This window comes from Neoroseomonas eburnea (assembly GCF_018129005.1).
GTDB lineage: Bacteria > Pseudomonadota > Alphaproteobacteria > Acetobacterales > Acetobacteraceae > Neoroseomonas > Neoroseomonas eburnea.
On record NZ_JAAEDL010000022.1, the window covers coordinates 1 to 55,392 of the forward strand.

Annotated in this window: 51 protein-coding genes (1 of these 51 only partly in view); 29 read left to right on the forward strand and 22 right to left on the reverse strand. The window is 72.9% G+C overall.

Going from position 1 to position 55,392, the window contains the following annotated elements; translation table 11 throughout:
- The 7 genes from GXW74_RS19485 to GXW74_RS19515 form a co-directional block, all read left to right on the forward strand.
- Positions 1-1,354 (forward strand): O-antigen ligase family protein (locus GXW74_RS19485; RefSeq protein WP_338148279.1); only part of this gene is annotated, 1,354 nt, incomplete at its 5' end.
- A complete protein-coding gene (locus tag GXW74_RS19490) occupies positions 1,323-1,916 on the forward strand; it encodes a sugar transferase (RefSeq protein WP_211848218.1) in 594 nt (197 codons plus the stop codon). The genes GXW74_RS19485 and GXW74_RS19490, both read left to right, overlap by 32 nt.
- 51 nt (positions 1,917-1,967) lie before the next feature.
- Positions 1,968-3,149 (forward strand): DegT/DnrJ/EryC1/StrS family aminotransferase, encoded by a 1,182-nt coding sequence (locus GXW74_RS19495; RefSeq protein WP_338148280.1) that lies wholly within the window; start codon positions 1,968-1,970, stop codon positions 3,147-3,149.
- Between the two features lie 2 nt (positions 3,150-3,151).
- The gene (locus GXW74_RS19500) at positions 3,152-4,495 is read left to right on the forward strand and encodes a glycosyltransferase family 4 protein (RefSeq protein WP_211848317.1); all 1,344 of its coding nucleotides are present in this window, start codon (positions 3,152-3,154) and stop codon (positions 4,493-4,495) included.
- Complete coding sequence (gene wecB, locus GXW74_RS19505) at positions 4,492-5,565, forward strand: non-hydrolyzing UDP-N-acetylglucosamine 2-epimerase (protein ID WP_338148281.1); 1,074 nt, start codon at positions 4,492-4,494, stop codon at positions 5,563-5,565. The genes GXW74_RS19500 and wecB overlap by 4 nt, the downstream gene beginning before the upstream one ends.
- A gap of 221 nt (positions 5,566-5,786) precedes the next feature.
- Positions 5,787-6,836: a glycosyltransferase family 4 protein gene (locus tag GXW74_RS19510; RefSeq protein WP_211848219.1), complete on the forward strand. Its 1,050-nt coding sequence runs from the start codon at positions 5,787-5,789 to the stop codon at positions 6,834-6,836.
- 38 nt (positions 6,837-6,874) lie between these two features.
- A complete protein-coding gene (locus GXW74_RS19515) occupies positions 6,875-8,794 on the forward strand; it encodes a polysaccharide biosynthesis protein (protein ID WP_211848220.1) in 1,920 nt (639 codons plus the stop codon).
- A 307-nt stretch (positions 8,795-9,101) separates the two neighbouring features.
- Here GXW74_RS19515 and GXW74_RS19520 read toward each other — a convergent pair whose 3' ends face one another.
- From GXW74_RS19520 to GXW74_RS19565, 10 genes are all read right to left on the reverse strand, one after another.
- Positions 9,102-10,694 carry a proton-conducting transporter transmembrane domain-containing protein gene (locus GXW74_RS19520; protein ID WP_211848221.1) on the reverse strand — a complete coding sequence of 531 codons (1,593 nt, stop codon included), beginning with the start codon at positions 10,692-10,694 and terminating at the stop codon, positions 9,102-9,104.
- The gene (locus GXW74_RS19525) at positions 10,691-12,208 is read right to left on the reverse strand and encodes a complex I subunit 5 family protein (RefSeq protein ID WP_338148282.1); all 1,518 of its coding nucleotides are present in this window, start codon (positions 12,206-12,208) and stop codon (positions 10,691-10,693) included. The genes GXW74_RS19520 and GXW74_RS19525 overlap by 4 nt, the downstream gene beginning before the upstream one ends.
- Complete coding sequence (locus tag GXW74_RS19530; RefSeq protein ID WP_211848222.1) at positions 12,205-12,504, reverse strand: NADH-quinone oxidoreductase subunit K; 300 nt, start codon at positions 12,502-12,504, stop codon at positions 12,205-12,207. The genes GXW74_RS19525 and GXW74_RS19530 overlap by 4 nt, the downstream gene beginning before the upstream one ends.
- Complete coding sequence (locus GXW74_RS19535; RefSeq protein WP_211848223.1) at positions 12,501-13,442, reverse strand: hydrogenase subunit MbhD domain-containing protein; 942 nt, start codon at positions 13,440-13,442, stop codon at positions 12,501-12,503. The genes GXW74_RS19530 and GXW74_RS19535 overlap by 4 nt, the downstream gene beginning before the upstream one ends.
- The gene (locus tag GXW74_RS19540) at positions 13,439-13,732 is read right to left on the reverse strand and encodes a cation:proton antiporter (RefSeq protein WP_211848224.1); all 294 of its coding nucleotides are present in this window, start codon (positions 13,730-13,732) and stop codon (positions 13,439-13,441) included. The genes GXW74_RS19535 and GXW74_RS19540 overlap by 4 nt, the downstream gene beginning before the upstream one ends.
- Positions 13,729-13,995, reverse strand: coding sequence for a monovalent cation/H+ antiporter complex subunit F (locus tag GXW74_RS19545; protein ID WP_211848225.1), 267 nt, complete (start codon positions 13,993-13,995; stop codon positions 13,729-13,731). The genes GXW74_RS19540 and GXW74_RS19545 overlap by 4 nt, the downstream gene beginning before the upstream one ends.
- Positions 13,988-14,491, reverse strand: a complete 504-nt coding sequence (locus tag GXW74_RS19550; RefSeq protein WP_211848226.1) for a Na+/H+ antiporter subunit E — start codon at positions 14,489-14,491, stop codon at positions 13,988-13,990. Before GXW74_RS19550 ends, GXW74_RS19545 begins: the two co-directional genes overlap by 8 nt.
- Position 14,492: 1 nt before the next feature.
- Complete coding sequence (locus GXW74_RS19555) at positions 14,493-17,576, reverse strand: efflux RND transporter permease subunit (RefSeq protein WP_211848227.1); 3,084 nt, start codon at positions 17,574-17,576, stop codon at positions 14,493-14,495.
- Positions 17,573-18,670, reverse strand: a complete 1,098-nt coding sequence (locus GXW74_RS19560; protein WP_246523709.1) for an efflux RND transporter periplasmic adaptor subunit — start codon at positions 18,668-18,670, stop codon at positions 17,573-17,575. Before GXW74_RS19560 ends, GXW74_RS19555 begins: the two co-directional genes overlap by 4 nt.
- Positions 18,671-18,859: 189 nt before the next feature.
- Entirely contained in the window at positions 18,860-20,314 is a 1,455-nt protein-coding gene (locus GXW74_RS19565; RefSeq protein ID WP_211848229.1) for an alpha/beta hydrolase, read from the reverse strand.
- A gap of 125 nt (positions 20,315-20,439) precedes the next feature.
- On the opposite strand from GXW74_RS19565, the gene GXW74_RS19570 reads away from it, so the two are divergent.
- Positions 20,440-21,471, forward strand: a complete 1,032-nt coding sequence (locus GXW74_RS19570) for an AI-2E family transporter (protein ID WP_211848230.1) — start codon at positions 20,440-20,442, stop codon at positions 21,469-21,471.
- Between the two features lie 373 nt (positions 21,472-21,844).
- On the opposite strand, the gene GXW74_RS19575 is transcribed toward GXW74_RS19570, so the two are convergent.
- Positions 21,845-23,299, reverse strand: a complete 1,455-nt coding sequence (locus GXW74_RS19575; protein ID WP_211848231.1) for a GntP family permease — start codon at positions 23,297-23,299, stop codon at positions 21,845-21,847.
- 3 nt (positions 23,300-23,302) lie between these two features.
- Positions 23,303-24,349, reverse strand: coding sequence for a patatin-like phospholipase family protein (locus GXW74_RS19580; protein ID WP_211848232.1), 1,047 nt, complete (start codon positions 24,347-24,349; stop codon positions 23,303-23,305).
- Positions 24,350-24,606: 257 nt separating this feature from the next.
- On the opposite strand from GXW74_RS19580, the gene GXW74_RS19585 reads away from it, so the two are divergent.
- The 3 genes from GXW74_RS19585 (at position 24,607) to GXW74_RS19595 (ending at position 27,936) form a co-directional block, all read left to right on the forward strand.
- Positions 24,607-25,845 carry a patatin-like phospholipase family protein gene (locus tag GXW74_RS19585; RefSeq protein ID WP_211848233.1) on the forward strand — a complete coding sequence of 413 codons (1,239 nt, stop codon included), beginning with the start codon at positions 24,607-24,609 and terminating at the stop codon, positions 25,843-25,845.
- A gap of 115 nt (positions 25,846-25,960) precedes the next feature.
- A complete protein-coding gene (locus GXW74_RS19590; protein WP_211848234.1) occupies positions 25,961-27,109 on the forward strand; it encodes a DegT/DnrJ/EryC1/StrS family aminotransferase in 1,149 nt (382 codons plus the stop codon).
- A gap of 104 nt (positions 27,110-27,213) precedes the next feature.
- The gene (locus GXW74_RS19595; RefSeq protein WP_211848235.1) at positions 27,214-27,936 is read left to right on the forward strand and encodes a DUF1194 domain-containing protein; all 723 of its coding nucleotides are present in this window, start codon (positions 27,214-27,216) and stop codon (positions 27,934-27,936) included.
- Here GXW74_RS19595 and GXW74_RS19600 read toward each other — a convergent pair.
- From GXW74_RS19600 to GXW74_RS19630, 7 genes are all read right to left on the reverse strand, one after another.
- The gene (locus GXW74_RS19600) at positions 27,923-28,339 is read right to left on the reverse strand and encodes a hypothetical protein (protein WP_211848236.1); all 417 of its coding nucleotides are present in this window, start codon (positions 28,337-28,339) and stop codon (positions 27,923-27,925) included. The two genes, GXW74_RS19595 and GXW74_RS19600, sit on opposite strands and share 14 nt — an antisense overlap.
- Positions 28,336-28,758, reverse strand: coding sequence for a DUF3775 domain-containing protein (locus GXW74_RS19605; protein ID WP_211848237.1), 423 nt, complete (start codon positions 28,756-28,758; stop codon positions 28,336-28,338). Before GXW74_RS19605 ends, GXW74_RS19600 begins: the two co-directional genes overlap by 4 nt.
- Before the next feature lie 395 nt (positions 28,759-29,153).
- Positions 29,154-29,981: an aldo/keto reductase gene (locus GXW74_RS19610; protein ID WP_211848238.1), complete on the reverse strand. Its 828-nt coding sequence runs from the start codon at positions 29,979-29,981 to the stop codon at positions 29,154-29,156.
- Positions 29,982-29,989: 8 nt separating this feature from the next.
- A complete protein-coding gene (locus tag GXW74_RS19615; RefSeq protein ID WP_211848239.1) occupies positions 29,990-31,021 on the reverse strand; it encodes a WD40 repeat domain-containing protein in 1,032 nt (343 codons plus the stop codon).
- A gap of 279 nt (positions 31,022-31,300) precedes the next feature.
- The gene (locus GXW74_RS19620; protein WP_338148283.1) at positions 31,301-32,335 is read right to left on the reverse strand and encodes a CobW family GTP-binding protein; all 1,035 of its coding nucleotides are present in this window, start codon (positions 32,333-32,335) and stop codon (positions 31,301-31,303) included.
- Positions 32,332-33,108 (reverse strand): response regulator, encoded by a 777-nt coding sequence (locus tag GXW74_RS19625; RefSeq protein WP_211848241.1) that lies wholly within the window; start codon positions 33,106-33,108, stop codon positions 32,332-32,334. Before GXW74_RS19625 ends, GXW74_RS19620 begins: the two co-directional genes overlap by 4 nt.
- Before the next feature lie 8 nt (positions 33,109-33,116).
- Positions 33,117-34,451 carry an aspartate aminotransferase family protein gene (locus tag GXW74_RS19630; protein ID WP_211848242.1) on the reverse strand — a complete coding sequence of 445 codons (1,335 nt, stop codon included), beginning with the start codon at positions 34,449-34,451 and terminating at the stop codon, positions 33,117-33,119.
- 207 nt (positions 34,452-34,658) lie between these two features.
- Here GXW74_RS19630 and GXW74_RS19635 point away from each other — a divergent pair, with 207 nt between their 5' ends.
- The 8 genes from GXW74_RS19635 (at position 34,659) to xdhB (ending at position 44,239) form a co-directional block, all read left to right on the forward strand.
- The gene (locus tag GXW74_RS19635; RefSeq protein ID WP_211848243.1) at positions 34,659-35,312 is read left to right on the forward strand and encodes a glutathione S-transferase family protein; all 654 of its coding nucleotides are present in this window, start codon (positions 34,659-34,661) and stop codon (positions 35,310-35,312) included.
- Positions 35,309-36,193, forward strand: coding sequence for a VOC family protein (locus GXW74_RS19640; protein ID WP_211848244.1), 885 nt, complete (start codon positions 35,309-35,311; stop codon positions 36,191-36,193). The genes GXW74_RS19635 and GXW74_RS19640 overlap by 4 nt, the downstream gene beginning before the upstream one ends.
- Before the next feature lie 199 nt (positions 36,194-36,392).
- Positions 36,393-37,145: an FkbM family methyltransferase gene (locus GXW74_RS19645; RefSeq protein WP_211848245.1), complete on the forward strand. Its 753-nt coding sequence runs from the start codon at positions 36,393-36,395 to the stop codon at positions 37,143-37,145.
- A 70-nt stretch (positions 37,146-37,215) separates the two neighbouring features.
- Positions 37,216-37,821: a DUF938 domain-containing protein gene (locus tag GXW74_RS19650; RefSeq protein WP_211848246.1), complete on the forward strand. Its 606-nt coding sequence runs from the start codon at positions 37,216-37,218 to the stop codon at positions 37,819-37,821.
- Between the two features lie 131 nt (positions 37,822-37,952).
- Positions 37,953-38,918, forward strand: a complete 966-nt coding sequence (locus GXW74_RS19655; protein WP_211848247.1) for a hydroxymethylglutaryl-CoA lyase — start codon at positions 37,953-37,955, stop codon at positions 38,916-38,918.
- On the forward strand, positions 38,915-40,132 hold the full coding sequence (locus GXW74_RS19660; protein ID WP_211848248.1) for a CaiB/BaiF CoA transferase family protein: 1,218 nt from the start codon (positions 38,915-38,917) through the stop codon (positions 40,130-40,132). Before GXW74_RS19655 ends, GXW74_RS19660 begins: the two co-directional genes overlap by 4 nt.
- Positions 40,133-40,398: 266 nt before the next feature.
- Complete coding sequence (locus tag GXW74_RS19665; RefSeq protein ID WP_211848249.1) at positions 40,399-41,817, forward strand: FAD binding domain-containing protein; 1,419 nt, start codon at positions 40,399-40,401, stop codon at positions 41,815-41,817.
- A gap of 145 nt (positions 41,818-41,962) precedes the next feature.
- The gene (xdhB, locus tag GXW74_RS19670; RefSeq protein WP_211848250.1) at positions 41,963-44,239 is read left to right on the forward strand and encodes a xanthine dehydrogenase molybdopterin binding subunit; all 2,277 of its coding nucleotides are present in this window, start codon (positions 41,963-41,965) and stop codon (positions 44,237-44,239) included.
- 36 nt (positions 44,240-44,275) lie between these two features.
- Here the strand turns inward: xdhB and GXW74_RS19675 are convergent, their stop codons facing one another.
- Both GXW74_RS19675 and GXW74_RS19680 read right to left on the reverse strand, forming a co-directional pair.
- Positions 44,276-45,025 carry a trypsin-like serine peptidase gene (locus GXW74_RS19675; protein WP_246523711.1) on the reverse strand — a complete coding sequence of 250 codons (750 nt, stop codon included), beginning with the start codon at positions 45,023-45,025 and terminating at the stop codon, positions 44,276-44,278.
- On the reverse strand, positions 45,025-45,198 hold the full coding sequence (locus tag GXW74_RS19680) for a hypothetical protein (protein WP_211848252.1): 174 nt from the start codon (positions 45,196-45,198) through the stop codon (positions 45,025-45,027). Before GXW74_RS19680 ends, GXW74_RS19675 begins: the two co-directional genes overlap by 1 nt.
- 132 nt (positions 45,199-45,330) lie before the next feature.
- Here GXW74_RS19680 and GXW74_RS19685 point away from each other — a divergent pair, with 132 nt between their 5' ends.
- Entirely contained in the window at positions 45,331-45,765 is a 435-nt protein-coding gene (locus GXW74_RS19685) for a hypothetical protein (protein ID WP_211848253.1), read from the forward strand.
- Positions 45,766-46,012: 247 nt separating this feature from the next.
- Here GXW74_RS19685 and GXW74_RS19690 read toward each other — a convergent pair whose 3' ends face one another.
- Positions 46,013-46,918 carry a DUF3473 domain-containing protein gene (locus tag GXW74_RS19690; RefSeq protein WP_211848254.1) on the reverse strand — a complete coding sequence of 302 codons (906 nt, stop codon included), beginning with the start codon at positions 46,916-46,918 and terminating at the stop codon, positions 46,013-46,015.
- Between the two features lie 83 nt (positions 46,919-47,001).
- On the opposite strand from GXW74_RS19690, the gene GXW74_RS19695 reads away from it, so the two are divergent.
- From GXW74_RS19695 to GXW74_RS19735, 9 genes are all read left to right on the forward strand, one after another.
- Complete coding sequence (locus tag GXW74_RS19695; protein WP_211848255.1) at positions 47,002-47,292, forward strand: phosphopantetheine-binding protein; 291 nt, start codon at positions 47,002-47,004, stop codon at positions 47,290-47,292.
- A 5-nt stretch (positions 47,293-47,297) separates the two neighbouring features.
- Entirely contained in the window at positions 47,298-47,912 is a 615-nt protein-coding gene (locus GXW74_RS19700) for a COG4648 family protein (RefSeq protein WP_211848256.1), read from the forward strand.
- Complete coding sequence (locus tag GXW74_RS19705; RefSeq protein WP_211848257.1) at positions 47,902-49,218, forward strand: AMP-binding protein; 1,317 nt, start codon at positions 47,902-47,904, stop codon at positions 49,216-49,218. The genes GXW74_RS19700 and GXW74_RS19705 overlap by 11 nt, the downstream gene beginning before the upstream one ends.
- Before the next feature lie 188 nt (positions 49,219-49,406).
- Positions 49,407-49,763 carry a hypothetical protein gene (locus GXW74_RS19710; protein WP_211848258.1) on the forward strand — a complete coding sequence of 119 codons (357 nt, stop codon included), beginning with the start codon at positions 49,407-49,409 and terminating at the stop codon, positions 49,761-49,763.
- On the forward strand, positions 49,760-50,665 hold the full coding sequence (locus GXW74_RS19715) for an acyltransferase (RefSeq protein WP_211848259.1): 906 nt from the start codon (positions 49,760-49,762) through the stop codon (positions 50,663-50,665). Before GXW74_RS19710 ends, GXW74_RS19715 begins: the two co-directional genes overlap by 4 nt.
- A gap of 173 nt (positions 50,666-50,838) precedes the next feature.
- Positions 50,839-51,324, forward strand: coding sequence for a LolA-related protein (locus GXW74_RS19720; protein WP_211848260.1), 486 nt, complete (start codon positions 50,839-50,841; stop codon positions 51,322-51,324).
- Positions 51,321-53,648 carry an MMPL family transporter gene (locus GXW74_RS19725; protein WP_211848261.1) on the forward strand — a complete coding sequence of 776 codons (2,328 nt, stop codon included), beginning with the start codon at positions 51,321-51,323 and terminating at the stop codon, positions 53,646-53,648. Before GXW74_RS19720 ends, GXW74_RS19725 begins: the two co-directional genes overlap by 4 nt.
- A gap of 5 nt (positions 53,649-53,653) precedes the next feature.
- Complete coding sequence (locus GXW74_RS19730) at positions 53,654-54,838, forward strand: beta-ketoacyl-[acyl-carrier-protein] synthase family protein (protein WP_211848262.1); 1,185 nt, start codon at positions 53,654-53,656, stop codon at positions 54,836-54,838.
- Positions 54,835-55,392 carry the 5' portion of a beta-ketoacyl synthase chain length factor gene (locus GXW74_RS19735; protein ID WP_211848263.1) on the forward strand. The gene runs 234 nt beyond the window's last position, so only the first 558 of its 792 coding nucleotides appear in the window; it begins with the start codon at positions 54,835-54,837; the stop codon falls past the right edge of the window. Before GXW74_RS19730 ends, GXW74_RS19735 begins: the two co-directional genes overlap by 4 nt.

Here is a 55,392-nt window from a genome sequence, read left to right on the forward strand (position 1 = left end):
CGCCGCCCGTGCCGCCGCCGCCCGTGCCGCCGCCGCCCGCTCCGCGATCGCCATCCGCGCCGCCCGCGCCGACGCCGACGACGCCCGCGGCGCCGCCCGGGATCGGCGGATGCTGAAGGCGCCGGGGCTTGGCGCGGCCGTCGGGGGTGTCGCTGCCGTGCTGCATTTCGCCGGGGCGCTGAAATCCGCCCCACCGCTCGCGGCGCTGCCCTTCGACCTGACGGTGGCGGCGGCGCTCGGGCTCTTCGCGTTGCTGCCTCTGCTGGCGGCCGGCCGCGCCTGGTCCGCGGACGCACGCATCGCCCTGCCGCTCGCCGCCTGCGGGGCGCTGTGGCTGTGGCTTGTGCTGGCGGGGGCCTGGAGCCCCTCCCGCACCATCCTGCAGGCCAAGCTATCGGATGCGGTGCTGCTCGGGCCGCCGATGCTGCTTGCGGGACTGGCGGTGGCGGGCGAGGGGCGGGCCCTGCGTGCCGGCGCGGATGTCGCCCTGGCGATCGGCGTCTTCGTCGCCGGCGCCATTGCCTGGGGGCTGGCGACCGACCGCGTGGTGCTCGGCGGGCTGCCGGGCGCGCAGCCGGAACAGGTGCGGGTGCAGTACCAGATCGCCGGGCTGGCGATCGCCTCGGCGGCCGCGCTGGCGGCGGTGCGGGCGGCGGAGGCACGGCACATCGCCGCACGACTCGCTTGGTTGGCGCTGGTCACGCTGCTCGCCGCCGCGGCGCTGCTGCCGGGGGGGCGCGCGGCGCTGGCGGCGCTGGTGCTCGCGCTCGCCGTCGCCCCGGCCATCGCGTTGTGGCGCCGCGGGCGGCGGGGGCAGGCGCTGGGCTGGCCCTTCGCCGTATTCGCGGGCGCGGCGCTGATGCTCGCCGCGGTGCTGGGCGATCCGCCGCTCGCCGCCGGACTGCGCACGGTCGAGCGCCTGGCGGAAGGAGAAGTGGCGCAATCCTCCGGCCGGCTCGCCCTGTGGCGCGCGGCAGCCGAGCAGGGCGGCGCTGCCCTGCCCTGGGGCCTTGGCACCGGCGGTTTCGCCATCGCGGCGGGGCATGGCGAGCGGCGTGGCCTCTATCCCCACAACCATCCGCTGGAGGCGTTGGCCGAGGGCGGGCTGCCGGGATTGCTGTTCTGGGTCGTCGCCTTCGGCGGCGGTGCCGTGGCGGCGGTTACGCTCGGCGCGCGGGCGGAAGGCTGGCGGGCGGCGCGCGTCGCCGCGCTGGCGCTGCCGATGGCGCTGTCGGTGATGGTCTCGACCGACCTCGGCAACCGGATGGCCTGGTTCGCGCTGGGGCTCGCGCTCGGGCTCGGTGTGGCCGCGGACGACCGCGATGTACGCGCGCTGCGGCAAGCGGGCGCTTGACCTGGTCGGCGCGGCGCTGCTGCTCGTGGCGCTGTCGCCGGTGATGGCCGCGGTGGCGGCTATCGTGCGTGTCGCGCTCGGGCGGCCGGTGATCTTCCGCCAGGTGCGGGCAGGGCGCAGCGGCGCGCCCTTCGCCGTGTTGAAGTTCCGCACGCTGCGCGAGGGACCTGGCGACGACGCCGCGCGCATGACGCGGGCGGGGCGGGTCCTGCGCGCGCTGGCACTCGACGAACTGCCGCAGCTCCTCAACGTCCTGCGTGGGGAGATGAGCCTGGTCGGGCCACGTCCGCTGCCGTTGAACTATGTGGCGCTCTACGCCCCACGCCAGGCGTTGCGCCTGGCGGTCCGGCCGGGCCTCGCGGGGCTGGCGCAGGCTGCGGGGCGCAATGCGATCGGCTGGTCGGCGCGGCTGGAACTCGATGCGCGCTATGCGGAGGCGCCGCCGCGTCTCTCGCGCGACCTCGCGCTGCTGCTGCGCTGCGCCGCCCTGGCCGCAACCGGACGGGGCGTCGCGGCGCCGGGACACGCCTCGATGCCACCGTTTCGTGGCGAGAGAACATAACTCTTGGTTGATTTGTCGGTTCGATACTAACATCACCGCGTGACGGTCCTGGTGCCCCTTCGCGCCTCCGCCCCTTGGCGCGGCACGCCCGCCGCCGAGGCCTGGACGCGGCGCATCCACCTCTCTCCGCCGCATCTGACGGGGCGGGAGATGCCCGCGTTGCGGGAGGTGCTGGAGAGCGGCTGGGTCGCCCCCGCCGGTCCCGCGATCGCCGCCTTCGAGGCCGCGGTCGGCGCCGCCACCGGCTTTCCGCATGTGCTCGCCACCGCCTCCGGGACGGCGGCGCTGCATCTGGCGTATCGCGTGCTCGACATCGCGCCGGGGGACGAGGTCTGGGCACCGGGCTTCACCTTCGTCGCCACCGTCGCCCCTGCGGTGCAGATGGGCGCGGTGCCGCGGTTCCTCGATGTGGCGCCGGAGTCCTGGACGCTCGACCCAGATCTGCTGCGGCGGGAACTGCGGGCGGCGGCGCAGCGCGGGCGACTGCCGCGCGCGGTGGTGGCGGTGGACATCTACGGGCAGGCGACCGAGCTCGACGCCATCCTCGCCGCCTGCGACCGCTGGGGCGTGCCGGTGGTCAGCGACAGTGCCGAGGGGCTCGGCGCGACGCTGCGTGGGCGCCATGCCGGACGCGGGGCACGGCTCGCCGCCTTCTCCTTCAACGGCAACAAGATCGTCACCGCCGGCGGCGGCGGGGCGCTCGCCGCGGACGACCCGGTGCTGCTGGCGCGGGCGCGGCACCTCGCCGCCCATGCCAAGGACCCGGCGCCGCACTACCAGCATTCCGTCACCGGGCATGCCTATGGGATGTCCTCCGTGCTGGCGGCGGTGGGGCTCGCCCAGGTGGCGGCGCTGCAGGAGCGGGTGGTGGCGCGGCGTGCCATCTTCGCGCGCTATGTGGCAGGGCTGGCTGACCTGCCGGGCCTCGCCTTCATGCCCGAACCCGATTGGGGCCGCGCTTCGCGCTGGCTGACCGCGGTGCTGGTGGACCCCGCGCGGTTCGGCACGGATCGGGAGGCGCTGCGCCAGGCGCTGGATGCCGCCGGCATCGAGAGCCGCCCGGTGTGGAAGCCGCTGCCGCAGCAGCCTGTCTTTGCCGATGCGCCCTCGGCCGGCGGCGCGGTGGCGGCCGGGCTCTACGTGGGTGGGCTCTGCCTGCCCTCCGGCACCGGCATGACGATGGACGAGCAGGACCGCGTCATCACCGTGATCCGCGCCGCCTGCCGGGCGTGAGCATGCGCATCCTCTACCTGCACCAGCATCATTCCGGACCGGCGGGCAGCACCGCGACGCGCAGCCATGCCTTCGCGGAGGCGCTCGCCGCGCGCGGCCATGAGGTGACCATCGGCTGCGGCCGCTACGACGGCGCGGCGACGGGGCTCGTCGGGTCCTTCCGCCATGGGCGGAGAGAGGGGCGCGTCAGCCGGCATCGCGTCGTCGAATTCGACATCCGCTGCGGCAACGCGATGGGGCTTGCGGCGCGCAGCGCGGCGTTCCTGCGCTTTGCGGCGCGCGCCGTGCCGCTCGCGGCCTCGGGGCGGTTCGATGTGGTCGTCGCGTCCTCGACGCCGCTGACCGTGGCCTTGCCGGCGCTCATCGCACGGCGGCTGTGCGGCACGCCCTTCGTTTTCGAGATCCGCGATCCCTGGCCGGAGCTGCCGCGCGCCATGGGCGGCGTGCCGCGGCCGGTGCTTGCCGGCATGGAGCGCCTGGCCGATGCCGCCTGCCGGCGCGCCGCCGCGGTGGTGGCGTTGAGCGAAGGCATGGCCGGGACCGCCGTGGCCCGCGGCGCCGACCCGTCGCGCGTCCATGTCGTGCCGAATGGCTGCGACCTGCAGCTGTTCGGCCCGCATCTGGCGCCGTGGCGGCCGGCCGAGGCGGCGCCATGGGAGTGCCTCGCGCTCTATGCAGGCGCGCATGGGCGGGCGAACGGGCTCGGCACGCTGCTCGACGCGGCCGGAGTGCTGCTCGCGCGGGGAGAGACGCGGCTGCGCATCCTGCTGGCCGGCGAGGGCGGCGAAAAGCCGGCGCTGATGGCCCGCGCCGCGGCGGAGGGGCTGACCAACGTGACCTTCCTCAGCCCGTTGCCGCGCCGGGCACTGGGCGGGCTGATGGCGGGCTGCCAGGTGGCGCTGCACGTGCTGGCCGATGTGCCGGCCTTCGCGGAATGGACGTCGCCCAACAAGATCATGGACGGGCTCGCGGCCGGGCGGCCGCTGGTGACGAACCAGCCGGGACGCGCGGCCCGCATCGTCGAAGACGGCCCCTGCGGCATCGCCGTGCCGCCTGGTGATGCGGTCGCGCTGGCCGACGCGCTGGTGCGGCTCGCGCGCGATCCGGCGCTGCGCGAAGGCATGGGGGCGGCCGCACGGCGGCAGGCGGTGACGCGGTGGGATTGGCGGGTGCTGGGGGAGCGGTTCTGCGCCTTGGTGGAAAGGGCGGGGGAGGGGAACCTCCCCCGCTCCCCCTCCCTTCTTCGGCCGTTGGGAACTGACAGCGGCGGACAGTGCCCAGGTGCCAAAAAAGGGAGGGGGTTCGGGGGAGGTTCACCCTCCCCCGACCTTCCTTCTTCGCCGTGACTCTCCCCGCCCTGCACCTGGTCGCCGCCGCGCGCCCCAACCTCCCGAAGCTCGCCGCGCTGTGGCATGCGCTCGCGGAGGCCCCGCCCATCTGCGCGCCCTTGCTGCTGCACACCGGCCAGCATCACGACGCCGCCATGTTCGGCGACCTGCGCGAGGATCTCGGCCTGCCGGAGCCGGCGATTTCCCTCGGCATCTCCGGCGGTACGCATGCCGAGTTGACGGGCCGCACCATGATTGCCTGCGAGGCGGCCTGGCAGCGCGAGCGCCCGGCCCTGGTCGTCGTCGCCGGCGACGTGGATGGCGCGCTCGCCGCGGGGCTCGCCGCGCGCAAGCTGCGCATCCCGGTCGCGCATCTGGAGGCGGGGCTGCGCTGCGAGGATCGCGACATGCCGGAGGAAATCAATCGCTGCGCGCTGGATGCCATCGCCGACCTGCTCTGGGCGCCGGACAAGACGACCGCCCTGCGCCTGATCGCGGAGGGCCACGGCGCGGGGCGCGTGCGGGCTGTCGGCAACGCCATGGTGGACAGCCTGATGCGCCACCTGCCGGCGGCGCGCGCGCGGCCGCTGCCTGCGGGGCTCGAGCCTGGCGGCTATGGCGTCGTCACCCTCCACCGCCCTGCCAATGTCGATGACCCGGAGGCGCTGGCGGCGCTGCTCGACGGCATTGCGGCGGCGGCGCAGCACCTGCCGCTCGCCTGGCCGCTGCATCCGCGCACGCGGGCGCGTATGCAGGGCTTCGGCTTCGGGCCGCCGCCGCGCGTCGTGATGCTGCCACCGCTGCGCTACCTGGATTTCCTCGCGCTGATGGCGCGCGCGCGGCTGGTCGCGACGGACAGCGGCGGCGTGCAGGAGGAGGCGGCGGCGCTCGGCCTGCCTTGCCTGACGCTGCGACCTTCCACCGAGCGGCCGGCGACGGTCGAGGCAGGCGGGAACCGGCTGGTGGCGGCGGCGGAACTCGCGGAGGCGGTGCGCAACCCGCCGGGGCGGGCGCGGGGAATACCGCTGTGGGACGGCAAGGCGGGGGAGAGGATGCGGGCGCATCTGGCCGAAGTGCTCGGCGCATGAGCGCGCTGATGAAGATCGGGGGAGGGGAACCTCCCCCGAACCGGGACCCCATCAACGTTGCTCGGCACGGCCGACGGGACCGCCAAGCCCTTCCTTCCTTGTCGCTTGGCACCCCCCGCGGCAGTCAGTTCCCAAATGCCAAAGAAGGAGGGGGGTCTGGGGGGAGTTCATCTCCCCCCATCCTTCTGCTCTCCGCCGCTCACCCGCCGGCCGACACCAGGGTGGTCCGCAAGGAGGGTGCCGCGCTGGCCGCCGCCGGCTGGCGCGTGCTGCATCTCTGCCCGGCCATCGGCGACCCGCCCGCCCGGGTGGACAGTGTGGAGATCGTGCCGCACCGGCATCGGCGCCTGCGCGGCCTGCTTGCCCTGGCGCGCGACGCCGCGGCGCTCCGCCCGGCGGTGATCCATGCCTCCGAGCCAGATGCCTGGCTGGCCGCGCTGCTCGCGGCGCGGCGCTGCGGCGCTCGGGTGGTGCTGGATGTGCACGAACACTACCCATCGCGCCTCGATGCACGCCTGCCGGCGGTGATGCGGCCACTGGCGCGTGCGGCGATCGCCCTGGCCTGCCGGCTGATGGGGCGCACCGCGGATGCTGTGGTGGTGGCGAAGGACGGGCTGGATGCGCCCTTCGCCGGCGCGCGGCGCCTGGTCGCGGTGCGCAACTATGCCCCGGCGCCCGTGGAAGCGCCGCGTGCGCATGGGCCAGGGCCGCTGGTGCTTGGGCATCTCGGCGCGATCGGGCGGGCGCGGGGCTGGCCGCAGATGCTGGCGGCGCTGGCGCTGGCGCCGCCCGATACGCGGCTGGTGCTGGTCGGCCGCTTCACGGACGGCAGCGAGCCGGCATTCCATGCCCGCGCGGCCGAGCTCGGGCTTGCGGACCGCGTCGAAGTGACCGGATGGCTGCCCCAGGCGGAGGCGCTGCAGCGGCTGGGCGCCTGCGACATCGCGCTGGTGCTGTTCCAACAGGGCGAGGAGAACCACCGCCTCGCCCTGCCGCACAAGCTGTTCGACGCCATGGCTGCCGGCCTGCCGGTGATCGCGCCACGCTTCGCCGAGGAGGTCGCGGCGGTCGTGCGCGAGTCCGGCTGTGGGCTGCTGGTGGACAGCGGCGACCCGGCGGGGATTGTTGCTGCGGTCGTGCAACTTGCCGACCCCACGCGCCGCGCCGCGCTGGGCGAGGCGGGCTGGCGGGCGGCGCGCTGGCGCTTCGCCTGGGAAACGGAGGCCGAACGCCTGGTCGGGCTCTATCGCGAATTCGTTCCCCGACCGTGACCCTGGCGGGCGAGGCCCGGGCGCCCTATTAGGCCGGCATGGCCCGCGGCCCTTCCCATCGGATCCTGCTCAACCTGGCGCTGGACAGCCTGCTGGCCCTGGCCGCCCTGCCGGCGGCGGTGTGGCTGGCCGCGCCCGGCGCCTGGCCGGACGGCATCTGGTGGGCCGGCGCGCTGCCCGGGGCGGTGGTGGCGCTCGGCGCCGCCGGCGTGCCGCTGCGCCTGCCGTTGCAGTACTGGCGCTTCGTCGGCCTCGGCGACCTGATGGCGGTGGCCGGGGCGGCGGTGGTGGCGGCCATGCTGTTCTCGGCGGGGCTGCACCTCACCGGAGGCTGGCGGCCGCCCAATCCGGCTTTCCCGGTGATCCATGCCGCGACGCTCGCGGCGCTGCTGATCGCCGCGCGCGTCGCCGGCCTGCTGCAGGCGGCGCGGCACGCCGGGGACGCGGCGCCGGATGCGCAGAACGTGCTGGTGGTCGGCGCGGCGGAGGGAACGGACCTGTTCCTCCGCGCCCTGTCGCGCGACCGGAGGGCGCCCTACCGTGTCATCGGCATCCTCTCGCTGCGCGCCCGGCAGGCGGGGCGGCGGATGCAGGGGCATCCGATCCTCGGCACGGTCGAGGATCTTGAAGCGGTGCTCGATACGCTGCGGGCGGAGGGGCGGCTGCCCTCGGTCATCGTGCTCGCCTCCAGCATCGCCGGCCCGGCGCTGGAGGGCGTGCTGGACGCCGCCGACCGCCATGGCGTGCCGGTGCGGCGCGCTCCGGCGCCGACCCGGCTCGCCCCCGCCGGGGGCGAGGAGGCGCGGCGGGTCGAACTGCGCCCGGTCTCGATCGAGGACCTGCTCGACCGCCCGCAGGTGCCGCTGGACCGGGAGGGCATGGCCCGGCTGGTGCAGGGGCGGCGCGTGCTGGTCACCGGCGCCGGCGGCACCATCGGCGGGGAGCTTGCGCGGCAGGTCGCGGCGCTTGGCCCGGCGACGCTGACGCTGCTCGATCACGGCGAATACGTGCTCTACGAGATCGACCTGGAGTTGCGGGAGAAGCATCCCGAGGTCGCGCGTCGCGCGGTGCTCGCCGATGTGCGCGACGAGGCGCGCATCCGCCGGCTGTTCGAGGAGATCAGGCCCGAGCTCGTCTTCCACGCCGCCGCACTCAAGCATGTGCCGATGGTGGAGAACGATCCGCTCGAAGGGCTGCTGACCAATGCGCTCGGCACGCGCATCGTCGCCGATGCGGCGCGGTCGGTGGGCACTACGGCGATGGTGTTCATCTCCACCGACAAGGCGGTGAACCCGACTTCCGTGATGGGCGCATCGAAGCGGCTGGCGGAGATGTACTGCCAGGCCTTCGACCGGGAAGCCCGGCACGGCCAGGGCACGATGCGCTGCATCACCGTGCGCTTCGGCAACGTGCTGGGGTCCACGGGGTCCGTGGTGCCGCTGTTCCGCCGGCAATTGGAACGCGGCGGGCCGCTGACGGTCACGCATCCCGACATGCGCCGCTACTTCATGACGGTGCGGGAAGCGGTGGGCCTGGTGCTGCAGGCGAGCGTCGTCGGCACCACGGACCCGGTGAACATGCCGCCCGAGCTCGCCGATGGCGGGATCTTCGTCCTCGACATGGGGGAGGCGGTGAAGATCGTCGACCTCGCGCGGCGGATGGTGCGGCTGGCGGGGCTGCGGCCGGACGAGGACATCGAGATCCGCTTCACCGGCCTGCGGCCCGGCGAGCGGCTGTTCGAGGAATTGTTCCACGGCAAGGAAGCGCCGCGCCCGACGGAATATCCGGGCCTGCTGGTGGCGACGCCGCGCACGGCGGATGCGGCGCTGGTCGGCCGCGCCATCGACGAGATCGCCGCCGCCGCGCGCAGCGGCAATCCGCGCGCGGCGCTGCAACAGCTCGCGCGGCTGGTGCCGGAGTTCGAGCACGCGCCGGAAGGCACCGTCGCGACGCGGTGAGGCGGCGGTTCCGAGAGGGGGCGCGCGCCATGCGCGCGAAGATGCGGCGATGAGGGAACCGGAGAGGGGCTTCGCCCCTCTCCAGACCTCTCCCCACCAAAGGCCGAAAGGCCTTTGGAAACCATCACCTGGTGTTGGGCAGGGCAGGAAGTTCGCGGGGGCGAAGGGAGTGCCGCGCCCGCAGCGCGCTTCTTCGTGCGGCCGTGGCCGTCATGTCCGGCACCAGGTATCCGCGGTCCAGGGGGCCGCAGCCCCCTGGTGGGGGAGCTCGAGGGGGCAACGCCCCCTCGATCCACCTGCTCCACCGCTACCGCCCGGCCCCGCCCAGCGCCACGCCGAAGGCAAGGGACATGGCGAGCAGCGCAAGTCCCGCCACGGGCCAGGATCGAAAGACCGTTTCGACCCCCGCCAGGACGGCGGCGAGGCGCGCCATGCTGTGCCGCAGCGGCCCGGCCAGCACGACGACATCGCCTTGCGGGAGTTCCGGCATTCGGTCCCCCGCCCGCCACAGCAGCATGAAGCCGGCAGCGCCAAGCAGCACCGGCCAGAGCGCCTTCCAGAGTTCCGCGGGCGTCAGCAGCGCCGGCGCTTCGATACCGAACAGCGCCCAGGGCACGGCCATGGCCAGCGCCGCCATGGCGAGCCAGCACGCCACCAGCGGCAAGGCGGGCCTGGCGCCCTCCATCGCCGCCAGCCGCCGCACGAAATGCAGCATGAGCACCGTCGAGCCCGCCGCCGAGGCCGCGGCAAGCCCTGCCGCCAGATCCCCCGCAAAGGCATCCTTCACCATGGCCTTGGCGAACCACCCGCCGGTCAGCGGCAACCCGCCGAAGCCGAGCGCCAGCACCAGTGCCGGCACCAGCACCGCCAGCCGTCCCGCGCCCACGACGCCGACCGAGAGGAACAGCGCCCCCTTCGCCAGCACATGCGCCAGCGCATAGGCAGCGACGGCCCCGGCCGTCCCCGGCAGCCCGTGGGCCATGCCGAGGCCGAAGGCCGCCGTCGCCACCCCCATCTGGCTGACGCTGGAATAGGCGAGCACCGCCTTCGCCTCCCGCTGCGTGACGCCGCAGGCGACGCCCCAGAAGGCGGTCACGAAGCCGACCACGGCCAGCAGGCCGCCCCAGGCCTCGGGCGTCGCCTCCGGCGGCAGGAAGCGCAGCAGGCCGATGATGCCGGCCTTGATGATGGCGCCGCTCAGCACCGCCGAGGCCGGCGCCGGCGCCGCCGGGTGCGCCAGCGGCAGCCAGACATGCAGCGGCACCAGCCCCGCCTTCAGCCCGAAGCCGATCACCAGCATCGCGATGGTCACGTCGCGCAGGGGTGAAGTCGGCAGGGCGCGCAATACGTCCGTGATGGCGAGGCTCTCGCCCGGCGCGAAGGCCGCCAGCAGCGCGAAGGCGCCGAGCAGCGCCGCTTCGCCGAGCAGCGTCAACGTCAGGTAGAGCCCACCCGCCCGCCAGGCCCGCGCCGTGCGGTCGTGGATCACCAGCCCCCAGGCGGGCAGGCTCGCCAGCGCATAGACCAGGTAGAAGCCGATCAGATCGCCGGCGACGAAGACGCCGAGGCTCCCGGCCATGGTCGCGAGCCACCAGGCGGCGAAGCGCGGCAGTCCCGGCGAGCCGGCGAAGTAACCGCGCGCATAGACCCCGGCCACCGCCCAGAGCAGCGAGGCCGCGCCGAGCAGCAGCGCCCCCGGCGCATCGAGCGCAAGGTTGAGCCGCAGCCGGCCATCGAGCACCAGCGGCGGCCCGCCGGCGGCGAAGATCGCGCAGGCCAGCCCCGGCAGCGGGGCAACCCAGAGCCAGTCCGGCACCTTCTCCCGCGCCGGACCCCAGGCCAGCGCCGCCAGCATCGCCAGCGGCAGCAGCGGCGTCGCCGCCAGCAGCACGGCCGTCACGGCACGCCCCCGACAGCAAGATCGAGCCGGCCGATCTGCACCAGCCCGAAGGCGCCGAGCGGCAGGAAGCCCAGCGCCACCGAGATCAGCGCCAGCCCCAGCGCGATCCACGCGCGGCTGTCCTCCCGCCCCGTCGCGCCGCCCGGCCCGGCGGTCAACGCCGTCGCCAGCACGCGGTAGACATAGGCGCCGGTCAGCAGCCCGCCGCCCAGGATCACCAGCGCCCACCACCATTGCCCGGCCTCGATTGCCGAAGTCAGCAGCAGCCACTTCGCCGCGAAGCCGCCGGAGGGCGGCACGCCCATCAGCGACAGCCCGGCCAGGCCGAAGGTCAGCAGGCAGAGCGGCATGGCCCGCCCCGCACCGGCGAGGTCGGCGATGCGGTCATGCCCGAGCCCCTTCGCCATCAGCCCGACCGCGAGGAACATCGCCGCCTTGGCGAAGGCGTGGGAGACCGCCTGCAGCACGCCGCCGGTCCAGGCCCGCGCCGCGTCCTCCGGCGTGCCGAGGGCGGCCGCCAGCAGCGGGAACATCAGGAACAGGTATCCGATCTGCGCCACGGTCGAATAGGCGACGAGGAGCTTCAGCCGCGCCTGGGCCAGGGCCGCCGCGCTGCCCAGGATGATCGCCGCGGCGCCGAGGCCGGCAAGGATCTGCGCCGCCGCCGGCACCGGCAGCCCCGGCATGACGCCGAACCACAGCCGCACCAGCAGCACGAAGGATCCCTTGACCACCAGGGCCGAGAGCACCGCGCTCGCCGCTGCCGGCGCGCCGGAATGGGCTGGCGGCAGCCAGAGGTGCAGCGGCAGCAGCGCCGTCTTCGCGAGCAGCCCGGCGGTCATCAGCGCCACGGCGACGATGGTGGCCGGTATGGCGCGCGTGCGCTCCGACAGCAGCACGATGTCGAGCGTGCCGTAGGCGCCGTAGAGCAGCGCCACGCCGAGCAGGTAGAGCACCGAGCCCAGCAGGGCGAACATCAGGTAGCGCAGCGCGGCTTCGAGGGTTGCGCGCCCGCCGTCCAGGCACACCAGCGGCACGGCAGCGAAGCTCAGCAGTTCGAGCGCGACATAGAGGGTGAAGAGGTCGTCGGCGACGAGGACCAGGTTGATCCCACCCCACAGCGCCAGCAGCAGCGCCCAGAAGGAGAGCGCCTCCCGCCGCTCCGGCGCGCCCGCCGGCGTGCCGAACCCGGCGCGGGCGAACAGGGCGACGGCGCCGATGACGATGGCGGCGGTGAGCATCATCGCCGCCGAGAGCCCATCCGCGCGGAAGGCGAGGCCGAGCGGCGGCGCCCAATGCCCGAGCAGATGGACCAGCGGGGCGCCGCTCGCATAGGTGGCCGCCGCCATGCCGAGGGCGATCAGCAATCCGAAAGGCACCAGCGCCAGTGTCAGCCGTTCCGCCCCACGCGCACCGAGCGGCAGGGCGGCCACCATGCCGGCGACCGGCAGCACCACCGCGAGCACCGGCAGCATGCCCCAGGGCGTGGGCGCGAGGGTGACAGCCGCCGTCACGGGGGATCCGACCGCCCCTCGCCTTCGGCGGAAAGGCGCAGCAGCAGCATGACGGCGAGGGTGGTGGCGGCGAAGGCGACGACGATGCCGGTGAGGATGATGGCCTGCGGCACCGGGTCGCCGGGAAAGCCGGCCCCGGCGCCGCGCCGCGCCACCGCGCCGAACACCAGGAAGACCCCGCCGCCGAGCAGGTTGAAGGCGAGGATGCGCAGCAGCGGCGAGGGCCTCGCCAGCAGCCCGAACAGGCCGATGCCGACGAGCGCCGCGCCGAGCAGGCCATAGAGGGTCGCGCTCATGCCCGGTCCTCCTCCTCCGGCGGGCCCATGACCAGCAGGGCGAGCGCCACGGCGATGGAGGCGGTCAGCGCGAATTCGACCGCGAGCACCAGCGCCTTGGTCCAGCCCGCCGGGTAGGCCAGGAAGGCGCCTTCCGCCAGCGCGCCGGCGACGCCGATGGCGAGGAACAGCCCCGCCCCGGCCGAGACGGCGAAGCGCAGCCGGCGCGAGGCGATGCGCGGCGGCGTGGCGAGGCCTGCCATCCAGGCGAGCAGCCACATCGCGGCGAGGATCGCCGCCGCCTGGAATTTTCCGCCCGGCGCATCCTTGCCGACCCAGAGGATGTGCAGCGCGATGACGATGCCGATCGGCGGCAGCAGCCGCGCCAGCAGCGCCAGCGGACCACTTTCGACGCGCAGGTGGAAGGGGCCGGGAAAGCCGCCCCAGCCGCCCGGCGGCGTGAGCGACCACACGCCGACCACCGCCAGCACCACCACCGCCGATTCGAGCAGCGTGTCGAGCGCGCGATAGGACATCAGCACCCCGGCAACGGGGTTGCCGAGCGCGGTGGCGGGAAGGTTGGCGGCGACCTCGGCGGCGAGGCTCGGCGTCGGCTCGGGCAGGGAGAGGATGGCGGCGCCGATCGCCACCGCGACGGCGGCGCAGCACAGTGCGATCAGCGCCGTCAGCAGCGGCCCCGGGGCACGTTCCGTCGCCACCGGGCGGGCGGCGAGCCGCGCGGCGGCGGTGAGCAGCAGCACGCCCGACAGCCCGGCGCCGATCGCCGCCTCGGTCAGCGCGATGTCCACCGCGCCGAGGCGCACCCAGGCGAGGCCCAGCAGCAGGCCATAGGCGATGAAGAAGGCGGTGGCGGTGAAGGCGCTGCGCGCGGCCACCATGCCTGCCGCGAGCGCCAGGATCGCCGCGCCGATCGCCAGGTCGGCGAGCAGGCCGGTCATGGCGGCGCATCCTCCTCGCGCGCCAGGCGGGCGATCAGCGGCCCCACCGTCGCGCCGGCGAGCAGCGCCAGGGCCCAGATGACCAGCAGCTTGAGCGCCGGCAATACACCGCCCGCCTGCGGCAGCAGGCCGAGCACGATGAGGCCGAGGCCGAGATGGTCCGCCTTGGTCAGCGCATGCAGGCGGCTGCTGGTGTCGGGAAAGCGCAGCAGCCCGGCCGTGCCGGCAACGAAGAAGAGGATACCGGCGAAGACCGCGACCAGGGTGAAGCCATCGAGGAGCAGGCTCATCGGCGTGAGGCCCGGCCGGGCGCGGCGACGACCAGCGCGACGGCGGCGAAGGCGGCGAGCAGCGCCAGGGTCAGCGCCGCGTCCAGCAGCGCAGGCGTCGCGGTGGCAGCGGCGAGCAGGACCAGCACTGCGATCCCGCCCGTGCCGAGCAGTTGCGCCGCCATGACGCGATCCGCCGCGCCGGGGCCGCGCAGGATGCGCAGCAGGCCGGCCGCGACCGTCAGGAGCACGAGCAGCGCGGCGAGTTGCAGCAGTTCAGCCATCGGCGCCGATGGCCTGGGCGAAGCGGGCCTCCTCCTGCGTCATCGCCTCGCCGACCGGCGTGCGGCTGTCGAGGGCGTGGATCGCGATCGCCCCGCCGTCCAGGGGGCCGGCCGGCAGGGTGCCGGGCAGAAGGCTGGCATAGGCGAGGAAGGCATCCTGCGCGCGGCCGGCTTTCAGGCGCGGCGTCCAGGCCAGCATGCCGGGATGCGGCCGGCGGCGCGGATCGAGGGCGAGAAGGGCGACCTCGGTCCCCGCCCGCAGCGCCTGCCAGGGGAAGCGCAACACCAGCAACAGCAGCGCCCCGGGCCGGGGCCGCCATGGCAGCGGCGGCATCAGGCGCAGGCTGGCCCAGGTTGCGAACCCGGCGGCCAGCAGCCCGACCACCAGGCCGTCCGGCGCGGGGCCGGCCAGCACGACCCACAGGCCGAGAAACGCCGCACCCCGCGCCGCGGCCGCCAGCGTCGGCCCGCGCGGTGGTGCGCCGGCCGCCGCCATGTCAGCCGGCCGCCGCCGGCGCGGGCGGCGTCCCCTCGGCCCGAGGCGGGCGAGGCTTGCCGCCGAACACCGTGACGTAGAGCGTCGGCAGGAAGACCAGCGTCAGCAGCGTCGCCACCATCAGCCCGCCCATGATGGCGAAGGCCATCGGCCCCCAGAACACCGTCGGCGCGATCGGGATCAGGCCGAGCACGGTCGAGATCGCGGTCAGCAGCATCGGCCGCAGGCGGGAGGAGGCGGCGGCGATCACCGCATCCCAGACCTCCTTGCCCTCGGCCCGGTCGGTCTCGATCTGGATGATCAGGATGATCGCGTTCTTCGCGATCATGCCGAGCAGCGACAGGATGCCGAGGATGGCGACGAAGCCGAGCGGCCGGTTGAACACCAGCAGCGCCAGCACGACGCCGATGATGCCGAGCGGCAGCAGCGCCAGCACCAGCCCGAGCCGCCGGAAGGAGCCGAGCTGGAACATCAGCAGCGTGAGCATGATGAGCAGCATCATCGGCACCACGGCGATGACCGAGGCCTGGCTGTACGCGCTTTCTTCCGCGATGCCGCCGAGATCGACGCGGTAGGGGCGTTCGAGCGTCGCGTTCAGCGCGTCGATGCGCGGCTGCAGCGCGGCGACGACGGTATCGGGCAGCACGCCCGGATTGACATCGGCGCGCACGGTCAGCGTCGGCACGCGGTTGCGCCGCCAGATCAGCGGGAATTCCTGCGTGTGCTCGAAGGTGGCGAACTGCGTCAGCGGTACCGTCCGCCCGCCCGGCAGCGACACCTGGAGCGAGCGCAGCGTGTCGAGCGACAGCCGCTGGTCCGAGGTTGCGCGCACCACCACGTCGATCAGGTAGATGTCGTCGCGCACCTGGGTGATGGCGGTGCCGGTGACGGCGGCGTTGATCGCCGCCGCCAGCTCGGCGGAGGACAGGCCGAGCCGCCGCGCCTCGTCCTGGTCGACGCGCACGCGCAACTGGCGGGAGGGTTCCATCCAGTCGAAATGGACGTGCCGGGCGCCGGGCGTGTCCGCCAGCAGCTTCGCCACGTCCTGGGCGATTACCCGCACGCGCTCGATGTCCGGGCCGTTGACGCGGTACTGCAGCGGCCAGCCGACCGGCGGGCCGAGCTCGAGCGGATAGACGCGCGAGACGGCGGAGGGGAACTGCTCGGCGAGCAGCGTTTCGAGCCGCCGATGCAGGCGTTCGCGGCCGGGCAGGTCCTTCGCCACCACCACCGCCTGGGAGAAGAAGGGCAGGGCGAGCTGCACGTTCAGCGGCAGGTAGAAGCGGATGGCGCCGCGGCCGACATAGGTGCTCCAGCGCTCCACGTCCGGATCCGCGGCGAGCGCGGCATCGAGGCGCCGCGACACCTCCTCCGAGGCGAAGATCGAGGCGTTCTGCGGCAGCGTGACCTCGACCAGCAGCTCGGTGCGGTCGGAGGAGGGAAAGAACTGCCGCGGCACGAACTGCATGGCGAAGACCGCGACGCCGAACATGACGACGGTGAAGGCGATGGTCACCCACTTCGCCCGCATCGCCATGGTCAGGAATGCGGTGTAGCCGCGCAGGATGGCGCCCGGCTTCGCCGGCTCCGCGGAGGCCTTCGGCGCCTTCAGGATCGCCATGCCGAGCAGCGGCGCGAAGATCACCGCCACGAACCAGGAGACGATCAGCGCGATGCCGACCACGGCGAAGATCGAGAAGGTGTATTCGCCCGCCGAACTGCGCGCGAAGCCGATCGGCACGAAGCCCGCGATCGTCACCAGCGTGCCGGTCAGCATGGAGGAGGCGAGGCTGCTGTAGGCGAAGGTCGCCGCCTTGGGCTTGCTGTCGCCGGCCGCCAGCCGCCGGATCATGGCGTCGATGGTCGTCATCGCGTCGTCGACCAGCAGCGTCAGCGCGATGATCAGCGCGCCGAGCGAGATGCGCTGCAGGTCGATGCCGAAGACCGACATCAGCGGGAAGACGATGGCGAGGGTCAGGGGTATCGACAGCGCGACCACCGAGCCCGCCCGCATGCCGAGCGCCACGAAGGACGCCGCCATGATGATCAGGATCGCCTGCCACAGGCTGTCGGTGAAGTCGCCGATCGCCTCATCGACCGTCACCGCCTGGTCGGCGACCAGGACGGGCTCGATGCCGATCGGCAGGCCGGCGCGGATCTCCTCCATCGCCGCCTTGATGTTGCGGCCGAGCGCGAGGATGTCCCCCGAATCGCGCATGGCGACGGCGAGGCCGATCGCCGGCTGGCCGTTCACGCGGAACATCGGCTGCGGCGGATCGGCGGTGGCGCGGCGCACCTCGGCGATGTCGCCCAGGCGGAAGACGCGGTCGCCTGCGACGAAGTTGACGTTGCGGATGTCCTGCTCGTTCGTGAAGGCGCCGGAGACGCGGACCAACAGGCGTTCCTGCCCGGTCTCCACCAGGCCGGCCGGGCGCACCAGGTTCTGCGCCTGCAGGGCCGCGATGAGCGCGCCCCGGTTCAGGCCGAGGCCGGCGAGGCGCTCGGTCGAGAACTCGATGAAGATGCGCTCGTCCTGGGCGCCGAGGATCTCCACCTTCGAGACATCGGGCACCAGCAGCAGGCGGGACCGCGCGGCTTCCACGTGGTCGCGCAGCTCGCGCTGGGTGAAGCCGTCCGCGGTGAAGCCGTAGATGATGCCGAAGGTGTCGCCGAAATCGTCGTTGAAGAACGGCCCGACCACGCCCTGCGGCAGGGTGTGGCGCATGTCGGCGACGCGGCGGCGCACCTGATACCACATGTCCGGCACCACCGAGGGCGGCGTCGATCCCTTGAGGTCGACGAAGATCGTTGTCTGCCCCGGCACGGTGTAGGAGCGCAGGTTGTCGAGGTTCGGCGTCTCCTGCAGGGTGCGCTCGAGCCTTTCCGTCACCTGCAGCAGCGTCTCCTCGATCGTCGCGCCGGGCCAGACGGCGGAGACGATCATGGTGCGGAAGGTGAAGGCCGGGTCCTCGTTGCGCCCGAGCTTGAGGAAGGCGAAGGAGCCTGCCACCAGCGCGACGATCATGAAGTAGACGACGAGCGAACGCCGCCCGATCGCCCATTCGGAGAGATTGGGCCCGATCATCGTGCGCCGCCGAGCAGGCGCACCTTCTGGCCCGGCCTGAGCGCCTGGACGCCGGCCGTGACCACGATCTCACCGGGTTCGAGCCCGCTGCCGACGACGACATGGCCGGGGTCGTGGCGGACCAGCTCGACCGTGCGCAGCGCGACGGTCTGCTCGGCCGGGTTCACCACCCAGACGGCAGGCTGTCGGTCGGCCCGCGTCAGCGCCGAGGCCGGGATGGCGAAGCCCGCGCTCGCGCCGAGCGTCAGCCGCCCCGTCACGGTGGCGCCGAGGCGCATCGCCGGCGGCGGATCGGCGAGGCCGACGCGCACCTGGAAGGTGCCGGTCACCGCATCGGCGCGCGGTGCCACTTCCCGCACCCGGCCGGTGGTGCGCACATTCGGGTCGGTGGCGAGCACCACCTCGATCACCGGGTTGGCGGGCGCCTGGTCCTTCAGCGTCGGCGGCACGTCGAACACCGCGTCGCGGCCCTCGTCGCGCGCCACCTGCACGATCATGCGGCCGGGCTGCACCACCTCCCCCGGCTCGGCACCGCGCTGGGTGACGCGGCCGTTCACGTCACTGACGAGCTCGGTGTAGCCGAGCCGTGTCTCGGCGATGCCGACCTGCGCCTCGGCGGCATCGACGGCCGATTGCGCGCTCTGGCGCGTCTGCGCCGCCTGGTCGTAGCGGACGCGGGTGGTCCAGCCGTCGCGCAGCAACTCGGACTGGCGCCAGTAGTTGTTCTGCGCCTCGACGAGCTGCGCCCGCGCGGCGGCGAGCTGGGCACGGGCGGCGCGCAGGCCGTTCTCCTCGTTCTCGCGGTTCAGCCGCGCCACCACCTGGCCGGCGCGCACCGTGTCGCCGACATTGACCAGGCGTTCCACCAAGCGGCCGTCGATGCGGAAGGCGAGGTTCACCTCGGTCTCGGCCTGCACGGTGCCGGTCAGGGAGACGACCTCTCCGCCCGCGGCGCGTTCCACCGTCACGACGCGGACGGGGCGGATCTCCGGCGGCGCCGGCGGCGGCCCGCCGTCGCAGGCGGCGAGCAGGCCGATGGCGAGCGCGCAGGGCAGGGCGGCGCGACGAGGGGGCCGAGGGAACCGGTGTTGCATCATGGTGTCCAGTGTCGGCGTATCATTCGGGAGGGATCGTCATTACGCTCATGCCTTCCCGGCGGGGCCATGCGCAAGGCAAAGTCTGAAGGCACCCGGTCTGTCGGCATCGGCACGCTCCGGAGCCTAGGCGGGCCACGCCCCGCTGTGATGCGCCGTCTGTCCCATGGATGCTCCGGGCGTCCCGCCTCATCGCATCGGCACCGCTTCGGTCACCCGGCCAAGCAGGTAGGGAAAGAACGGATTCGACGTCACACGGGAGAGCTGGTCGAGTCCCACCGCGAGCACCCCACGCTCCCCGCGGATCGCGATGGCGCCCAGTCGCGCGCCGAAATCTTCCGCCGGATCCGGATCCGCGCCGTAGAGCCCGTCCTGCGGCGGGAAGGGGATCGCGACATGGGACAGGGAGAAGACATCCCTCGGCCAGACGGCGCCGAGGACGGCCGTCTCATCCTCCCGCGCGCCGGCGGGGGTGCGCCGCGCCAGCACCGCATCGGTTTGCGGCCCGGCATTGGTGACGATCGTCAGCGCGTAGGCGCGCGGCGCGGGCGGCAGGATGCGGCCCAGCACCGCATAGGCGCCGGCGGCGAAGAGCGGCCCGAAGCGCGCATTGCGGTTGAGGTCGAACAGCACGACCTCGCTGCCGTTCTCCGGCAGCCGCGCATAGAGGGCGGACAGCACCGCCGGCGTCGAGACCGTGGCATCGACCACCGACTGGAAGGTCAGCACCGGCGGCATCGCCGAAAGCCGCCCCGCCGCCGCCAGCCGGTCGAGCTGCGCCTGCAGCGCCGCGGTCAGCCGGTGGGTCTGGCGCGCCGCGTTGACCGGGAAGGAATTGTATTTGAACGGGTTGAACTCCGGCTGCACGTCGAGCCAGGCGGCGCGGGCAAAGCGCGGCAGCAGCGAAGGCAGGCCGGCGATGCCGGCGAAGCGCGCGAAGGCCGTCACGCCCACCATGGGCGAGAGCAGCACGATGCGCTCTGCGCGCGGCAGGCGCGGGTCCTCGATCGCGTCAAGTTGATGCTTCAGCGCCAGGGCGCCGCCGTTGGAGTAGCCTACCAGGTGGATCGGCCGCTCCTGGCCGATGCGCGCCCGTGCCTCGCGCACCGCGAGCCGCGTCGCCGCCATCCAGTCCTCCCAGGCCGCGCGCGTCAGCCCGGCAGGGACGGTGCCGTGGCCGGGCAGGCGGATGGCGATGGCGAGGAAGCCGCGCCCGCGATAGGCCTCGGCGAGATGCCGCAGGCTGAAGGGCGCGTCGGTCAGCCCGTGCAGGAAGACGGCGGCGCCGATCGGCGCGCCTGCGGGCTCCAGCACGAAGGAACGGTTCCAGTCCTGCGCGAAGCGCCCCGGATGCACCGGGCTGCCGGCGAAGAAGCGGTTGGCTGGCACGCGCTCGTCGGGTTCGAGCGCCTCCGTCACCTCCCGCCGCACGGTCGCGAAGGCGGCCTCCTCCGCCGCCATCCAGCGGCGCCAGTCGGCGGCGTCGAGTTCATCCGGGCCCAGTTCCTCCGGCACCACGGTGTGCCACGCCGCGAGCGGCGGACCCTGCTCGGCTTCCCAGGCACGCACGCCGAGAAACAGCAGCAGCAGGACACCGAGCGTCACTGCCCCGCGCACCAGCCAGCGCCGCGTGAAGGACACCATCTGCGACTCCCGTCCGTTGCCGCGAAGCTCGCACGGAACGACGCCGGAACCGAAGCCCTTGCACGTCGCGCCGCGACGACCGAGTCTGGCGCGCCATCCTCGGGGAGCCTGCGCGGTGACGTTCCATGAATCCTGATCGCGGTCTTCGCGTGCTGCTTGGCCTCTGCGCCGCGGTGCTGGTCGCGGCGGCCTTGCAGGCGGGGCAGGCGATCTTCGCGCCGGTGGTCTTCGCCGTCTTCGTCATCGCCCTTGTCTGGCCGGTGCAGCGCGCGGTGCAGGCGCGCATTCCGGCGGCGCTTGCCATGATCGGCACGGTGCTGGTGACGCTGGTCGTGGTGGCGGCACTCGTGATGTCCATCGCCTGGGCCTTCGGGCGGGTGGCGCAATGGGTGGTGGCGAACGCGTCGCAGCTCCAGGTGCTCTACAATGCCAAGATCGCCTGGCTCGAATCGCAGGGCATCGCCGCGGCTGGCCCGCTTGCCGAGCAGTTCGACGTGCGCTGGCTGGTGCGCATCGCGCAGGGCGTGCTCGGCCAGCTCCAGGGTGTCATCAGCTTCGTCGTGGTGACGGCGGTCTTCGTCATCCTTGGGCTGCTCGAGGTCGGGCAGGTGGCCTCCCAGCTCGCCTGCCGGAAGCAGAGCGGCGCGGCGCAGGGCGTGCTCGCGGGACTTGCCGAGAGCGCGTCGAAGCTGCGCGCCTACATGCTCGTGCGGACCTTCGCCAGCGTGCTGACCGGCGCGGCGGTGTGGGCCTTCGCGCTGTACATGGGGCTCGACCTGGCGGCCGAATGGGGCGTCATCGCCCTGGTGCTGAACTACATCCCCTTCATCGGGCCGCTGATCGCGACCGTCTTCCCGACCGCCGTCGCGCTTCTGCAATTCGGATCCTGGCAGGTGGTGGTGACGGTCTTCGCCGTGCTCCAGGTGATCCAGTTCCTGATCGGGTCCTACCTGGAGCCGCGGCTGGCCGGAAAGCACCTGTCCGTGTCGCCCTTCATGGTGCTGGTCGCGGTGTTCCTCGGGGCGTTCCTGTGGGGGATCCCGGGGGCCTTCATCGGCGTGCCGGTGCTGATCGCGGCGCTGACGCTGTGCGAGCAGTTCGAGGAAAGCCGCTGGGTGGCGGAACTGCTGTCGGGGCGCGGGGCCGGCGCGGAATGATGCGACCCGTGCCTGGCGTGGCGCGGGGAGGGCTCTGCCCTCCCCGGACCCCACCCGCCAAAGGCCGAAAGGCCTTTGGAAACCGGGAGATAACATCAGCGCCACGAGTTCTTCACTCGTGCCGAGGCCGCGAATGCGGCCCGCCGGTGGTCCGGCGCAGCCAAGCAGACCGGAAGTTTGCGCCCGGCGCCTGAGGGCAGGAAAAGCCTCATGCCAGCGGTCGCGAGTAGCGGCCGCTTGTATGAGGGGTGCGTGCCACGTCGGCGTGCGGCACCCCCGCGGCGGCAGATTGTTCAGGTGACGGGTTCCGAGGGCCTTTCGGCCCTCGGCGGGGTGAGGTCCGGAGAGGGGCGGCGCCCCTCTCCGCTGCCCCTCAGAACGACCCGACCACGCTCCCCAGCACGATCACCGCGGCCAGCGCCAGCAAGGCGCTGACGATGCAAGCCATGACGATGTCGATGTAGCTGGTCTTGTGCGTGCAGCCGCAGACGGCGAGCAGCGTCACCACCGCGCCGTTGTGCGGCAGGCTGTCCAGCGTGCCGGCGCCGATCACCGCGACGCGGTGCAGCAGGTCCGGGTTGATCCCCTGCTGGGCGGCGATCTGCATGTAGGTCGGCCCCAGCGCATCGAGCGCGATGGTCAGGCCGCCCGAGGCCGAGCCGGTCAGCGCCGCGAGGATGTTCGTCGCGACCGCCAGGGAAACCAGCGGCCCGCCGCCGATGCCCAGCACCCATTGGCGCACCGCCTCGAAGGCCGGCATGGCGGCCACCACCGCGCCGAAGCCCACCAGGCTCGCCACGCTGACCACCGGCAGGACCGAGGCATTGGCGCCGGCGGTCATGGTGGCGCGCAGCTTCGGCACGCTGAAGCCGTTGGCCAGGATGACGACGATGATGGCGACGAACAGCGCCGTCACCACCGACCACACGCCGGCGACGGCGGTGAGCGTCGTGCCGCCGAAGCGCGGCTCGGCCAGGAAGCTGGCGTCGAGGCGCGGCAGGATGAAGAAGGACATCAGCAGGTTGACGACCACGACGACGAACAGCGGTGCCGCCGCGATCAGGATGGACGGCGGCTCCTTGACGCTCTCGCTGTGGTGGATCTCGGCGGGGTCGAAGCCCTGCGACGTGGTCGCGCGCTCGCGCACGATGGGGTCCTCGGTGGCGGCCTCGGTGGCGTCTTCGGGCCCGTCGCCGAAGCCTTCACCCGCCGCGCGCGCCCGCGCCTCCGCCCGCTGCAGCCACCACAGACCGAAGGCCAGCATGATGGCCGAGGCGATGATGCCGAGCCCCGGCGCCGCGAAAGGCGTGGTGCCGAAGAAGGGCATCGGGATCGCGTTCTGGATCGCCGGCGTGCCGGGCAGGGCCGACATGGTGAAGGTGGAGGTGCCAAGGGCGATCGCACCAGGCATCAGCCGGCGCGGGATGCCGCCGGCGCGGAACAGCCCTTCGGCCATCGGCACCAGCACGAAGAAGGCGACGAACAGGCTGACGCCGCCATAGGTGACCGCGGCGCCGGCCAGCACCACCGCGAGGATGGCGCGCTGCGGCCCGAGCTTCGCGGTGGTCCAGCGGGAGATCGCCTCGACCGAGCCGCTGTCCTCCATCAGCTTGCCGAACAGCGCGCCCAACAGGAAGATCGGGAAGAACTGCGCGATGAACTGCGCCGCGCTGCCCATGAAGGTCTGCGTCCAGTGGGCGAGCAGCGGCTCGCCGGCGAAGGCCGCCGCCACCATCGCCGCGATGGGCGCGAGCAGCAGCACCGAGGAGCCGCGATAGGCCAGCGCGACGAGGATCGCGAGGCCGATGAGGATTCCGGACAGCCCCATGGGTCAGTCCATCTTCAACAGGGTGTCGATGGGCAGGGTGGAACGCGTGCCCAGGGCGGGTCCGTGCTCGGCCATGAAGGTCTCGGCCGCGCGGCGGCCTTCGTCTCGCAGCATGGTCAGGAACTCCCATTCGGCGTTCAGCTTGGAAGAGGCGCCGAGTCCCAGCAGCACGTCGCTGCGCACCAGGTGGACGCGCATCTTCGCCCAGTGCGCGGTCTTCTCGTCGCCGGGATCGGCCACCTGGCGGAGCAGCGCGATCATCTGCAGCTCCTTCAGCAGGACGGCGTTGAAGGCGACCTCGTTCAGCCGGTTGAGGATGTCCCGCGCGGTCTTCGGGATGCCCGGCCGCTCCACCGGGTTGATGCCGACGATGATGGTGTCGTCCGAGACGCACTCGTTGATCAGCGGCGTCATGGTCGGGTTGCCCGAATAGCCGCCGTCCCAATAGGCCTGCCCGTCGATCTCCACCGCCTGGAACATGAAGGGCAGGCAGGCCGAGGCGAGCAGCGCCGCGGGCGAGACGTCGCTGTTGCGGAACACCCGCGGCCGGCCGGTGTGCACATTGGTCGCGGTGATGAACAGCTTGACCGGGGAGGCGGTCAGCCGTTCGAAATCCACCGTCTCGGCCAGGATCGAGGCGAGCGGGTTGGGCAGGCCGAAATCGAGGTCGTAGGGCGAGAAGATCCGCGTCGCCATGTCCATCGCGAGGTAGGCGGGCGAGTTGTCCAGCGTCCAGCGCCCGAGCAGCACGTCGAGCGGCCCGCGCCGCAGCGGGCTCAAGGCGGCGGCGTCCGAGACACGCCGCCAGAAGGTTTCGAGCGCCGCCTTCGCCCCCGCCGCACCGCCATGCATGAGGCCATGCGCCATCACCGCCGCGTTCATCGCCCCGGCCGAGGTGCCCGAGACGGCCTCGATGGTCAGCCACTCCTCGTCGAGCAGCCGGTCGAGCACGCCCCAGGTGAAGGCGCCGTGGCTGCCGCCGCCCTGCAGGGCGAGGTCCACGAGCAGGGGCGCGCGTCCGGCGGAACGGCGGGCTGGGCGTTGAGCCATGGTCGATCACCTCGGTGGCCGGCGTCGGTCCCGGACCTTCGCCCGGCACCGCCCCGACGGCAAAATTTGATGCACTGCACAATTTCGCTTCGAACCTAGACCGATGGGCGGGTCGGGGGAAGCGTGCAGACGTGACGCTTCTGTGCCGGGCGTCCCGTGGTGCTTTCCGCCATCGGGAGGGGCGATCTAGAATGAAAGGGCCCGACCGGTGCCGCCCGGGCCGGGGCTTGGCGGGCGGCGGCGGAGGGGAAGGCGGCATGGCGATGGATGCGAAGGGCTGGCGCGGCGGGGCGCCGGCGCGGCTGCTGGGCGCGGCCGTCCTGCTGCTGGTCCTGGCCGGCTGCGGCAGCATCGCGCGGCTGGAGCCGCCGCCGGTCGCGGCGACCGAGACGCTGCCCATCCTCGGCATCGACAATGCCCGCTTCTGGCTCGATGCCGGCCCCGACGCGATTGCCCGCGAAGCGCGCATGATGCAGCAGCGCCAGGCCGCGCTGCTGCCCGCCGGCCGGCGCGGGGCGCTGCCGCCGGCGCACTACCTGGCCCTGTCGGGCGGCGGGGACAACGGGGCCTATGGCGCGGGCCTGCTGGTCGGCTGGACGCAGTCCGGCCAGCGCCCGAGCTTCGACATGGTGACCGGGATCTCCGCCGGCGCGCTGATCGCGCCCTTCGCCTTCCTCGGGCCGGATTACGACCGGCAACTGAGAGAAGTCTTCACCGAGGTCGCGCCGCGCGACCTGATACTGATGCGCGGCCGGCTGCGCGCGGTGCTGTTCGGGGAGGCGCTGGCCGACACCTCCCCCCTCTATCGCCTGATCGAGCGCCATGTGGACGAGGCGCTGATGGCCGCGATCGCGCGCGAATACGGACGGGGACGGCTGCTGCTGATCGGCACCACCAATCTCGACCTCGGCCGGCCGGTGTTCTGGAATATCGGCGCCATCTCGGCGAGCGGCCACCCGCGGGCGCTCGACCTGTTCCGCAGCATCCTGCTGGCCTCCGCCTCGATCCCCGGCGCTTTCCCGCCGGTGCTGATCGATGTCGAGCACGAGGGCGCCCGCTACCAGGAGATGCATGTCGACGGCGGCGCCGCCCTGCAGGTCTTCCTCTGGCCGCCGGGCCTCGACATCCGCACCGTCGGCCGTCCGCGGGAACGCACCGCCTGGGTGGTGCGCAATGGCCGGCTCGATGCCGAATGGGCGGAGACCAACCGCTCGATCCTGTCGATCGCCGGGCGCGCCGCCTCCACCCTGCTGCACTTCAGCGCGGTCAACGACATCGTCCGCATCTACCTGCTCTCGCAGCGGGACGGGGTGCGCTTCCGGCTCGCCTATATCAGCGCCGATTTCGACGCGCCGCGCAGCGAGGCCTTCGACACCGCCTTCATGCGCGCCCTGTTCGAGCACGGCCATGCCGAGGGGCTGCGCGGCGGGCGCTGGCGGGAGACGCTGCGCCCGGTGGGCTCCATCGACCCGGCGCGGCCAGCGGCGGCGCGCTGATCGTTCCGGCCGGGCCTCTGCTGCGTTGCACAAGGATACCAAGGGTGATTTCGCGCGACGCGGCCGCCGGGTCTAAGAGGGGCCGGCTCCGTTTCGCGTGAGGCTCCGACGAACCATGACCGCCCCCATCGCGCTGTTCGACGTGAAGGCACAGCAGGCGCTGATCCGCGCCGAGCTCGACCGCCGCATCGCGGCGGTGCTCGATTCCGGCCGCTTCATCAACGGGCCGGAGGTCGCCGAACTGGAGGAACGTCTGGCCGCCTTCGCCGGCTGCGCCCATGCCGTCGGCGTCTCCTCCGGCACCGATGCGCTGCAGATCGCGATGATGGCCGAAGGCATCGGCCGCGGCGACGCGGTGTTCCTGCCGGCCTTCACCTACACCGCCACCGCCGAGGTGCCGCTGGTGCTCGGCGCCACGCCGGTCTTCGTCGATGTCTCGGCCGAGACCTTCAACATCGACATCGCCGACCTCGAGCGCCGCATCGCCGCGGTGAAGAAGGACGGGCGGCTGAAGCCGCGCGCCGTGGTGGGCGTCGACCTGTTCGGCCTGCCGGCGGACTGGCCGGCGATCGAGGCGATCTGCGCGCGGGAGGGGATGTTCGCCCTCGACGACGCCGCGCAGGCCTTCGGCGCCCGGCTCGGCAACCGGCGGCTCGGCTGCTGGGCGGGGGCGGCGGCGCTGTCCTTCTACCCGACCAAGACGCTCGGCGCCTACGGCGACGGCGGCGCGCTGCTGACCAACGACCCGCAGCGGGCCGAGCTGTTCCGGATGCTGCGCACCCATGGCGAGGGCAGGACCCGCTACGAGGTGGAGCGCACCGGCATGAACGGCCGGCTCGACACGCTGCAGGCGACCATCCTGCTGGCCAAGATGGGCCTGTTCGAGGAGGAGCTCGCGCAGCGCCGGCGCCTCGGCACGGCCTATGACGCCGTGCTCGCGGGCAAGGTCGGCGTGCAGGTGGCGCAGCCGGGGGCGGAGAATGCCTACGGCCTCTACACCATCCGCCTGCCGGATGCGGCGACGCGGGCCCGCGTGCAGCAGGCACTGGCGGCGCAGCAGATCGGCTCCGGCATCTACTACCCCAAGCCGCTGCACCACCAGCCGGCCTATGCCGCGCATCATGCCGGCTGCATCGCCGGCGGCCCGGCGCCGCTGCCGGTCAGCGAGGCGCTGTGCGACCAGGTCCTGTCCCTGCCGATGCACCCCTACATGACCGAGGCGGATGCGGCCCGGGCGGCGGGGGTGGTGCTCGCCGCGCTGTGACGTGCCGGACGGCGTGGCCTCCAATCATGGGGCGGGCGCCACGGAACGGTTGAATCCCGACCCGGCGCGGCGCCACCATGCGGCGTCGAGCCGAGGAGGCGCCGATGCGCCGCAGGATCCTTCTCGCCGCGGCCGGTGCCGCGGCGATGCCGGCTTTCCGCCCCGCCCGGGCGGAGGAGGCGGTGGATGTCGCTCTCGTCCTCGCCGTCGATGTTTCCCGCTCGATCGACGAGGACGAGGCCAGGCTGCAGCGGGAGGGCTACCGCACCGCCGTCGCTGACCCGGTGGTGGTGGCGGCGATCCGCGGCGGGCTGATCGGGGCCGTGGGCATCGCCTATGTCGAATGGGCGGGCATCGAATACCAGCGGACCGTCATTCCCTGGCAGCGCATCGCCAGTCAGGCCGATGCCAGTGACTGGGCGGCGCTGCTGTCCGAATCGCCGCGCGCTTCGCTGTCCTGGACCTCCATCTCGGGCGGCATCCGCCATAGCCGCGAGGTGCTGGCGGAATGCCCGTGGGAGGCGACAAGGCGCGTCATCGACGTCTCCGGCGACGGCGTGAACAATTCCGGCCCGCCGGCCGACCAGCAGCGCGATGCGGCGGTGGCCGAGGGCATCACCATCAACGGCCTGCCCATCATCAACGACCGGCCGACCTTCGGGCGCCTGCCGCCTGTGCCGCTCGACGACTACTACCGGGAGAATGTGATCGGCGGCGACGGCGCCTTCATGATCGTCGCCGAGGATTTCGAAACCTTCGGCGTCGCCGTGAAGCGCAAGCTGATCCGCGAGATCGCGGGCCTGCCGGCGGGAGCTATTCCCGGCTGACCCGTTCCTGGTCCACCAGGCGCAGGCAGCCCTGCACGACCGGCGCGCAGGCGGAATTCTGCGACATCGGCAGGTCCGAGGCGGCCGAATAGCCGATGCGCGTCACCTTGCCGTCCACGAGCTGGAAGGTGACCCGGCAGGTCGAGCCCGCCGAGACGCTGAGCGAGCCGCCGATCACCGGCACCGGCGCCGAGACACCGGCGGCGGGCGGCGTGCGGTCATAGGTCCAGAACTCCCCGCCGGCCGATTGCGCGGTCAGGTTCGGCACCCCGGCGCAGAGCCGCAGGTCGTCCGCGCGCAGGCCGACCAGCCGCTCGCGCCCGTCCTCGGCCACGGCCGAATCGCGGGCGGAACAGGCAGGCAGCAGCAGGGGCAGCAGCAGAAGGAGGGTCGCGATCCTCACGAGCCGTCCGCATCCTCGAGGGAAAGGCCGAGTTCCGAGAGCCCTTCCTCCAGCATGTCGCCAAGCATGTCGATCCCCAGAAGGTACTCGGCTGTGTCGCGGATATTGCGTTCCTTGGCGAGTGTCCGCGCCTCGTCCCACTCCCCCGCGCCGTAGTCGCCGCGCCCCACCCAGGCGAGGGCGATGAGGGAGGCCTGCTCGTCCTCGTTCAGGTCTGCGATGAAGGCGCGCAGCGCGTCCTCATCCATGTTCTCGTCGTCCTCGGCGTCGAGGCCTTCCTCGTCGTCCTCCTCCCGCGCGAGGGCGCCGCTTTCCTCGCCTTCCTGCACGGCACGGGCGGCGTCCACGATGGCGGCGACGGCCTCGAGGCTGATGCCGAGATCGAAGTCCTCATCATCGTTGCGGTCGCGCGCGGCCATGATCCTCACTCCTGCTGCAAGATCGGCGGCAATCAAGCATGGGCGGGCGGGGGCGTGCCACCCCCGGCGGGGAGCGGGTTCCGCTCACGCTGACTTGCGACACGCGTTTCCGCCATCCGGGCAGGCGGCGTCCGCAAGACAGGTGGCCTGGCAGATGCGGGTCTGTTCCGCGGGTGGATGAAGGACGCCGGTTGAGGGGGCGTTGCCCCCTCAAGCTCCCCCACCAGGGGACTGCGGTCCCCTGGACCCGCGGAAACGTGAGTCATGGTTTCCAAAGGCCTTTCGGCCTTTGGTTGGGTGAGGTCCGGAGAGGGGCAAAGCCCCTCTCCGGTTCCTTCATCGCCGCATCGTCGCGCATGGCGTGGCGCCCTTCCCCCAAGGGCGCACGCATCGGACTACCCCGCCCAGTCCGGCGCGAAATCGGGGTTCACGAGGCGCCGGTCCTTGGGCAGGGCTGCGATGGCGGCCATGTCATCGGCATCGAGGCGCAGCGCGGCGGCGGCGAGGTTCTCCCGCTGCCCCTGCGGCCGCCCGGATTTCGGGATCGCGACGAGGTTGTCCTGCGCCATCAGCCAGGCCAGCGCCACCTGCACCGGCGTCGCGCCGTGCTTCGCTGCGATGCGCCGCATCGCCGGGTCGTCATTGACCTGCGCCTTGGCGATCGGCGAATAGGCCGTCATCGCCAGCCCGTGCTGCCGGCACAGTGCCGCGAGCGGTTCCTGCCAGAGATAGACATGGCATTCGACCTGCAGCGCCGCGATCGGCGCGATGCCCAGGTCGAGCGCCTGCTTCAGCAGCCCCGGCGGGAAGTTGGAAACGCCGACCGCCCGCGTCAGGCCATCCGCCTGCAGCTTCGCCAGCGCCCCGAGCGAGGCCGCGAGGTTCATCCCCCGCGCCGGCCAGTGGATCAGGATCAGGTCGGCATGTGGCGTGCCGAGCCGTTCCAGCGAGGCCTCGGCCGAGGCCCGCAGCGCATCCGGGGCGAGTTCCGTCCACCACACCTTGGTGGTGAGGAAGATCTCCTCCCGCCTCAGGCCGGAGGCCCTGATGCCGGCACCGACCGCTTCCTCGTTGCCGTACATCGCCGCGGTGTCGATGTGGCGATAGCCAAGGCCGATGGCGCCCTCGACCGCCTTCGTCGCCTCCGCCCCGCGGAGCTGCCAGGTGCCGAGGCCGATGCGCGGGATGCGCAGGCGCGGCGTCTCCAGGATCGGCGCGGTCATGCGGGCCTCTATCGCTTGGACAGGTCGACGATGCCGGCGAAGCCGGACTCCGCGCCAAACGCAAGATGCGTCCCGGCCGGATTCCAGGCCAGGGCCGAGATCGCGGAACCGCGGGGTGCGGCGACCGGCACGACGCGGCCGGAGGCGATTTCCGCCATCAGCACCAGCCCGTCGCCGAAGCCGGCCGCCACCACCTCCTGCTGCGGATGGCAGGCGACGGTGGTGCAGAGCACGCTGTCGCCGCCGGCGAGCTCGGTCGGCGCCTTGCCCATCGGCCCGCCGCCGAAGAAGGGCCAGAGCACGATGCAGTCCGCTCCGGCCGTCGCCAGCCAGCGCCCCTTGGCGGTGAAGCCGAAGGACTTGGTCTTCGAAGGATACCCCGCCATGCGCATGTGCTGCCCGTCCGCGAGCCGCCAGCCATGCAGCGTGTTCTCCTGCATCGCCGTGACGACATGCGTGCCGTCGGGGCTGATGAGCACGGCGATGTGGCTGCCCTTCCATTCCAGCACGCGCGGCGAGCTGTCCTTCGCCGCGACGAACCACAGCGAGGCGCCGTTGTAGTGCGACGCCGCGATGCGCTTGCCCTTGGCGTCGAAGGCGATGCCGGTGACCGAGGACGGATGCGCGAGCGATTTCAGCGCCGCGCCCTTGCCGTCGAGCAGGTGGACCGCCTTGCCGACGGCTGCGGCACGCAGGCCGGAATCGTGGGTGGCGACCTGCTCCACCCACTTGCTGCCGTATTTCGCGAGTTCGGTCGCGGTGCCGTCCGAAGCGACGCGCATCAGGCGGCCGTCATCCCCGCCGGTGATGACGCCGTCCTTGGCATCGGGCGCGATGGCGAGGCAGGCGCCGTCATGTGCCGCGACGGAGGTCCATGCCGCGCGCAGGTCGCCGGCTGCCGCGACCCGCACCGAGCCGTCGCCGAGGGCGAAGGCGCAGGTGCGGCCCTCACGGCCGAAGGCGGCGCCGATGACCCAGGCGCCGAGCTCCTCGGCGCGGCCGCGGGAATCGAGAAGGAAGTCGGCTTCGGTGGCACTCATGATGGCAGTGTCCGGGTCCGTGTCGTGGGGCCTGTATGGCGCGTCCGGGGCGCGGCAGCGAGGGGGCGCCCGCACCCTCGCGCTCCCCCGCCAAAGGCCGAAAGGCCCTTGGAAGCCATTTTCAATCGGGGTGAACAGGGAGGGGGCGTCAATCGCGAGCCAGTGATCGCCGTCATGTCATGCCCCCTCCCTGTCTACCCCGATCAAATCGAGGGTTCCGAGGGCCTTAAGCCCTCGGCGGGAGGGGTCCGGGGAGGGCAGAGCCCTCCCCGTCTCGCGTCATGCCGGCGGCGGCGACCACCGCGCGATCTCGGCCTGGATCTTCGCCTCGTCCTCGCCCGCCTGGCAGGCCTCGAACCCCCGCCGCAGCCAGGGCCGGTTCAGGTCGCGGCCGATGAAGACGATCTTGGACCTGCGCGGATCGCCGTCCTTCACCTCGCCGATGAAGTCGCCGTCGGCGATCATGTGCACCGCCTGGAAGGCGAAGCGGCGGCTGTCGCCCTCGTAATACAGGATGCCCTTGGTCCGCAGCAGATCCTGGCCCTTGGAGGCCAGCACCTGGGTGATCCAGGCGTTGAAGCATTCGGCGTCGATCGGCTTCTCGACCTCGAAGGAGACGCTGTTCACCTCGGAATCATGCTCGTGGTGATCGTCGCCGGAGAGGAATTCCGGCTCGCGTTCCAGGATGCGGGAGAGGTTGAAGGCGTCGCGCCCGACCACGCTGTCGATCGGCACGTCGGACTTGGTCGCGCGGCGGATCTCGGCATAGGGGTTGATGGCGCGGATGCGGCGCTCGACCTCGGCGGCTTCCTCCGCGCTGACCAGGTCCATCTTGTTCAGCACGATGATGTCGGCGAAGGCGATCTGCTCCTGCGCCTCGCTGCTGTCGGACAGCCGCGCCGGCAGGTGCTTCGCGTCCACCACGGTGACGATGGCATCGAGCCTGGTCGCGCGCTTGACGTCCTCGTCCACGAAGAAGGTCTGCGCCACGGGGGCGGGGTCGGCGAGGCCGGTGGTCTCCAGGATGATGCCGTCGAACCTGTCGCGCCGCTTCATCAGCCCGCCGAGGATGCGGATCAGGTCGCCGCGCACGGTGCAGCAGATGCAGCCGTTGTTCATCTCGAACACTTCCTCGTCCGCATCGACGACGAGGTCGTTGTCCACGCCGAGCTCCCCGAACTCGTTGATCACCACGGCGAACTTCTTGCCGTGGTTCTCGGTCAGGATGCGGTTGAGCAGCGTGGTCTTGCCGGCGCCAAGGTAGCCGGTCAGCACGGTGACGGGCACGGGCTCGCGGGCGGTCGTTTCGCTCACGGGGTGTCTCCAGGGGGTGTGTCGCTTGCCGCCCATATGGGGTCTTCGGCGGCTGCGGTCATCCTGTCCTTGCGCAGGGCGACCCGTGCGGCGACCACGGCGGTCATCAGCGAGTGGAGCAGCCGGCGGCCCTGGTCGGGGTTTTCGGCCAGGCGGCGGGCGGCGGCGGTGGCGGCGATGCAGCCCACCGCCTCCAGCGCCGCGGCCACGTCCGTTCCCGCGGCGACATAGTCATCGGCGCCGCCGCCCTCGTCGAACAGTCCGGCGAGCAGCCGGCCCGGTGTCTCCATGGCGGCGTCGTCCAGTTCGGCCAGTGCGGCGGGGCCGTGTTCCCTGCGCAGGGCCGCCCGGCGCTCGGGGTCCAGCGCCGGGGGCGGGGTGCGGTCGCGGGCGGCCTGGCGCAGCGCCTCGGCCAAGGCCTCGGCCTCGAAGGGGTGGGCGAGAAGGACGTCGAAGCCGGCCTCCAGCGCCTCCTCCTCCTCCCCGCGGCGCAGGCCGGAGGTGGTGCCGACCAACGGCAATTCGGCGTGCGGCGGCAGGCGGTCCCGGAGGCGCGCCGCGGCGTCCTTGCCGTCGAAGCCGTCGGCGACGAAGGCCATCACCACCGCACCGACCTCCTCCCGCAGCAGCAGATCCTCCGCCGTCGTCCAGTCGGAGACCGGCAGGACCTCATGCCCCTGCTCCTCCAGCATGGCGATGACGGTGACCCGCGTCGCCGGCATCGGGTCCACCAGCAGCACGCAGAGCGCGGCCGCCTCCTGCTCCCCCGCCATGGCCGTGCTCAGGCCGCCTCGGCGCGGATCGCCTCGTCCAGCGTGCCGACGATCCGGTCGACATGGCTGTTCTCGACGATCAGGGGCGGCGAGAGGGCGACGATGTCGCCGGTCACGCGCACCAGCACGCCATTGTCGAAGCAGCGGCGGAACACGTCCATCGCGCGGGCGCCGGGCTTGCCGGGGCGGGAGGCCAGCTCGATGCCGCCGATCAGTCCGAAGTTGCGGATGTCGATGACGTTCGGCGCGGCCTTCAGGCTGTGCATCGCGTCTTCCCAATACGGCTCGATGGCGCGGGCGCGGCCGGGCAGGTCCTCGGTCTTGTGGAGTTCGAGCGTGGCGATGGCGGCCGCGGCGGCGAGCGGATGGCCGGAATAGGTGTAGCCGTGGAAGAACTCGATCCCCCCGGCGACGCCGTTCACCACCGCGTCATAGACCGCGTTCTTCACCGCGACCGCGCCCATCGGCACGGCGGCGTTGGTCAGGCCCTTGGCCATCGTCATGATGTCGGGCGTGACACCCAGCCGCTCGGCGCCGAAATTGGTACCGAGGCGGCCGAAGCCGGTGATCACCTCGTCGAAGATCAGCAGGATGCCGTGCTTGTCGCAGATCTCGCGCAGGCGCTTCAGGTAGCCGACCGGCGGCGCCAGCACGCCGGTGGACCCCGCCACGGGCTCCACCATCACCGCCGCGATGGTCTCCGCGCCATGCAGCGCGACGAGGTTCTCCAGCGTGTCGGCCAGTTCCGCGCCATGCACCGGCAGGCCGCGGCTGAAGGCGTTCTTCTCGGGCAGATGGGTGGAGGGCAGGTGGTCCACATAGGGCAGCAGGGCCCCGAACTGCTTGCGGTTGCCGCCGATGCCGCCGACCGACATGCCGCCGAAGCCGACACCGTGATAGCCGCGTTCCCGCCCGATCATGCGCACCCGGCCGCTGTCGCCGCGCGCGCGGTGATAGGCCAGCGCGATCTTCAGCGCGGTGTCGGCGCTCTCGCTGCCGGAATTGGTGAAGAAGACGCGGTCCATGCCCTCGGGCGTCATCTCGGCGATGCGGGACGCAGCCTCGAAGGCGATCGGATGGCCGAGCTGGAAGGTCGGCGCGTAGTCGAGGATGGCGGCCTGCTTCTGGATCGCCTCCTTGATCTCCCGCCGGCCATGGCCGGCGTTGCAGCACCACAGCCCGGCGGTGCCGTCCAGGATCTCCTTCCCCTCGGGCGTGTAGTAGGACATGCCCTCGGCCCGGGCGAGCATGCGCGCGGTGTCGCCCTTGAAGTACTTGTTGTCGGAAAAGGGCATCCAGTACGCGTCCAGGGAGTTCGGACGCGGCACGCTCAACTCGTTCATCGGGGAGATCTCCAGGCTCGGCAGGGCTGCAAGGAACACCCGGCGGCGCCGTGGGGCAAGCACCCTGCCCGCCGGGCGGCCGGATCCGTGGCCGGATGGCGGATATCCGCCGGTTTTCCGGGGACGGTCGCGCCTGCGGGGGGGGCACCCTTCGCCGGCGCCGCCCGCCGTGGCATGGTCCGCCCGCGCCGGAAGGAGGGCGCGCGCATGTCCAAGGGCCGGCTCGTCATAGGCACCAAGCGGTATTCCTCCTGGTCCCTGCGCGGCTGGCTGGCCGTGCGGCTCGCGCATCTGGACGTCGAGGAGGCGGTCATCCCGCTCGCCGGCGGCTCGACGGAGGCGGTCAAGGCGGTCTCCCCCAACGGACTCGTGCCCTATCTGGAGCATGACGGGGCGCGCATCTGGGAGAGCCTCGCGATCGCCGAATATTGCGCCGAGATCGCCCCGCTGCTCTGGCCCGCCGACCGTCCCGCTCGGGCCCACGCGCGGGCCATCGCATCGGAGATGCATGCCGGCTTCCGCGGCCTGCGCATGGCGATGCCGATGAACCTCGGCCGCACCTTCCCCGGCCGCGGCCGCACGCCCGATGCGCTGGCCGACATCGCGCGCATCGAGGCAATCTGGGCCGAGGCGCTGCGCGCCCAGGGCGGACCCTTCCTGTTCGGCCCGCGCTTCGGCCTGGCGGACGTGATGTACGCCCCGGTGGTCACCCGCTTCCTGACCTGGCAGCCCGAGCTGACGCCGACCTCCCGCGCCTATGTCGCCGCGGTGCGCGCGCACCCGCTGATGGAGCGCTGGTACGTGGAGGCGGCCGCCGAGCCTGCCGCCTGGCTGCTCGACAAGTACGAGAACCCGGCATGAGCACGGCCGTCGCGCTGGATCATGTCGGTGTCGCGGCGCGCGACCTGGCGCCGATGGCCGCGGCCTATGAACGGCTCGGCTTCTCGCTCTCCCCCGTCGCCCAGCAATCGGGCCGGCGCCGGCCGGACCTGCCGGTGGAGAAGTTCGGCTCCGGCAACCGCTGCGCCTTCCTGAAGCACGGCTACATCGAGCTGATCGCAATCCTCGACCCGGCGCTCTACGACAACACGCTCAACGCCTTCCTCGCGCGCTATCCCGGCATGCACATCCTGGCGCTGGCGATGGAGGACCCGGAGGCGAACCTCGCGCGCATGCGCGCAGCCGGCATCGACATCCCGGGCATCGCCTGGCTGGAGCGGCCGGTCGAAGCGGGCGGGCCGATCGCGAAGTTCGCCCGCCTGCCCTTCCCGGACCCGCCCGAGGGCCGCGTGCAGCTCATCCGCCACCTGACGCCGGAACTGGTGTGGCAGGAGAGGTGGATGGACCACGCCAACAAGGCCGTGGCGCTGGAGGAGGCGATCCTCTGCGCCGCCGAACCGGCGGACACGGCTGCGCGCCTGTCGCGACTGTCCGGCCTGCCGGTCGAACCCGACCCCGCCGGCGGCTTCCTGCTGCGCCTGCCGGGCGCGGCGGGCGCGGCCGGACCCTTCGCGCCGGTGATGGAAACCCGCGTTCGCGTGCTGACGGAACAGGCCCTGGGCGAGGTGCTGCCGGGCGTCGCCGCGCCTGCCCTGCCGTTCATGGCCGGGATCCTGGTGCGGACGGAGGACGGCGGAGCGGCGGCGCGGCGCGTGCTGGACGGGATCCCCACGGTGCAGGCGCCGGCCGGGGTCATGGTTCCGCCGGCCCATGCGGCCGGGGCGGCTGTGGTGTTCGCGTGAGATTGGGAAGAAGGACGGGGGGAGAAGCGAACTTCTCCCCCCGAGCCCCCCTCAACCTTCTTTGGCATCCGGGGGCTGACCGTCGAAGTCGGTTTCCCGGTGACAACGAACGCGGGACTTGGGGTGCCCGGCGGCGTTGCGCAGCACGGCCGTTGGCGTCCCGGTTCAGGGGAGGTTCACCCTCCCGTGACCTGACCGAATGACCACTTTCGCGAGGGCCGTCGGCGTTTCGTTGCGCACCTACTATGCGCCGGGCCGCGCGGCGCTGCTCGATCGCTTCCACGCAGGTTTCGTCGGGCCGGGCGACCTCGCCTTCGATATCGGCGCGCATGTCGGCGACCGCACGGCATCCTTCCGTCGGCTGGGCGCGAGGGTGGTGGCGGTGGAACCACAGCCGCTGCTGGCGCGCGCGTTGCGGCTGATCTTCCGCGGCGATACCGGCGTCACCCTGGTGCCGGCGCTGGTCGGCGCCGAGGCCGGCGAGGCTGTGCTGCGCCTCAACACCGCCAACCCGACCGTCGCGACCGCGAGCGCGGCCTTCATCGCCGCCGCCGACGGCGCCGCGGGCTGGGAGGGCCAACACTGGGACGCCGAGATCACGCGGCCGGTGACGACGCTCGATGCCCTTGCCATGCGTCATGGGCTGCCGGCCTTCGTGAAGATCGACGTCGAGGGCTTCGAGGCGACCGTGCTGCGCGGCCTGACGCGCCCCCCGCGTGCTCTGTCCTTCGAGTTCACCACCATCCAGCGCGATGTCGCCCTGGAGTGCCTCGGCTTGCTGTCTGGCCTCGGCTACCGCGCCTTCAACGCGTGTCTCGGCGAGAGCATGGTGTTCGCGCATGCCGTGCCGGTCGATGTGCGGGCGATGGCCTCCTGGCTCACCGCCCTGCCGCATTCGGCCAACAGCGGCGACGTCTATGCCGCCCTCGCCTCCGAAAGGCTGGTGCCGTGATGCTGCAAGGGCGGAGTCCCAAAGAAGGGAGGGGGTTCGGGGGAGGTTCACCCTCCCCCGACCTTGCGCCATGACCGACCCGCGCCGCTTTGCCCCCGCCGCCGCCCGCAACCGCGACCCGATCCTGGCGGTCCTGCGCGGCTGCCTGCCTGCCCGTGGCCTGGTGCTCGAGATCGCGAGCGGCAGCGGCGAGCACGCCGTCCATTTCGCCGCCGCCTTTCCATCCCTGATGTTCCAGCCGAGCGACCCCGACGCCGCTGCGCGCGCCAGCATCGATGCCTGGGCGTCGGGCGTGACGAATCTGCGCCCGGCGCTTGCGCTCGATGCCGCCGCGGCCGAATGGCCGATCGCCGCGGCTGATGCGGTGCTCTGCATCAACATGATCCACATCGCGCCCTGGTCGGCCTGCGAAGGGCTGATGCGCGGCGCGGCGGCGATCCTCCCGGCCGGCGCGCCGCTGGTGCTCTACGGTCCCTACAGGCGCGGCGGGCGCCACACCGCGCCGTCCAACGCGGCCTTCGATGCCGACCTGCGCGCGCGCAACCCGGCCTGGGGCGTGCGGGACCTGGAGGAGGTCGCGGCGCTGGCCGTGGCGTCGGGCTTCGGCGCGACGGAGGTCACGGAGATGCCGGCGAACAACCTGGTGGTGGTGTTCCGCCGGTCCGGCGCGGGATAGAAAGGAACTGGAGCGGTTTCCGCTCGACTGTGCCCGCGGCGACCTCTCGGCCACTTGGTTTTCGCGAGCATCTTTACCCGATCAGGTGATTCCAGCTGATCGGGATCCGCTCTGAGGATTAGGAGACGGCGATGAGCGACCTGCCGCGCAGCGTGCGCATCACGGAGGAAGGCCCGCGCGAGGGCTTCCAGATCGCCACCGTGCCGGTGCCGACGGCGGACAAGATCGCGCTGATCGATGCCTTGTCGGCGACGGGCGTGTCCCGCATCCAGGTCGCGTCCTTCGTCAGCCCGAAGCGTGTGCCGGGGTGGGCGGATGCGGATGCCGTGGTGGCGGGGTTCACGCCGCGCGCAGGGGTTGCCTATACGGCGCTGTGGTTCAATCCGCAGGGGCTGCAGCGCGCGCTGGCCTTCAAGGACCGGCTGTCGGTCTACGGCTCGATCACCGTCGCGGCGTCGGAGGCCTTCTCGCTGCGCAACCTGAACCGCGACCGGGCGGGGCAGCTCGCGGCGATGCGGGAGAATGTGGCGGAACACCTCGCCGCCGGCGTGGCGGTGAACCGCGTCTCGGTCCAGGCGGCCTTCGGCTGCAACTTCCAGGGCGAGATCACCCCCGCGCAGGCGGTCGGTGCCGTGGCGGACGCGATGGCGCTGGCGGCCGGGACGGGCTGCGCCATCGAGCGCATCTCGCTGGCCGACACCATGGGCTGGGCCAATCCCCTGCTGGTCGAACGCGTGGTGGGCGAGGTGCGCTCGCGCTGGCCGGGCCAGGCGGTGTCTCTGCACCTGCACGACACCCGCGGCCTCGGCATCGCCAATGCGCTGGCCGGGCTGCGCATGGGGGTGGCGGAATACGACGCGGCGGTGGGCGGTGCCGGTGGCTGCCCCTTCGCCGGACATCCCGGCGCGCCGGGCAACATCGCGACGGAGGAACTCGTCCTGTTGTGTGAGGAAATGGGCATCGCAACCGGCGTCGATGTGGACGCGCTGATCGCGGCGGGGCACCTCGCCGAGAAGATCCTCGGGCGGACGCTGCCTTCGGCGCTGCTGCGCGGCGGCTCGCTGACCGCCTTCCGGGCGAAGGCGCGCGCGGCATGAGCGGGCCGGTTGACCGGGGCGCCGAGGGACGCGGAGGGCCGGATCGGCCGAGCCAGGCGCAGGGCGCGCCGCTTCCCCTCGCGGGCATCCGCGTCGTCGAGTTCTCCCACATGGTGATGGGGCCGACCTGCGGGCTGGTGCTGGCCGATCTCGGCGCCGAGGTCGTCAAGGTGGAGCCGCCCGGCAAGGGCGACCGGACGCGCTACCTCACCTCCTCCGGCACCGGCTTCTTCCCGGCCTTCAGCCGCAACAAGAAATCGGTGCAGCTCGACACCGAGGACGCGGCGGATCTCGAAACGCTGAAGCGGCTGGTCGACACCGCCGATGTCGTCATCGAGAATTTCCGCCCGGGCGGGCTGGAGGCGAAGGGCCTCGGCTATGCGGCGCTGTCGGCGCGCAACCCGCGGCTGATCTACCTCTCGCTCAAGGGCTACCTGCCCGGCCCCTATGAGAACCGCACCGCGCTGGACGAGGTCGTGCAGATGCAGTCGGGCCTCGCCTACATGACCGGCCCGCCGGGGCGGCCGCTGCGTGCCGGCGCGCCGGTGAACGACATGATGGGCGGCATGTTCGGCGCCATCGCCATCCTCGGCGCGCTGCGCCAGCGCGATGCGACGGGGCGGGGACAGCACCTGCAGTCGGGGCTGTTCGAGAATGCGGCCTTCCTGGTCTCCACCGCCATGCTGCAGCAGGCGATGACCGGCCAGGATCCGACGCCGATGCCCGCCGGCCGTCGCGCCTGGGGCGTCTACGACGTGTTCGACACGGCGGACGGCCAGCAGATCTTCATCGGCGTCGTCACCGAGCGGCAGTGGGAGATTTTCCGCCGCGAGCTCAACGAGCCCGCTCTCGACAACCCTGACTACGCCACCAACACGGATCGTGCGAAGCGGCGCGAGACGCTGATCCCGCTGGTGCAGTCGTTGCTGAGGAAGCACGACGTCGCGACGCTCGAGACGATGTGCGAGCGGGCCGGCCTGCCCTTCTCCCGCATCGCAAGGCCCTGGGACCTGTTCGAGGACCCCCACCTCAAGGCAAGCGGCGGGCTGCTGTCCATCACCCTGCCGGATGGGCGGCCCTGCACCGTCCCCGCGCTGCCGATCCAGTTCGGGGAGGAACGGCTCGGGGTGCGGCTCGATCTGCCCAGGACAGGCGAACACGACGCGGAGATCCTCGGGCCGCTGCGCGCGGAACGGACGAACGCGGCGGAGTGACGGGCGGCGGAGAGGGGCTTCGCCCCCCTCCGGACCTCCGCCCCACCAGGGGCGGAAAGGCCCCTGGAACCCGCTAGCATGGGTGGCCGAAGGCAAGGCGCCGGATGACCGGCGCGGTCGGTGCGACACGGCGCCCTTCTTTCCGGCAGGCCAACTCATGGTGTCGAGAGGCCCTTCGGCCTTTGGCCGGAGGGGGGGCGGGAAGGGCAGCGCCCTCCCCGTCACGCCCGTTCCGCTGCCGGCGCGCCGCTTGCTAGGCTGCCCTCATGGCCGCCCCGATCCGCTTCACGCTCAACGGGCAGGACGTCACCCTGCCGGAGGGCACCTCGCCGACGGTGACGCTGCTCGACTGGCTGCGCGGACCCGGTGCGTTGCGCGGCACCAAGGAGGGCTGCGCCGAGGGCGATTGCGGCGCCTGTACCGTGGTGCTGGAGAACCCGGAGGGCACCCGCACGCCGATCAATGCCTGCCTGATGCTGCTTGGCCAGGCGGCGGGGCGCGCGATCCGCACGGTCGAGGGGTTGCGCGGCGAAGCTGGCGAGCCGCATCCGGTGCCGCGCGCCATCGCCGAACATGACGGCACGCAATGCGGCTTCTGCACGCCGGGCATCGTGATGTCCGCCTGGGCCTGGGCGCGGGAGGGCGGCGACCCGCATGAGGCGTTGGCCGGCAATCTGTGCCGCTGCACCGGCTACCGGCCGATCCTCGATGCCATGGCGACGCTGGAGGACGACAGCGCGCCGCCGCCGCTGGCGCATGATGCGCCGCGCCTGATCGCCGCCGGCGCCCAGCGCTTCTTCCTGCCGGAAACCGTGGACGAAGCCGTCGCCCTGCGCGCCGCGCATCCCGCCGCCTGGCTCCTGGCCGGCGGCACCGACCTCGGCCTGCGCGTGTCGGAGCACCGGGAACGGCCTGAGACCGTCATCTGCCTGCTGAACATTCCCCGGCTGCGGCGGCTGGAGGTGACGGCGGCGGGCATCGTCGCCGGCGCCGCGGCGCCCTATGCGCGGCTGCTCGATGCCTGCGCGGCGGATGCCGATTTCGCGCCCCTCGCCGCGCTGCTGCGGCGGCTGGGGTCGCGGCAGATCCGTGGGCTGGGGACGCTGGGCGGCAATCTCGGCACGGCCAGCCCGATCGGCGATGCACTGCCGCCGCTGATCGCGCTGGGAGCGACGGTGGCGCTGGTGTCGTCGCGCGGCGAACGCACGATGCTGGTGGAGGATTTCATCACCGGCTACCGAACGCATGCATTGGCGGCAGACGAGATCATCGCGCGTGTTGCGATCCCGCGTCCCGCACCAGGCGCGATCCTCGCCTGCGAGAAACTGTCGAAACGGCACGATCAGGATATCGCGACGGTCGGCCTCTCGGTGCTGCTGACGCTGCGCGATGGCGTGGTGGAGCAGGCGCGCATCGCCCATGGCGGCTGCGGCCCGCGCGCCGCGCGTGCCCCGGCGGCGGAGGCGGCGCTGCTGGGCGCGCGCTTCGACGCTGCCGCTGCCGATCGTGCGGCGCGTGCGCTGGAGGCGGAGATCGCGCCGCTGTCGGACCTGCGCGGCAGCGCGGCGTATCGCCGGCTTGCGGCGGGCAACCTGCTGCGGCGGATGGCGCTGCGGCGGCCCGAGCTGCCGGGCGAGGTGGCGGCGGTGCCGGCGCCGCATGCGCCGGGCTTTGTCGCGCCATGAGGGCGCAAGGAAGGTCGGGGGGAGTGAACTCCCCCCGAATCCCCCCTCCTTCTTTTGATACCTGGTGCTGTCCGCTGCCGTCGGTCCCCAATTGCCAAAGAAGGGAGGGGGACCGGGGGAGGTTCTCCTCCCCCGACCTTTCTCCATGACCATCGGCGCCCCCATCCCCCACGACAGCGCCCTGGCCCACGCCACCGGCGCCGCCCGCTTCGCCGACGATCTGGCCGAACCGCCCGGCCTGCTGCACGGCGCGCTGGTGCTGTCCCCCGTCGCGCATGGTCTTCTCGCCGCACTGGATACGGCGACTGCGCGCGCCCTGCCTGGCGTGGTGGCGGTACTGACGGCGGCCGACATTCCCGGCGCCAATGATGTCTCGCCTTCCGGCAAGGGAGGTGAGACGCTCTTCGCCGAGCGCACGGTGGAGCATCACGGCCAGCCCATCGCGCTGGTGCTGGCGGAGACGCGCGATGCCGCGCTGCGCGCCGCGGCCGCGCTGGAACCGGCGATCGCGCCCCTGCCTGCGCTGCTCGACGCCGAGGAAGCGCTCGCGCACCAAGCCTACCTGATGCCGCCGCAGGTCATCGCGCGAGGCGATGCGGAGCATGCGCTGGATGCTGCGCCGCTGCGCGCCGAGGGAAGCTTCCGCTCGGGCGGGCAGGAGCATTTCTACCTCGAATCCCAGATCGCCGTCGCGACGCCGGGGGAGGATGGCGAGATCGCCATCACCTCCTCCACCCAGCATCCGACGGAGGTGCAGCACATCGCGGCACGCGTGCTGGGTTGCGATTTCAACCGCATTCCCGTGACGTGCCGGCGGATGGGCGGCGGCTTCGGGGGGAAGGAGAGCAATGCCTCCTGGGTCGCCGCCGCCGCCGCATTCGGTGCGCAGGCCACGGGGCGACCGGTGAAGCTGCGGCTCGCGCGCAAGGCGGACATGGCGGCGACGGGCAAGCGCCACCCCTTCCTGTTCCGCTGGCGCGCGGGCTTCGACGCGGATGGGCGCATCCTGGCGCTGGACGCGACGCTCGCCGCCGATGGCGGGCACAGCCTCGACCTGACGCCGGGCGTGGTGTTCCGCGCCATCACCCACGCGCTGAACTGCTACGACGTGCCGGCGGTGAAGCTCACGGCGCTGGCGCTGCGCACCAACACCGTCTCCCACACCGCTTTCCGGGGCTTCGGCGGGCCGCAGGGCGTGCTGCTGATGGAGGATGTGATCCGCGGCGTCGCCCGCGCGACCGGGCACACGCCGGAGGAGGTGCGCGAGCGCAACTTCGCCGGCGCGCCGAATGGCGGCGAGACGCCCTACGGCCAGGCGCTGGAAGGCGACCTGATCCGCCGCGTCTGGGCGGAATGCCGCGCCGATGCGGGGTGGGAGGCGCGGCGGCAGGAGATCGCGGCCTTCAACGCGGCGCATCCTTATCTGCGGCGTGGGCTCGGTTCCTTCGTGCTGGCCTTCGGCATCTCCTTCGGCGTGCGCCACCTCAACCAGGCGGGCGCGCTGGTGCATGTCTATGCCGATGGCTCCATCCGCCTGAACCACGGCGGCACGGAGATGGGGCAGGGGCTCAACATCAAGGTCGCGCAGGTTGTGGCGGAGACCTTCGGCGTGCCGCTGCATCGCGTGCGCATCACCGCGACCAGCACGGCGGAGGTGCCGAACACCGCGCCGACCGCCGCGAGCACGGGCAGCGACCTCAATGGCTGGGCTGCGCATCTCGCGGCGGGCACCATTCGCGGCCGCATGGCCGGGGTCGCCGCCGCGCTGTGGGAGGTGCCGGTCGAGGCCATCGTCTTCGCCGGCAACCGCGTCTTCGTCGACCGCCCCGGCGACAACCGCGCGATGGAGTTCGGGGAACTCGCGCATCGCTGCTGGATCGAGCGCGTGTCGCTGTCCGCCACCGGCTTCTACCGCACGCCCGACATCCATTGGGATGCGCAGGCGATGCGCGGGGAACCGTTCTTCTACTTCTCCTACGGCGCCTCGGTCGTGGAGGTGGTGGTGGACACGCTGACGGGCGAGCATCGCGTGCTGCGCGCCGACCTGGTGCAGGATGCCGGACGCTCGCTGAACCCGGCGGTCGACCGCGGCCAGATCGAGGGCGCCTTCGTCCAGGGCCTCGGCTGGCTGACCTGCGAGGAACTGCATTGGGACGAACAGGGGCGCCAGCGCACGCTCGGGCCTTCCACCTACAAGATCCCGGGCTCGCGCGACGTGCCGCCGGCCTTCAAGGTGCGGCTTCTCTCTGCTGCGCCGGCGCGGGCGGACACCATCTTCCGCTCCAAGGCGGTGGGCGAGCCGCCGCTGATGCTGGCGACCGCGGTGTGGAACGCGTTGAAGGACGCGACGGGGGTGGAGCGGCTCGACCTGCCGGCAACGCCGGAACGCGTGCTGATGGCGCTCGCGGCGAAGGCGCGTTGATCCCGCGCGGCGCACTGTGCTCCGCGCGGGCCGCCGCTACCGCAGGGGAATCGAGAAGGCCGGCACCGCGACGCCGAGTGGCCGGCCCAGCGCGGCCTTGGCCTGCACGCCCACCACCACGAAGCCGCCATCATCGGCGCGCGCGAGCAGCGGCGCGCCGCTGCTGCCGAGCGTGCCGGCGCAATTGTGCCCGACCAGCATGCCCTGCGCCCCGAAAGTCGCCATCACGATCACCCGGCAACCGATATCCGCGAGCAGCACCCCGGGCCGGTCGTGCTGCCAGCCGGGCAGGGCGAGGGCGATGCCCTCCCGCGGCGCCTCGCGCGCCAGGCGCAGCGCGCGGCCCTCGCCGAGCGGCGTATCCAGCGTCAGCACCGCCCAGTCGGAACGCCAGGGTTCCTCCCGCCCCGGATCGAAGCCGGCGCCGCTGCGCAGCGACACCACCCGCGCGGTGCGGGTGCCGAGGCGGAAGACCACCTCGCGCGCCGGCACCAGCGCGGTGGCATCGTCGTTGATCAGGCAATGCGCCGCGGTCACCACGCTGCGAACGCCGACCAGCGTGCCGGTGCAGCGATTGCCCGAGGTTTCGACCTCGCCCACGGCGTGCCAGGGGGCGCGCCCGGGCGGGACGGCGCGGCGCGTGTCGTTGCGACCGAGGCCGGGAACCTCCTCGGCCAGCGCAGGAAAGCCCAGCAGGGCTAAGCCCAGGGCTGCGGCGCAACGGGCTGCGCACCTCGCCGGCAGCGTGCCTCCGCCTGTCCCGCGCCTGGAGATGGCTTCGGCCATCAGGTGGTCGGCGGTGCCGGCGGCGGTGCGCAGGAGCGCGGCGGCCGCGGTGCGGGCGAGGAGGGCGGGGGTGCAGGCGTCTCGGTCTGCTGTGCCTGTGCCACGGCGATGGGCGGCGCGGCCGGCAGCGCCGGGAGCGCCGCGGCGACGAAGAGGATCTTCAGGCTGCGCATGGAGATAGCTTAGAGCAGATCGCACGCGCCTGTAATCGGCCGTGGACGGGCCGATCCCGCCGGAGCGGAACCCTTCGATCCGGCTGGGAACCGCCGAACCCCGGTGCGGAACTTCCGCAAGGACACCCCGATATGCGCTGGCCGGAGCCGCGGCTGCGCGCCATGCTGTGCGCCGTGTTGCGCGTCCTGTTCCTGCTTGTTGCGCTGGCGGCGCTTGGTTTCGGCGGCTGGTGGCTGGCTACCGCGCCGCCGCCCGCCCCGCCCGCTCCGGTCCCGCCTGCCTCGGCGGCCGAGCGCCTGGTGCGGCCCTCCTCGGCCACGCCGCCGGCGGCCGGCGCCTCCGGCCTGCACACGCCGCTCGGCGATGCGATGTTCCGCTGGCGTTGCACCGCCGGCCTGCGGGAGGTGCTCGGCGAGCGATCCGACTGGCCGTTGCGGCGCGTCGCGACCCTGTGCCTCTGCGTCGCCGAACGGATGCGGGAGGAAGGGCTGCGCGACTTCGTGCTGAGCGGCGGCGACACGGCCGCCGGGCTGGCAGCGGCCGAGGCTTCCCTATGTCGTCGCTAATGCCCTGTCCGCTTCGTTCGCTGGAGATCCAGCGAACGAAGCGGACAGGCAGGCCACGGTCCACGAGGGCTGGTGTTCTGACCGGTGGAATCGCCCGATCGGGTCAAGACGTTCGCGACGGCACGGGGCTGGAGCGGTTGCCGCGGGCCGAGGCGAGCGGAACCCGCTCCCGCGTCTTGTCCGGCAGCTTCGCCGGATGACCGGCGAGCGGTGATCGCTCCGGAGGGCGCCGCACATGTGCCGGCCGTCACGCCGGCCAGGCTGGCGCGGCCTGGCGCAATTCCGCCAGCCGCGCGGCGAAGGGCTCGGAGCGCCGGCCGTGCAGCAGGCCTTCGAGGCGCGGCAGTGTCGGCCCGCGGTTGAGCCACAGCATCAGGCTGCCGAGGGCGCCTGCATCGGCCCGGTGCACCAGGGTCTCGCCCCTGTCGAGGTCGTAGGGGTGGCAGTAGGACCACAGGGCGCCGCCCGCCTCCTCTGCCGCCCAGCGCGCCGACAGCCCACGGAGGCGCCACGGCGGCAGCCAGCGGAGATACATCCCCCCCAGGAAGGGCAGCCGCGCCGGACCGAGGCGCGCCACCGGTACCGGCAGTTCGAGCAGGCCCGAGGGCCACAGGAAGGGCCGTCGCGGCGCTCCCGGCCAGCCGGCCAGCGGGTTCCAGGCCGGCAGGACGGATGAGGAATAGGCGAAGCCCAGTTCCGTCAGGATCTCCGGCGCCCAGGTGGCCGCCGGCGTCAGCGAGAAATAGGGCGCCCGGAAGCCGATCGGCGCCGCCCCGGCGATGTCCGCAAGCCGGTCCCGCGCCGCTTCCATGCCGGCACGGAACCGCGCCGCGCCTTCGGCCGCCAGGGGGCGGTGGGTGTGCCCGTGCGAGGCGACCTCGTGGCCCCGCCGCGCGATCGCCGCGACCAGGCGCGGATCGGTCCGCACCACCTCGTCGAGGACGAAGAAGGTTCCGCGCGCCCCGGCCGCCGCCAGCAGGTCCAGGAGCCGGCCGGTCTGCGCGCGCGCACGTGAGCCGCAGCCGTGCTCCTCGACATCCACCGTGAAGGTGAACAGGCCGGGCAGGGCGGCAAACCGGCGCGCGGCGCGGCGTGCCGCCCTTGTGAGGCCACTTTCCCGTTGATACTGTTCAATTCCGGTGGCGGACGACATCGCGGCGGAGGTCGCCGTTCGGCGCCCTTTCGTCAAGGCCCCCCGGGAAGGGTGGCCTGCGGTGGGTTCCCCCGGAACGGTTTGTGACGCGCGGCGGGAGTCCCAGTTTGACCACGACCTTCTCCTTGGAAGCGGAGGTGGCGCGCCTTATCGTCGAGGCGCTGCACCTCGAGACCGCGCCGGAGGAGATCGATCCGGAGGCGCCCCTGTTCGGGGAGGGGCTGGGCCTCGATTCGATCGATGCGCTCGAGATCGCGCTCGCAGTCTCCAAGCGATACGGCTTCCAGCTTCGTTCCGACGACGAGCGGAACCACCGCATCTTCGCCTCGCTACGCGCCCTGGCTGCGCATATCGAGAAGAACCGGACGGGCTGACGCCCATGCCGTCGTTCCCTCTGGCACCGCGGCTGCGGATCTCGCTGCCGCTTTCCGGGTTGCTGATCGCGGCGCGGATGGCGGGGCAGGATGCCGCCGGTGCCGCCTTGGCTGCCGCGCTGATCGGGGCGATGCTCGCCCCCGCTGCGCGTCCCTTGGGCATTGCCGGCGCGGCGGTCGCCACAGGCGGGGCAACGGCCCTGTGGGTGGCGCATCCGGGGATGGCCGAGGCGGTGCTCGCCGCCCTGCCGCTTGCCGGCAATCTGGCGCTCGCCTGGCATTTCGGCGCGACGCTGCGTCCTGGGCGGGATCCGCTGATCACCCGATACACCCGTTTCGAACACGCTGAGGTATCGGCGGGGCTCGCACGGTATACGCGGCGGCTGACGCTGCTGTGGGCGGGGTTCTTCCTGCTGTGCGCGGCGGTGAACGCGGCAACGCTGGCCGGGCACGGTCCTGCGGCGGGGCCTTTCGCGGTGTTCAACCTTGGTCTCGCCGCGGCCTTTTTCCTGGGCGAGCATCTGGCCCGCGCCGTGCTCTTCCCGGAACTCGGCCGGGCGCGGCCATCCCGCACCCTGCGGGCGGTCTGGCGCGCGGAGGTGGTGCCCCATGCGCACTGACGCGACCTTCCCCCTGACCGCCCGCGCGCCGGGGGAGGTGATCTTCCGCCGCGGCGCCATGCCGGTGACCGCGGCGCGCTTCCTGGCGGAGGTCGCGGCCCTCGCCGCGCGCTTGCCGGCCGATGGGCCGGTGCTGAATTTCTGCGCCGACCGCTACCTGGCGCTCGTCGCCTTCGCGGCGGCGCTGTCGCGCGGGCATGCCACGCTGCTTTCGGCGGATCGCTCCCCGCAGCGGCTGGCCGATATCGCGCGACTGCACGGGGCGCGGTACGCGCTCGCCGATACCGATGTCGCGTTGCCGCTGCCGGTCCTGCGGCCCGAAGCCGCGCCAAGCGAGGCGGCGCCAAATCCTGTCATCCGCGCCGACCGCGTCGCGGCCATCGCCTTCACCTCCGGCAGCACGGGGGAGCCGCGGCCGCATGCCAAGCCCTGGGGGGCGCTGGTGGCCGGCGCCCGGGCCGCCGCCGCGCGGTTCGCCGTGACGCCCTGCACGGGCATCGTCGGCACCGTGCCGGCGCAGCACATGTACGGCTTCGAGACGACCCTGATGCTGCCCTTGCAGGGCGGCGGCGCCGGGCATGCCGGGCCGGTCTTCTACCCTTCCGACATGGCGGAGGCGCTGGCCGCCATGCCGGCGCCACGCCTGCTGGTGACGACGCCACTGCAGATGCGCGCGCTGCTCGGCAGCGGCGTCGCGCTGCCGCCGCTGCGGGCGGTGATCTCCGCTACCGCACCCCTGGCCGCGGGACTCGCCGCCGAGGCCGAGGCGGCCTGGGGCGCACCGGTGCTCGAGATCTACGGCGCGACCGAGGCCGGTTCCGTCGCCTCCCGCCGCACCCTCGAGGGCGATGCCTGGCTGCCCTATGACGGCACCGCCTTCACCATCACCGAGGACGGCGCCAGCGTGACGGTGCCTGGCCTGCCCGCCCCGGTGCCGCTGGCCGACACGCTGGAGGCGCTGGAGGCCGGGCGCTTTCGCCTCGGCGGTCGGCGGGCCGACATGGTGAAGCTGGCGGGCAAGCGGGCTTCGCTCTCCGGCCTGACCAGCATCCTGACCGGGATCGAGGGCGTCGCCGACGGGGTGTTCCTGGCGCCGCCGGACCTCGACCGCAACCCGCGCGCCCGGCTGGCGGCGCTGGTGGTGGCACCGGGGCTGACACCGCAGGCTGTGGTCGCGGCGCTGCGCGGACGCGTCGAGCCCGCCTTCCTGCCGCGCCCGGTGGTGATGCTTCGGTCGCTGCCACGCGACCCGGTGGGCAAGCTGCGGCAGGGCGACCTGGCGGCGCTCGCCTGGCCGCGGCACTGAACAGCGACGCCGCGATGCCGGTGCGGGCCCGGTTGCCGAACGGTCAGCGCGCGGCCCGAACGGGCGGAAGGTGCCGGCGCGGACCCGTTGCGCCCGGTGCGCCGCAATCGCTTCAGCGTCTTGTTTCGGCCCGCATTTTCATCGGATCGGATGATTTCGCCTGACCGGGATCTGATCTAGACAGCGCCATGGCCACCGACCCCAGCCACGGCCCCGCCCCCGGGCGCCCCGAGGCGGCGCCGGCGCCGGCCGTGCATCGCGCATGCTTCACCGTGCCGCTGACGCACCCTAGCCTGCCCGGCCATTTCCCGGGCCATCCCGTGGTGCCGGGCGTGGTGCTGCTGGACCAGGTCGCCGCGGCGGTGCGCGCGGCCTTCGGTCTTGCGCCGGTGCGGGCCGTGCCGCGCGCGAAATTCGCCGCACCCGTGCTGCCGGGGCAGGAGGTCCGGGTGGCGCTGACGCGGCTCGCTCCTGGCCGCGTCGGCTTCGCCTGCGAGGTGGCGGGCCGGCCGGTCGCGGCGGGAGAGATGGCCTTCGCGGCATGACCGGCACCACCGCCTGGGCCGCGATGCCCGAGCGCGGCAGCGCCGCCGCGTTGCGCCTGATGGCGCGCCTCGCGCTTGGCCTCGGCTGGCCGGTGGGCCATGCGCTGCTCTACCCCGTCACGCTGTTCTTCCTCGCGACCTCACCGGCGGCGCAGACGCGCGCGGTGCGGCGGTACCTGGCGCGTGCGCTCGGGCGTGCGGCGCGGTGGCAGGACCTGTGGCGGCTGTATTTCTGCTTCGCCTCGACCATGCTCGACCGCGTCTTCCTGCTGACCGGGCGGCGGCGCGGCTACCGGGTGGAGGTCGAAGGGCTCGAGATCCTGCGTGCCGCCGCCGCGCGCGGGCAGGGGCTGGTGCTGCTCGGCGCGCATATGGGCTCCTTTGAGGCGCTGCGCGCGGTAGGCGGCGCCGGCGCGCCGGTCGAGGTGCGCATGCTCATGCACACCGGGAATGCCGGCGCGGCGGATGCGCTGTTCGACAGCCTGGATCCGGCGCGCGCCGCCTCGATCATCCCGCTCGGCCGGCCCGAGGCGATGCTGGCGGCGCGGGAGGTGCTGGAACGCGGCGGGGTGGTGGGGCTGCTGGCCGACCGCGCGCCACGGGGCGACCGGATGCTGGCGGTCGCTTTCCTCGGCGCGCAGGCGCCGTTTCCAGGCGGGCCGATGACGCTGGCGGCGATCCTGCACGCGCCCGTGGTGCTGGGCTTCGGCCTGTGGCTCGGCCCGCGGCGCTACAAGCTGTGCTTCGAACCCTTCGCGGATGCCATCGACCTGCCGCGGGAAACGCGGGAGGCGGCGCTGCGCGGCTGGCTGGAACGCTATGCCACGCGGCTCGGCGAGGTGTGCCGGGCCTATCCGTACAATTGGTTCAACTTCTACGAGTTCTGGGGGAAGGGGTCTTGAGGCGGCGGTGGATGAAGGTCGGGGGGAGGGAACTCCCCCCGAACCCCCCCTCCTTTCCTGTGACCAAAGAAGGAAGGGGGTTCGGGGGAGGTTCTCCTCCCCTGACCTTCTGCCGCCGCATCCTCCTCGCGCTTCCCCTGGCCGCTCAGGGCCCCGATCTGCTGCGCGAACTGATGGCGGCGTTGGCCGCCGTGCGCGAGAGCCGCGCGACCTTCACCGAGGAGCGGGAGATCCCGGAACTCGATCGCCCGCTGACCTCGCGCGGCGTGCTCGCCTGGCGTGCGCCGGACCGGATGGAGAAGCACACGATCGAACCGGTCGAGGAGCGCTTCCTGGCGGAGGGCGACAGCCTCGTGCTGGAACACCCCGCGCGCGGCAGCCGGGAGGTGCTGGCACTCGACGCCATGCCCGAGATCCGGCCGGTGGTGGAGGCGATCCGCGCCACCCTCGCCGGCGACCTCGCCACGCTGCGCGAGCATCACGAGGTGGCCTTTTCCGGCAGCCGCGCGCGCTGGCGGATGGTGCTGACGCCGCGTTCCGTGCGCGTGCGCGCGGCGGTGCAGCGCATCATCCTGGAAGGCGAGGGCGCCGCCATCCTGGTGATGGAGACGCAGATGCGCGACGGGCGCGCCCGCATGGCGATCTCGTCCACGCGATGAGGCGTTTCGCCGCGCTTTTCGCCGCGCTGGCCGTGCTGGCGCTGGCCTTTCCGCTGCTGCTGCGCCAGGTGGAATTGCGGGGCGACATCGCCGACTTCCTTCCGACGCCGAAGACGGAGGAAGCCGCCTTCCTGCTGCGGGAGCTGCGCAGCGGCGCGGCGACGACCCTGCTGATCGCCGGTATCGAGGGCGCGGCGGCGCCGGACCTCGCGCGGATCTCGCGCGCCATGGCCGCGCGGGTGGAGGCGAGCGGGCTGTTCGCGCTGGTGGCGAACGGTGCGCCGCGCATGGAGGATGGCGAGGCGGCGCTGCTGTTCGCGCATCGCTACGCGCTGTCCCCCGCCACGACGCCGGAGGCCTTCACCGAGGATTCGCTGCGCCGGTCGCTGGAAGCGGTGCTCGACGGGCTGCGGTCCTCCGCCGCGCCGCTGGTGCGCCGCTACGGCTTCGCCGATCCCACCGGCGCCTTCCTCGCGCTGGTGCGCGGCTGGACGGCCGATGCGCATGTCGCGACGGAACACGGCGTCTGGATGGCGGAGGGCCCGCGCGCGCTGCTGCTGGCGCAGTCCCGCGCCGCCGGGCTGGACACCGGGGCGCAGGCCGCCGCGGCGGCGGCGTTCCGGGCCGCCTTCGCGGAGGCCTCGCCGCCGGCGGGGGCGCGGCTGCTGCTGTCCGGCCCCGGCGTGTTTGCGGCGGAGGCGGCGGCGGCGGTGCGCGCCGACGTGAAGCTGGTCTCGATGCTGTCCTCCGTCCTGGTCGGCGCCTTCCTGATCTGGCGCTACCGCTCGCCGCTGATGCTGGCGGTGGTGGCGGTGCCGCTCTCGGCCGGGACGCTGGCCGCGCTCGCCGTCGTCGATGCGGTGTTCGGGCATGTTCACGGCGCGGCGCTCGGCTTCGGCATGACCATGCTCGGGGTGGTGGACGACTATCCCATCCTGCTGATCACCGGCCGCGCGTCGGAGGAGACGCTGCGGGAGGCAGCGCGGCGCATCTGGCCGACGCTGCGGCTGGCGGTCGCGGCGGCGGTGGCGGGGCTGACGCCGATGCTGGCCTCGGGCTTTCCCGGCCTCGCGCAGCTCGGGCTCTTCGCGGCGACGGGGCTGATCGTGGCCGCGCTCGCCACGCGCTACCTGCTGCCGGCGCTGCTGCCGGCGGAAGGCCTGCCGGTGCGACCGCTGCCCGAACGGCTGGCGCATGTGCTGCTGCGCCTGCCGGCACGGCGCAGGGCGGTGATCGTGCTGATCGCCGCCGTTGCGGCCGCGCTGGCGATGGCCGGCGGACCGCGGACGGAACGCGATCTGGCGGCGCTGAGCCCGGTGCCGGAGGCGGTGCGCGACCTCGATGAGAAGCTGCGCCACCAGGTCGGCGCTCCGGACGTGCGGGTGGCGCTGTCGGTGCGCGCGGCAGATGCGGAAGGCGCGCTACGCGGCGCCGAACGGGCGGCCGAGGCGCTGGCGCCGCTGGTCGCCGCAGGCGCGATCGGTGGCCTGGACCATCCGGCACGCTACCTGCCCAGTGCCGCGACCCAGCACGCGCGGCTTGCCGCCCTGCCTGATGCGGCGAGCCTGGCGGCGCGGCTGGAGGCGGTGCGCGAGGGCCTGCCCTTCCGCGCCACCGCCTTCGCGCCCTTCCTCGAGCAGGTCGGGCAGGCCCGGTCGCAGCCGCCGCTGACGCCGGCGGATCTCGCCGCCGCGCCGCTGCTGTCGGCCCGCCTGACGCCGCTGCTGCGGGCGGAGGAGGGCGGCTGGCGTGCCGTGCTGCTGCCCGCCGAGATCCATGACATGGCAGCCTTGCGCGCGACGGCCGCCGCCGTGCCGGGCCTGCTGGTCGTCGACATCAAGGCGGAGACCGAGGCGCTGCTCGCCGAGGCCACCGGCGCCGCACTGCGCTGGGCGTCGGTGGGTGGCGTGCTGGTGCTGGTACTGCTCGGCGCCGGGCGGGGCTTGGCCGGCGGGTTGCGCATCGCCGCTGCGCTGGGCGGCGCGCTGCTGCTGACCTTCGCGGTGCTCGCCGCCCTGGGGGAGAGGATCTCGGTCTTCCACCTGACCGCTGCGCTCTTGCTGGCCGGCGTCGGCATGGACTATGCGCTGTTTCTTGCGAATACGCGGGCCACGGCCCGTCCGGGGAAGGAATCCGCAGAGGAGGCGGCGCGGGCGTTGGGGTCGGTCATCACCTGCATGGTCACGACGCTGCTCACCTTCGGGCTTCTCGCGCTCTGCCGCACACCCGTGCTGCACGCCACGGGGCTGACCGTCACCGTCGGCGTGGCGGCCGCCTTCCTCCTGGCCTGCGCCCTGGCGCCAGGGCGGGGCGCACAAGGCTGAGGCGCATGCGTCCCCTTCGCATCACGGCGATCACCGCGACCAGCGCGATGGGCACGGGCCTCGCGGCGATGCACGAAACGCTGGCCAGCCGCCGCGCCGGGCTCGCGCCCTGCGACCTGCCGGGCATGCCCGATGGCGTCTGGGTCGGCCGCGTGCGGGAGGCCGAGGCATTGCAGCCGCCCGCGCCGCTCGCCGCCTTCGCCTGCCGCAACACGCGCCTGGCCGAGCTCGCGCTGCGGCAGGACGGCTTCATGGAGGCGGTGGCGGCGGCGGTCGCGCGCCATGGGGCGGGGCGCATCGCGGTGGTGCTCGGCACCTCGACCTCCGGCATCGAGGAGACCGAGCAGGCCTGGGCGCGGCGCGGGCAGGACGGCGCCTTGCCGCCCTACGACTTCGCGCGGACCCACGATCTCCATGCGCTGCCGCGCTACGTGCGGGCGCGCCTGGGCCTGCGGGGCCCGTGCATCCCGATCTCCACCGCCTGCACCTCGGGCGCGCGGGCCTTCCTCGATGCGGCGACGCTGATCGCGGCGGGCGTCGCCGATGCCGCCATCGTCGGCGGGGCGGACACGCTGTGCCGGCTGACGCTGCACGGCTTCGCCTCGCTGGAACTGCTCGCGAAGGGGCCGACGCGCCCCTGCGCCGAGGATCGCGACGGCATCTCGATCGGGGAGGCCGCGGCCTTCGCGCTGCTGGAACGGGCCGGGCCGGAGGATGCCGGGCGGATCGGGCTGCTCGGCGTCGGCGCTTCCTCCGACGGGCACCACATGTCGTCGCCGCATCCGGAGGGGCTCGGCGCGGTGACGGCGATGCGCGCGGCGCTGGACAGCGCGGGCATCGCACCGGCCGCGATCGACTACGTGAACATGCACGGCACCGGCACGCGCGCGAACGATGCGATGGAGGATCGCGCCATCGCGCGCCTTTTCGGCGATGCGGTGCCATGTTCCTCCACCAAGGGTTGGACCGGACATACGCTGGGTGCCTCCGGCGCGCTGGAGGCGGCGGTCGCCGCGGTCTGCATCCAGGCGGGGCTGGTGCCCGGCTGTCTCGGCCTGGCGCGGCCGGACCCTTCCTTCGTCTCGGGCGTCGTGGTGGAGAACCGCGCGACGCGCGTCGATCGCGCGTTGTCCAATTCCTTCGGCTTCGGCGGCAGCAACTGCGCGCTGGTGATCGGGCGTATCCCATGACGCTGCTGGTCGGCATCGCCGGGATCGGGCTGCTCGGGCCGGGGCTGGCGGGCTGGGCGCAGGCCGCTCCGGTGCTGGCCGGCCAGGCGCCCTACGCGCCGGCGCCGCTCACCCCGCCGGCGCCCACCCTGCTGCCGCCGACCGAGCGGCGCCGGACCGGGCCTTCCGTGCGCCTCGCGCTCGCCGTGGCGGCGGAGGCGGTGCAGGACAGCGGGGCGCCGCCGGAGGAGCTCGACACCGTCTTCGCCTCCTCGAATGGAGAGGGGCAGGTCATCACCTCGATCCTCGAGGCGCTCCACACGCCGGACGGCGCGATATCGCCGACGCAGTTCCACAACTCGGTGCACAACGCGGCGGCGGGGTATTGGGGCATCGCGGTGGGGTCCTCGCGGCCCTCGGTCAGCCTCGGTGGGTATGACGGCGTCTTCGCGACGGGGCTGCTGCACGCGGCGGCGCAGGTCGTGGCGGGTGGGGAGAAGGTGCTGTTCGTCGCGCACGACGTGCCGCTGCCGCCGCCGCTCGGCGCGCTGCGACCGACCAGCGAGTCCTTCGCG

What these genes read in the sequence shown, in the direction of transcription:
- GXW74_RS19675 (WP_246523711.1), bottom strand. Translation starts at nt 45,025, where the DNA reads ATGGCCGAAGCCATCTCCAGGCGCGGGACAGGCGGAGGCACGCTGCCG.
- GXW74_RS19610 (WP_211848238.1), bottom strand. Translation starts at nt 29,981, where the DNA reads ATGACCGCGCCGATCCTGGAGACGCCGCGCCTGCGCATCCCGCGCATC.
- GXW74_RS19665 (WP_211848249.1), top strand. Translation starts at nt 40,399, where the DNA reads ATGGCCGCCCCGATCCGCTTCACGCTCAACGGGCAGGACGTCACCCTG.
- GXW74_RS19630 (WP_211848242.1), bottom strand. Translation starts at nt 34,451, where the DNA reads ATGAACGAGTTGAGCGTGCCGCGTCCGAACTCCCTGGACGCGTACTGG.
- GXW74_RS19730 (WP_211848262.1), top strand. Translation starts at nt 53,654, where the DNA reads ATGCGTCCCCTTCGCATCACGGCGATCACCGCGACCAGCGCGATGGGC.
- GXW74_RS19685 (WP_211848253.1), top strand. Translation starts at nt 45,331, where the DNA reads ATGCGCTGGCCGGAGCCGCGGCTGCGCGCCATGCTGTGCGCCGTGTTG.
- GXW74_RS19515 (WP_211848220.1), top strand. Translation starts at nt 6,875, where the DNA reads ATGGCCCGCGGCCCTTCCCATCGGATCCTGCTCAACCTGGCGCTGGAC.
- GXW74_RS19490 (WP_211848218.1), top strand. Translation starts at nt 1,323, where the DNA reads ATGTACGCGCGCTGCGGCAAGCGGGCGCTTGACCTGGTCGGCGCGGCG.
- GXW74_RS19705 (WP_211848257.1), top strand. Translation starts at nt 47,902, where the DNA reads ATGCGCACTGACGCGACCTTCCCCCTGACCGCCCGCGCGCCGGGGGAG.
- GXW74_RS19550 (WP_211848226.1), bottom strand. Translation starts at nt 14,491, where the DNA reads ATGGCGGCGGCCGGCGCACCACCGCGCGGGCCGACGCTGGCGGCCGCG.
- GXW74_RS19545 (WP_211848225.1), bottom strand. Translation starts at nt 13,995, where the DNA reads ATGGCTGAACTGCTGCAACTCGCCGCGCTGCTCGTGCTCCTGACGGTC.
- GXW74_RS19580 (WP_211848232.1), bottom strand. Translation starts at nt 24,349, where the DNA reads ATGGCTCAACGCCCAGCCCGCCGTTCCGCCGGACGCGCGCCCCTGCTC.
- xdhB (WP_211848250.1), top strand. Translation starts at nt 41,963, where the DNA reads ATGACCATCGGCGCCCCCATCCCCCACGACAGCGCCCTGGCCCACGCC.
- GXW74_RS19700 (WP_211848256.1), top strand. Translation starts at nt 47,298, where the DNA reads ATGCCGTCGTTCCCTCTGGCACCGCGGCTGCGGATCTCGCTGCCGCTT.
- GXW74_RS19690 (WP_211848254.1), bottom strand. Translation starts at nt 46,918, where the DNA reads ATGTCGTCCGCCACCGGAATTGAACAGTATCAACGGGAAAGTGGCCTC.
- GXW74_RS19680 (WP_211848252.1), bottom strand. Translation starts at nt 45,198, where the DNA reads ATGCGCAGCCTGAAGATCCTCTTCGTCGCCGCGGCGCTCCCGGCGCTG.
- GXW74_RS19595 (WP_211848235.1), top strand. Translation starts at nt 27,214, where the DNA reads ATGCGCCGCAGGATCCTTCTCGCCGCGGCCGGTGCCGCGGCGATGCCG.
- GXW74_RS19615 (WP_211848239.1), bottom strand. Translation starts at nt 31,021, where the DNA reads ATGAGTGCCACCGAAGCCGACTTCCTTCTCGATTCCCGCGGCCGCGCC.
- GXW74_RS19535 (WP_211848223.1), bottom strand. Translation starts at nt 13,442, where the DNA reads ATGACCGGCCTGCTCGCCGACCTGGCGATCGGCGCGGCGATCCTGGCG.
- GXW74_RS19560 (WP_246523709.1), bottom strand. Translation starts at nt 18,670, where the DNA reads ATGCAACACCGGTTCCCTCGGCCCCCTCGTCGCGCCGCCCTGCCCTGC.
- GXW74_RS19585 (WP_211848233.1), top strand. Translation starts at nt 24,607, where the DNA reads ATGGCGATGGATGCGAAGGGCTGGCGCGGCGGGGCGCCGGCGCGGCTG.
- GXW74_RS19640 (WP_211848244.1), top strand. Translation starts at nt 35,309, where the DNA reads ATGAGCACGGCCGTCGCGCTGGATCATGTCGGTGTCGCGGCGCGCGAC.
- GXW74_RS19590 (WP_211848234.1), top strand. Translation starts at nt 25,961, where the DNA reads ATGACCGCCCCCATCGCGCTGTTCGACGTGAAGGCACAGCAGGCGCTG.
- GXW74_RS19565 (WP_211848229.1), bottom strand. Translation starts at nt 20,314, where the DNA reads ATGGTGTCCTTCACGCGGCGCTGGCTGGTGCGCGGGGCAGTGACGCTC.
- GXW74_RS19605 (WP_211848237.1), bottom strand. Translation starts at nt 28,758, where the DNA reads ATGGCCGCGCGCGACCGCAACGATGATGAGGACTTCGATCTCGGCATC.
- GXW74_RS19725 (WP_211848261.1), top strand. Translation starts at nt 51,321, where the DNA reads ATGAGGCGTTTCGCCGCGCTTTTCGCCGCGCTGGCCGTGCTGGCGCTG.
- GXW74_RS19655 (WP_211848247.1), top strand. Translation starts at nt 37,953, where the DNA reads ATGAGCGACCTGCCGCGCAGCGTGCGCATCACGGAGGAAGGCCCGCGC.
- GXW74_RS19500 (WP_211848317.1), top strand. Translation starts at nt 3,152, where the DNA reads ATGCGCATCCTCTACCTGCACCAGCATCATTCCGGACCGGCGGGCAGC.
- GXW74_RS19650 (WP_211848246.1), top strand. Translation starts at nt 37,216, where the DNA reads ATGACCGACCCGCGCCGCTTTGCCCCCGCCGCCGCCCGCAACCGCGAC.
- GXW74_RS19540 (WP_211848224.1), bottom strand. Translation starts at nt 13,732, where the DNA reads ATGAGCCTGCTCCTCGATGGCTTCACCCTGGTCGCGGTCTTCGCCGGT.
- GXW74_RS19575 (WP_211848231.1), bottom strand. Translation starts at nt 23,299, where the DNA reads ATGGGGCTGTCCGGAATCCTCATCGGCCTCGCGATCCTCGTCGCGCTG.
- GXW74_RS19555 (WP_211848227.1), bottom strand. Translation starts at nt 17,576, where the DNA reads ATGATCGGGCCCAATCTCTCCGAATGGGCGATCGGGCGGCGTTCGCTC.
- GXW74_RS19660 (WP_211848248.1), top strand. Translation starts at nt 38,915, where the DNA reads ATGAGCGGGCCGGTTGACCGGGGCGCCGAGGGACGCGGAGGGCCGGAT.
- GXW74_RS19710 (WP_211848258.1), top strand. Translation starts at nt 49,407, where the DNA reads ATGGCCACCGACCCCAGCCACGGCCCCGCCCCCGGGCGCCCCGAGGCG.
- GXW74_RS19720 (WP_211848260.1), top strand. Translation starts at nt 50,839, where the DNA reads ATGGCGGCGTTGGCCGCCGTGCGCGAGAGCCGCGCGACCTTCACCGAG.
- GXW74_RS19530 (WP_211848222.1), bottom strand. Translation starts at nt 12,504, where the DNA reads ATGAGCGCGACCCTCTATGGCCTGCTCGGCGCGGCGCTCGTCGGCATC.
- GXW74_RS19635 (WP_211848243.1), top strand. Translation starts at nt 34,659, where the DNA reads ATGTCCAAGGGCCGGCTCGTCATAGGCACCAAGCGGTATTCCTCCTGG.
- GXW74_RS19625 (WP_211848241.1), bottom strand. Translation starts at nt 33,108, where the DNA reads ATGGCGGGGGAGCAGGAGGCGGCCGCGCTCTGCGTGCTGCTGGTGGAC.
- GXW74_RS19645 (WP_211848245.1), top strand. Translation starts at nt 36,393, where the DNA reads ATGACCACTTTCGCGAGGGCCGTCGGCGTTTCGTTGCGCACCTACTAT.
- GXW74_RS19570 (WP_211848230.1), top strand. Translation starts at nt 20,440, where the DNA reads ATGAATCCTGATCGCGGTCTTCGCGTGCTGCTTGGCCTCTGCGCCGCG.
- GXW74_RS19715 (WP_211848259.1), top strand. Translation starts at nt 49,760, where the DNA reads ATGACCGGCACCACCGCCTGGGCCGCGATGCCCGAGCGCGGCAGCGCC.